Raw genomic sequence first — 57,671 nt, 5'->3', positions numbered from 1 at the left:
ACGAATAAATCGGGGAGACTCTCCTGCTGGGCGAACAGGTACAATTGACAGAGTTTCATCATTGACAAGTTTTGCAAATAGTTTAGTGATCTCCCCACTAGAACGGTAACTCGTTCGTAAATCATAACGTTTTACTGTTCGGTTGTTTGTCTCGAAGATTTTTTGGATCTCACTAAACGGGATCGCCGAATTGAAAATTGCTTGATTTTCATCCCCAACCATAGTGAAGGCTGCTCGGGGAAATAGCGTCAATAACAGTGCACATTGAGCCGGAGTATAGTCTTGGATCTCATCAATCAACAGAAAAGACAGCGATGGTACGGCAAGTTTCTCGACAAACAAATGTCGGTTGAATAAGCGAATTACTGCTTCATCCAAAGTTATTGTAGACTGCTTTAAATAAGGTCGTTGAGTGAACGCTGTATAATAGTGATCTAAAAATCGATCTTCATCGATCCAACTATTATCTTTCAATTGGTCATCAACGACGTGATACCTCATTCTTAATAACTGCATGGTATATTTTTGGATACTCGTTGGAGAATCATCCTCGATCAAATGACCAAAGTATCTTTGTTGTTGTTGTTCAGAAAGTGTTAATACTTGATCCTGTAATTCTTGTTTTTTGCTATTTCTGATCAATCGTGACTCCCACTCACTTATTAATCTTTTTTTAGTTGCCTGTAATCGCTCGATCATTGGGAGTTGAGGCGTAGATTGATAGATTGACTGAATCTTTTCTTTAGATATAACGACTTTGCCTTTTCGAAGGATCGAGTGAAAAGAAGGTTCGATCAGCGCTGTTTTACTGGCCGCTTCTTTCAGAAAGGCTACAAACTCATTGCTGCGGATCGTTTCTGTCTGAAAAGTTACAGGTTCTTGCAATCGGGAAAAATAGGCTTCTTCATTTTCTAAAGGAACTGTTTTTGCTTCTTGCAACAAGAACGAACAAAACTGCCGAATCGTTTGATTCAAAGGATTCTTTTCACCTAATGAAGGTAAGACTTCCGAGATATAGTGGATAAATTTTTGGTTTGGTGAAAGGATCAGCACATTGTCAGAAGTGATCTGACTACGGTATTGATACAACAGATAAGCAACACGTTGCATGATAACTGAGGTCTTTCCGCTACCTGCGACTCCATTGACCAATAAGGTTTGGCTCGATTGATCCCGAATGACTGAGTTTTGCTCTTTTTGGATCGATGCCGTGATGTCCCGCATCTTTTTTCCGTCGTTCTTTTCTAATGCATCCAATAATACATCATCTTGGATTGCAATCGACGTATCGAAAAAGCGGATTAATTTATCATACGCAACAATTAGTTGCCGTCTGTTTTCTATAGATACAGCAATCATGTGACCATTGACTTGATAGGAAGAATCACCCAACGTATTATTATAAAAAAGTTCTGCAATTGGAGAACGCCAATCATAGATCAAGTTATGACTTTCTTCATCTGCAAAACCGTTGATGCCAATGTAAAAAGATTCGGCGGATTCGCCATCAAGAAAATCAACGACTATTTTCCCGAAGTAGGGTGATTTAAGCAAACGTTCAATGGTAGCCAGTTCTTTTTCTGCTGTCTGTAAGCTCAGGTTCATTTGGTCAATTTCGCGATTTTTGCTCTCAATAGCAGCATAAGTTTCTAGGCTATCTGACAAGTTATCAAAGTTGAGCCGAATATCCGTCCCCATTGTTTGGAGGTCCTTCAAATGGCTCCCATAGCTTTTATCTAGAAAAGAGCGTAGGGTGTTTTTGCGAGTAACCAATTTTTGATGAACAAATGATAAATGATGTTCCTCTAACATGCGTTACTTTTCCATCCGTTTTCACATCCATTTCTCAGAGTATGTCCCATTATACGAGCTGTCGGCAAAAATACTAGTCTGTTTTTCACTCACTTTTTCCTGTATAATAAATGTAAGGGAAAGAGGCTGGGACAGAAGTGTTTAACTCCGAGAAATAAGAAGAAATTCACGAAAATTGCTTTTTCAAATTTTTGTGAATTTCGGCTTATTTAAGAAGGAGTTGCTTCTGCTCCCGCCGTTTATTCGAGAGTCTGTAGCAAAACTGATTTTTAGTTTTGTCCCACACTCTTTTTTTTGCCTCCAAATATCCCTTCCAGAAAAGACACTCCAAAGAACAAGATAACCAGCCAATCAGAAAATGCTGAGCTTTGATCTAACTGTTCTAAAGTATCTTAGTTTTCAGACGATCAACAAAAATCATTTCAAAATCTGCGAAAAAACGAAAATCATTTCTTTGAAGTACAACACCAAATGAGCGAGACCCTTCTTGTAACTAAATCTGCTATGACAAACATGCACGTGACAATTATGTATTTTGGGTCCTTTCCTCGATTCCAATAGAGATTTTGTTTTGAAAAAGAGGTCGAGACAAAAGTCGTTTAGGTTTGAAAAATTGGAGAAAAAAGGGGCTAGGGCAGAAGTGTTCAACTCCGAGAAATAAGAAGAAATTCACGAAAATTGCTTTTCAAATTTTTGTGAATTTCGGCTTATTTAAGAAGGAGTTGCTTCTGCTCCCGCCGTTTATTCGAGGGTCTGTAGCAAATCTGTTTTTTAGATTTGTCCCACATTTACTTCATTATTCTTGTTTGTTGGTTTCCTCTATTTTACTTCACGGTACTCATACTGTCGGTATATCTCCTGATCTTGCTGTAAAAAACGTTGAGCCCATGCTTGCGCATCAAAAAATTCAAGAAGCGCTGTATCAACTGGGTGATAAGGTGTAGCTAAAAAATCAGGCAATTCGTCTAATGCTCTTTCTTGAAGAAGAAAAATATTTTGAGGATCATAAAATTGATAATGCTTCACCGCTTCGTTATCCGTCACTAATTTTTTTTCAAAATAAAGTGATTCAAAGGTTCGCAAGGTCACTCCCCGTTGTCCTTCCCGTACAAGTTCTAAAATACCCCGGGAATGAGCCGTTCGTTCTAGGTATTCTGTATAAGAAAGATAACCGGCTTGTTCGTTTCCTTTCAGCGGAAGAATAAAATAATTTGGTTTTATTCCACGTTTTTCAAACTCTTGTTTATACGCTTCTGCACGTTTTTTACGTCCATGGTTCGTCGCACCAAAAAATAGATCAGACGTGATCTCGACTTTTGGCATAACCATATGTTTAGAATAAAAAGAACTGTTATGCTTCAATCCAATCTCTCGTGCTTCTAGAAAATCAAAATGATAGATCTCATTGATTGCCGGTTCTTGCTCTGCTGCTTTTAATAAATTGAAATGCTCTTCTTTGAAATGATTCCAGAAAAAAAGCACGATCTTCGCATTTGTATAGGGACGAATCATCTGCGCCATCTCAAGTTCAAAGCCATAATCTAAAAAAATGATCAGTTCATAGGTCGCCAACTTTTTTTGAAAGGAAGAAAAAAATGTTGGGACAAATAACTCTTTTGCTGTTATTACGTCGAGTGAATCAATAGATGGAAAAAAGTACAACGATCGATTTTTTGGAATCAATAAAATAGGTGATGCAGTCATCTCAATCCCCTCGCTTTCAAATCTCAATATAGAAGAATACTACTTTTTGCTATCATATCGCCTTAACGATCAAAAAAGCGAATAAAACGCTTGCTTTCGCAAAATAAAAGCGAACAATCACACTTACTAGGACAAGTCATTATGGCAAATTTATGATGTTTTCATTAAAGTAACCGAAAACATTTACAGAATAGTTGAAATTATCAGATAATTTGCTATGATAAAACAAGTTATTTTCAAAGTAGCTGATTATTTAATTATTAAAAAACAAACATTTCGGTTTGATATTACTAGAAAAGGAGTTCTTTATGGAAAAAACTAAAAACACCAAACTAAAAAAACAACTTAGCTCCAGACACATCACAATGCTTGCATTAGGTGGTGCTATCGGTGCTGGTTTATTTAAAGGAAGTGGCGAAGCAATCGGTATTGCCGGCCCTTCTGTCTTGATTGCCTTTTTGATTGGCGGATGTGTCTTATTCATCGTTATGAATGGTTTAGGGAAACTGGTGCTAGATGGTGGCGATACTCAGCATGGTCTTTCAGGTCTTGTCCGTCCTTTCTTAGGTTCGCATTCTGCTGATTTTGTGGATTGGGTCTATTATTCCATGTGGACGATCAATATCATTGCAGAAGCAGTTGCTGCAGCTTCTTTCTTGCAATTATGGTTTCCTCATATCCCTACTTGGGCGTTTGTTTTGATCTTAGCTGTTTTAACTACGTTGATCAACTTGTATTCTGTCCGATTATTCGCTGAAACAGAATATTGGTTAGCCTTTGCTAAAATCAGCGTGATCATCTTGCTGATCATTTTCGGTATCTATCTAGTGGGTCAGCAAATGTTGGGACATGGCGTTTTCCCTACTTTGCAAAATATCACGAACCATGGCGGATTTGCTCCCCATGGCATGAAAGGAGTCATTAACTCTTTACTCGTAGTGATCTATTCATATGGCGGATCAGAACTGATCGCTATCACGGTTAGTGAAGCTGATGACCCTAAAAAAGCTATTCCCAAAGCAATTCGTGGGGTAATGGGAAGAATCATTTCATTCTATATTATTCCATTGTTTTTACTATTGATTATTTTCCCTTGGAATAATTTGGCAGGAACAACAGTTAGCCCATTTGTGATGGTATTTGAAAAAATGAATATTCCTTTTGCACCAGATATCGTCAATTTCGTGATCGTACTCGCACTCTTTTCGTCAATCAACTCCGGTGTCTATGCTTCTTCCCGTCTGTTGTATTTTCGATTGAAGGATAAAAAAGGTCCAGCCAATAAACTTGCTGTTTTGAATCGACACCATGTCCCTCAACGTTCTGTGCTTTTTTGTGCAAGTATCTTATATCTTGGCGTTGTACTTTCTTATTTTGTAGGGGATGAATTGTTTGGTTATCTTGCCGGTTCCCTCTCCTATACAGTACTAGTGATATGGATCATGATCAGTGCCGCAGCTTTTATCCTCTCTTTAAAACGAGGTACCTTGTTTGCAAAATGTGTGAATTTACTCGCTTTGGTCATCTTAGGATTGATCTTGATAGGTATCTTGTTAACAAATTCTATCGGGGTTACTGTATTGACTGCATTGCTTTACTTGATCATTTTCTTTAGTTATCGTAAAAAAAATGACTCCTTCGCCATGCAAAAAGGCTAAAAAACAATTGAATGAATCACAAAAAACAAGGAACTAGATTGTCGCAAATCAGTTGCTTGTTTTTTATTGTGATTAGAAGATAAAATTGAATGATCGAGCGCTTCAACTTTTATGGATATCCGCTTGTTTTGAAACGATGACACTAAAAAAGCCGTATCATCTTGAAAAAAGGTTTCCCGATTTTCAAAGTGATACGACTTTTTACTAACTAGAACAGGAGCGTTCGACTCTACTTTTCTTTACTCAAATTGGGCGTTTTCTTGTTGTGCTTCAACAGGTTCTTTACTAATTTTTTCTACACCTAATCCAGTAAAAGCACTGACCATTGAGAACACTGGCGACAATAGACTAAAGAAGACAAATGGCAAGTATGTCAACGTCGGAACCCCAAAAGTACTAGCAACAAAGCTGCCGGCGATTCCCCAAGGAACAAGGTAATTGATAACTGTACCGCCATCTTCCAATGTCCGTCCTAGTACGGTCGGATCAAATCCAGCTTTTTGGTATGTTTCTTTAAAGGCATTACCAGGCAAAATCACTGATAAAAATTGCTCTCCAATAAACAGATTCACACCGATACTTGTCATTAAAGTAGTAAAAATCAATTTTGGCGTATTCGTCATTTTTTTAGAAACGACATCCATAACGGTTGAGATCAACCCAAACTCAATAAGCAAACCACCTAGCGACAAAGTTAAAATAATCAGGGAAACCGTTGGCATCATGCTTTCGATCCCGCCTCGACTAAGTAACGCATCAATTTGTTGATTTCCTGTTTTTGCTACAAATCCTGACTCGATGACAGTTGCCAATCCATTCAGTGATGTCTGTGGGTCTTGGATGAAAATCATACCTACTGCAACAGCGATGTTCAATAAGATGGTCAAGATGGCGGGAACTTTTTTCCATGCACATAACAACATAAGAAATAACGGTATCAATGACCAGATGGAGATGGTAAAGTTGGCTTCTAGTGTCGTTGTGACTTCTTGGATTGCTGATAAACTTGCCCCTTTACTTGTATGACCTAAAATCGCAAACAAGATAAAGGAAACAATGAATGCAGGAACTGTTGACCACATCATATGCTTGATATGTTTGAATAGATCCGCATCAACGATTGCCGCTGCTAAATTAGTTGATTCAGATAGAGGTGACATTTTATCGCCAAAGACAGCCCCTGACACGATAGCACCTACTACTAAAGCTGGGTTCAGTCCTAATGTTGTACCGATGCCGAAAAAGGCGATGCCGATCGTAGACATAACGGTAAAGGCACTACCGACCGCACTACCAACGATTGCACAAACAACAAATACAGATGGAACGAACCATTGAACACTAATCAGTTTGAAGCCAATGACCATCAATGTTGGGATGATCCCTGCTTGTATCCATACCGCAATCAGTGAACCAACTAATATGAAGATAAAGATCGGAATGATCCCTGGTTTTATCCCGTTGATGATTCCTTCATGAAGCCATTCCGTTGGGTATCTCTTCACAACAGCGTAAAGCATGACCATGCCGATCGCTGCCAAAATTGTGATATTGGGTGATAATTTTAGCCCAACTACCCCAATCGCAATACTTAATACAATCACTGTTAACACTAAAACTGCTTCTTTAAAACTTGGTTTTGCTTTTCTCTCCATGATAATTCTCCTTTTTTAAGTTAATCTAAGACCTAAAAAAGAGTAAATATCGAATGACCCCGCCACAATTCATCTGCGTTTCCTCCTTCATTTAAAACAAAAAGACCTGTTTTCAACTAAGGACGAATGACTCCGCGGTACCACCTTAATTAAAAACAGATCTGTTTTTCACTTTGATTAGCTATTCAATTATTGAATCCTTTTCATGTACTTCGTCATCAAGGCTTGATCGGTTCACAGCAACCACCGACTTTCTGGACTAAACACCCAAATGCTACTATGTGAAAAGTTGACTTTCATGAAGTTTACCTTCTTCTTCTTTGTTTGTCAACCTAAATGGAATAATTTTCTTATTTTTCTGAAAATAACGTTGCAATGAATTGCTTAGAACGTAGAGCCCTCGTCCTTTTTCTTTGCTACGATTTGTTGATGCTCTTCTTTGATCTGTGCTAACAATTCTGGGTTTTCAAAAAGATCCAACGCTGTCGCTGCTAAACATTCAGCCGCGATCGCAATCGAAGCCAATCCTTTTTCACTCTTAGCCGCTGCTTTGAATTCTTCCGAATGGCCAGCGATATAATCATCTGAAATCGACACAGTTGGTTGGATGGTAGGAATCACTTGGCTGACATTACCTACATCTGAAGAGCCCAAGCTTGTACGTAGTTTCCGTTCAATTTCTTCCTCCGGAACTCCAGCTTCTGCAGTATGTTGGAAGAACAATTCATCAAATGAAGGTGTAACGATCACATCATCAACTGCATTTTGGAATAGGCCAAATTCATAAGTTGCTCCTGTACTCAATGCTGCCCCTTTAACGATATTTTCCACTTTTTTGTATACTTCATCCAATGTTGGTCGATTGCTTGCTCTCAAATAAAATCTTCCTGCAGCATATTCTGGGATAACATTTGCCGCTACGCCACCATCTGTGATGATACCGTGGATATTGACATCTTTTGGCAATTGAAGACGTAATGCATTGATGCCGTTAAATACTTGGATCAGTGCTTCTAGTGCATTGATTCCTTTTTCTGGAGCTGCTGCAGCGTGGGAGGCTACACCATAAAATTTGATGTCCACTGGATCATTCGCTAATGACTCTGTTGTTTTTCCATAGCGATATGCAGGATGCACACATAATGCTGCGTCTACATCTTCGAAAAATCCCTCACGAACAAAACTGCCTTTTGCTGAGCCATTTTCTCCTCCTTCTTCGCCAGGAGTACCATATACACGGATTTCTCCACCGATTTCTGCAATTCTTTCACGGATGATACTTGCTGCTAACACTGAATATGTGCCAAACAAATTATGCCCACACGCATGACCAATACCTGGTAGAGCATCAAACTCAGCTAGGAAAGCAATCACTGGCCCTGGTTTGCCAGAAACAAAACGAGCGTCGAAGCCAGTGCGATGTCCTGCTACGTCAGTCTTTACGTCAAATCCTTCTTTTTCCAATTGATGGACCAATGCGCTTGAAGAATAGAATTCATAGTTGCTCACTTCCGGATGATTATGGATATCTAGTGCTAGTTCTTGGTAAGCTGATAATCTCTTTTGGATAGCTTCCTGCAATTGGTTTGTTGTGATCGTTGATGTTGTCATAAGTAATTCCTCCTCTAATTTGTTTTGTTATTTGCGTCCAAATGTGTCCCATGCTGGTACACTTGACCCTTTTGATGTTTTTTCAATCACTTTCGCTGTATCTTTCGTTTGGTATGCATCTACTACTTTTTGATAAGTCTTGTTCTTTTCGTCTTTCTTTCTAGCAACGATGATATTCACGTATGGACGTGCACTGTCATCTACTGGTTCTATGAAAATCGCATCCTTTGTAGGGGTAAATCCTGCATCTACTGCCACACCGCTGTTGATAACAGAAATATCTACATCATTCAATGATCGCGCCGTTTGTGAAGCATCTAATTCTGAGATATCCAACTGTTTTTTATTTTCAGTAATGTCTGAGACTGTCGGCGTTTGACCTTTTGATTTATCTACTTTGATCAGTCCTGCTGTTTGTAAAAGTAATAATGCCCGACCTCCGTTAGTGACGTCATTCGGGATAGCTACTTTTGCACCATCTTTGACTTTTTTCACGTCTTTTATCTTGTTTGAATAGATACCTAATGGGGCATTTACCGTGTTCCCAATCGAAACCAAATCTGTTCCATGCTCTTTGTTATAGTTATCCAAAAAGAACTGATGCTGAAATGAATTCAAATCGATCGATCCATCTGCTAGTGCAGCATTTGGTTGATTGTAGTCGGTAAATTTTACATATTCCAAATTGATATTTTCTTTCTTGAGACGTGCTTTTACATCATCCCATACATCCGTATCCTCGCCGACGATCCCTAGTTTTACGGTAGTTTCTTTTGCTGTATCTTTGGTAGCTGCTTTTCCTTGGGAACATCCTGCTAACCAAATCAGGGCAACAATGGCAATTGTGGCAAATCGAATAATTTTTTTCATTTTTTTCCTCCAACTTAATGTGCTATTTTTTTTATAATTAGATTACTGATGAATTGACTTAAAAAAACAAGTGCTAATATCAATAATGTTGCTACGATCGTTACATCTGTCTGGAATCGATTATATCCTCTAGAAATAGCTAAATTCCCTAGTCCTCCTGCTCCGACAGCACCTGCCATTGCAGTTAATCCAATCACATTGATGATCGTCAAAGCAGATACTCGCACGATTCCAGGTAGGCCTTCTAATAAATAAACACGAAGAATAATTCCAATAGGGCTCGTTCCCATTGCTTCTGCTGCTTCAATGACTCCTGAGTCAACTTCTAGTAAGGCATTTTCGATCTGGCGGGCAAAGAAAGGAACGACTCCAAAAATCAAAGGAACGAGTGCTGCTTTTGCACCGATTGTTGTACCAACTAAAAATCTGGTCGTCACTGCCAATAAAGACAACAAAATAATAAACGGGATTGAACGGATAACATTGATCACTTTATCCAAAATCTCAAAGAATAAACGATTTTCTAACAATCCTTTGGGTCTAGTCACCACTAACGTGATTCCTAAAATAATTCCTAAAATACCACCGATCAACGCTGTCCAAAAAGACATATACAGGGTCTGTTTTGTCGCTTCAATGAATTCATCTGGAATCAAGTAAACATTCGGTAGATATTTTTCAACTAAACTGCTCATGTCAAATTCCCCCTTCTGCAATTTTGATTTGTTCATTTTCTTCATTCTTCTGTAGCACATTGACTCGAACACCCAAACGTATCAAATAGTCCAGTGCCTTTTGCCGTTGATTCGTTTCACCTGCGAGTGTCACGATCAAACTTCCAAGCGGTGTTTCTTGCAACAATTCAACATTTCCATAAAGGATATTAGCAGTCACTTGGTATTTGCTGTAGAGCTGTGCAATCAACGGTTCATTCGTCTGATTCCCCACATAACTCAATTCAACCAACCATTTATTCGTGATCTGTTCTGCAAAAGCTCGATGTCCAATAATTGTTTCAAGTGCTTGATCTAAATGCGTAGCTGTACGAATAAAATCTTTTGTCAACGCTTCTTGTGGATGGCTGAATATCTGGACACTGCTACCTTTTTCTACGATTTTCCCATCTTCCATCACCGCCACCTTGTTGCATACTTCCTTGACTACTTGCATTTCATGCGTGATCAAGACGATCGTCAATCCCAGCTTACGGTTAAGTTCCTTTAGCAAGGCTAAGATTTGATGTGTCGTTTTTGGATCAAGTGCGCTCGTGGCTTCATCACATAATAAAACTTTCGGTTCATTTGCTAATGCGCGAGCAATCGCTACACGCTGTTTTTGCCCTCCCGATAGTTGATTCGGGTAGGCAGATGTTTTTTCTTCTAATCCAACTAACTCTAGAAGTTCGCTCACTTTTTGACGACGTTCCTGTTTTGACTTTCCCGTATACTTCAGTGAAAAATCAACGTTGTCAAAAATCGTGCGGTTCTCCATTAAATTGAAATGTTGAAAAATCATCCCAATCGATTTTCGTTCTTTTCTTAGCTCTTTTGCCGAAAGCTTGCCTAAATCAGTTTGATTGATAATGACTTTTCCCTCTGTAGGTTTTTGTAACAGATTCATCACTCGGACCAACGTACTCTTTCCTGCACCGGAATAACCAACGATCCCATATACGTCCCCTTTTTCAATAAACAAGTCGACATCTTCTACAGCTTGGATCACTTTATCTTTTTGGTGAAAACGGACACTTATATTTTGTAATTCAATCATCTTGTTTCCTCCTTTTCTTATACTAAAAAAGGCATCCTCAAGAAAATGATCTTTATCACTTTCTTGAGGACGCCTTTTGCGTGTTACCACCTCATCTTCGAGTTGAACTCACATTCAACTCCTTTTCAAGTACATACATACTCTAGCAAGATATCGGTCGCAACCGTCACCGCCTCACAATTTTTGCTCGGGGTGAAATGCTCAATAGCCATTTTCTAACTGTTCCTCTTTGCTTCTTCTCAGCTGTCGAAGCTCTCTGTTAAAAGATTTCCAGTTGTACTTACTATCTCATCGCAAAAAATATTAAAAAAAAATCCTTTTACCAACACACTTTGTGTTAGTAAAAGGACGATCAATCGTGGTACCACCTTTATTCGGAAGTTTCCTTCCCTCTGCCCAACATCTTCATTTGAAGAGATTGGTGTTCATTTTAACGGATGAACGTGAACCGAACCTGCCTACCTATCGACAGATTATTCTCCGAGGCCATTTTTCAACTTTGCGAACTTGACTCTTTGCACCGGACAGAGTCTCTCTGAGAAGTCTTTCAAGTTTACTTTCCTCATCAACGAAAAGTTATTTTGTTGTTGGACATAATTTACCTTAACAAAATTTAAAAGTCAAGCATAAAAATAAAAAAAATTATATCTCGCTTAATTTATTGTTTTTTTATCGAGCATTTCAACAACGATACGCAAATCTTTTCCTTCAACCAATAATGTTAATCCAGCTTTTTCTTTGGCGGAGTAGTTTCGATCAAAACTAGCATCTGGAATCAAAACAACTCCTAGACCAGCACGTGAAGCTGAAGTAGCTCCCACTAGTGAATCTTCTATCGCAAAGGCTTCATGTGCAAGCAATCCTGTCTTTTCGAGAGCTGTCAAATAAGGGATCGGTGAAGGCTTATTTTCCGCTACTTCATCACCAAAGGTCAACGTATCGAAATAGTGCGACAGATCAAATTGTTCTAAGATATCTGTGGCTCTTTTTGTAACAGTCGTAGTCGCTAAACCTAATTTGAGTTGGCGTTTTTTTAACTCAGTCAAAATTTCTTTTGCGTAAGGTTTGAGTGCGATTTCTCCACCACGTAGTTTTTGGTAAAAGTATTCCTCCCGTATTGCTCGAACTTCTTGCACTTTCTCTAGACTGCCGGCAGCTCCAACTAAAATATCAAAACTCTGCTTCCAGTTTTTACCGCTCCAGGCATCTACGATTTCTTTTGGTATTTCTATTCCATATTGCTCAAAGCCCCATAGCCACCCATCACGATATGTTTTTTCGGTGTCGACTAATAGACCATCTAAATCAAATATTGCGCCTTTCATACTTTCACTAATCCTTTCAAAAAACAATACCTTTAGTTTAGCATGAGTACCAGTTGAAAGTATAGAAATGAGTGCAAATTTCATGAAAATTATCCTAATCCATGTGCTGACAAAATCACTATACAGCAGTTACATCGCATAACCAGTGTCAAAACTGTCCTTTCGATTCAACACAGAAAGAGGTTGGGATAGAAGTGTTTAACTCCGAGAAATAAGCCGAAATTCACGAAAATTGCTTTTCAAATTTTTGTGAATTTCGGCTTATTTAAGAAGGAGTTGCTTCTGCTCCCACCGTTTGTTTGTTTTTAAAGTATGAGACAAAAGTGTTTCTTACTTTTGTCCCACATTCTCCTGCTTGATACAAAACCATCTTACGCTTCTTTTTGGCTCAGGTGGATTTTTTTTCTTTTCTACATCGATTTTTTTTGTCAGTAAGATCAATTCATTTTATAACAATTCACCAAATTTTTTGATATAGATTTTTTTGACCATCGTGACTAAAGCTAAGTAAGCTAGTACCGTCACAATCAACCAGATCCAATACGTTCCTGGTAAAGGCAACAAACCTAATTCTGCACCAAAGCCTGTGAATGGTAAAATGGACCCTACGACTATTCCCAAAGTGGTAATGATGAACATCGCAAATGTTGCGTTACTTTGTAGAAATGGAATCTTCGGTGTACGTAGTGCGTGCAGTACCAACGTTTGTGTCCACAAGGATTCGACAAACCATCCGGCATGGAACAATGCAATAAATATGACTTGTTGTTTCGCATCCAATGAGTGGAAGTTTCCCCCAACAACAGCTGGACAAATCACAAAATACATCAATAAGTATGTGGTGATATCAAAGATTGAGCTGGTTGGACCAAAATAGGCCATGAATTTTCCAATACTAGATGCTTTCCATTTCTTAGGTTCAGTTAAATATTCCTTATCCATTTGATCCCAAGGAAGAGAGATACAAGATACATCATAAATCAAATTCAAGAACAAGATTTGTAACGGTAACATTGGTAGGAATGGTAAAAATGTACTAGCGATCAATACAGAAAACATGTTACCAAAATTCGAACTTGCTGTTGCTTTGATATATTTCATGATATTCCCAAAAGTTTCTCGACCTGACAAAAGACCTTTTTCTAAAATCGTCAAGTCTTTTTCCAAAAGAATCACGTCTGCTGATTCTTTGGCAATATCCACCGCTGTATCCACTGAAATACCGATATCAGCTACTTTCATCGCAGGTGCATCATTGATTCCATCACCCAAAAATCCTACCGTGTGCCCATTTTGGCGCAAAGCTGTAGTCAATCGTGCTTTTTGTTGTGGATTTAATTTGACGAAGACTTCATGATCTTCAGCTACTTGTGCCAATTCACGATCGTCCATCTCTGAGATTTTTTCTCCTGTAATCAGTTCATTGATCTCTAATCCAACTTGTCGACAAACAGAACGAGTAACCAACTCATTGTCACCAGTCAAAACTTTTACGGCCACCCCATGATCTTTCAATGCTTTTAGTGCTTGTTTTGTTGTTTCTTTTGGTGGATCAAGAAAAGCAAGATATCCGATCAAGACCATTTCGGATTCATCTTTGACAGAAAATTCTCCAACTACACTTGGGTTCGTCTTTTGTGCGACTCCAATGACCCGAAGACCGTCTTCGTTTAGATCTCTTACTTTTGCTAAGACAGATTCTCTTAACTCTTTCGTTAACGGACTAACAACACCCCCAAGATCGATATAGCTAGAGATGCTAAGCATTTCTTCAATTGCACCTTTTGTAATCATCTGCGTTTTTCCCGCAACATCTTCCACTACTACACTCATCCGACGACGTTCAAAATCAAATGGAATCTCATCCACTTTTCGATAATTGATGCTATCCGTTGCCAATGTTTCTTTTGCTTCTTCAATGATCGCGACATCAAGTAGATTTTTTAGTCCCGTTTGATAATAACTATTCAAATAAGCATGTCGTAACACACGGTCATCTTCTTTTCCTTCACAATCCATGTGGTATTCCAAAATGATTTTATCTTGTGTCAACGTTCCTGTTTTATCTGTACATAACACATCAATTGCACCAAAGTTTTGAATCGCATTCAGATTTTTGATGACTGTTCCTTTGTTCGCCATCACACTTGCACCTTTGACAAGGTTAGTAGTGACGATCATCGGTAACATTTCTGGCGTCAATCCTACGGCAACCGATAGACCAAATAGAAAGGCTTCTAACCAGTCACCCTTAGTAAAACCGTTGATAACGATAACCGTTGGTGCCATCAACGCCATAAACTTGATCAACAACATCGATGTCTTATGGATCCCTATCTCGAAACTTGATTTGATCGGTTTTTCAGAGAGGGTCTGCGCAACATGTCCAAACAACGTTTGATTTCCTACAGAAATGATGATGCCCTCAGCGCTTCCGCTGATGACATTACTTCCCATGAATGCAAGATTATCGTAGCTTGTTTCGCTAAGTGTCGCATCTTCATAAACATGTGCTTGTTTTTCCACTGGATAGCTTTCACCTGTCAAAGCCGCTTGAGAAATAAATAAATCTTTTGCGGATAATAACCGCATGTCTGCTGGGATCATATCTCCCGCTGATAAGCGCACTAGGTCACCACAGACGATTTCTTCCATCGGGATTTCAGTATATTTGCCATTTCGTTTGACCGCAGCGGTCACTTTTACTAATGATTTTAATTTTTCAGCTGCCTGATTCGAACGAACAGACTGGATCAATGTCATTGTTCCACTGACGATGACCATTGTAAAAATGATTGCAACACCAAAAAGATCCTTGTCGCCGGGTGCGGCTAAGACATATTCTGTGATAAATGAAATAACACCTAAAGCAATCAAAACTAATGTAAAAGGCGTGATATATGCTTTCAAAACTTCTACAATAAACGGTGTTTTCTTTCCATAAGAAATTGAGTTTTCACCATACTGTTCTCTTGCTTGTTCAACTTGTTCTTCTTCCATCCCACGATCTGTTGAATGAAAAAATTGTAGTAATTCTTCTTTTGTTTTACCTGCAAATGCAGCATAGATTTTTTGTGTATCTTTCTTTTTTTCCATCTCATTCTTCTCCTTTTTGTCAGCCAAAAAGTACGTACTGGTAGCTTTTTTACTGATCAGTTATTTTATTGAAGAGAGAAAGAAAAAGCTGTTCCTAAAGGGGCTGAAAACAGATAGATAATAGTCTCAGCCAGCAGTTTCTCTCGCTCTTGTTTTTTCGCAGGACTGTCATCCATTTGTTCTCATCTCCTTTATTTGTTTACTTTCCAACATATTTTTTTCTATTTTCAGCTTCAACTTCCCAACAAAATCACCCCTTTTACGCATAATTTGGAAGACTAATGTAAAAAAAGCAAAAAGACCTTTCGCCAAAATCCAGCGAAAGGTCGAAAAAGCACACGAAAAAAGCTTCTTTGATCTCATCGTTGAGTTTTGACACTGTACAACGTAAAAAGCAACTTCTTGCTTTTAGCTACCTTATGAAAAGCCTTGTCTCGACAATTCCTGTTCTACCCATTGGCGTCTCTCGACGTTTTTGGGCAGTAGCCTATGTTTGTATAGGAGCCTCACCTAACAAATCTTATTTAGTTTTCCTCCGTAAATATAACAACATATAGAAGGAATGTCAAACTTATTTTTTTGATTTTTTTGAAAATCTTTAAATAACGACTGTTAGCTTTTTTTATTGTCAGTCACCTATTCTAGACTTCACTAATATTTGTACCTTTTTATAGACACAAGTATAATAAGACTATAACAATTGAACAGGAGTGATTGAGATGGAACGAACGCTTGTCATTATTAAACCGGATGGTGTAAGACGTCATTTAATCGGCCGAATCATCCAACGATTTGAGGAAAAGGGTTTAGCAATCACCGAAATGAAATTTGCTACTATGACAGAAGAATTAGCAAAAGAGCATTACCAACATTTATCTGGGCGTAGTTTTTTTTCTGAATTGATCGACTACATGACTTCGGGGCCAGTTGTCTATTTAGTCTTAGCTGGTGACGATGTAATCGACATCGTCCGCAAGATGGTTGGCGCAACAAAAGCTGTCGATGCCGTTCCAGGAACGATCCGTGGTGATTATGCTTTACCTGGAACAGAAAATATCATTCATGCTTCTGATTCCCGTGATTCTGCAACCAATGAAATCAATCGGTTCTTTCCCTTATTTGATACGCAAAAGAATAAGGCAGCAATCATCCACCCCGATTTAAACAATTAAAGATGATACCAGAACCTTCACTGAATCACTCAGCCAGAGATTTCTAATTGTGCTTAGCATTTGGAAATCTCTGGCTGGTCATTGTTGTGCTTTTTTGTACTAATCCACTTTATCTGCCGTCGCTTCTCTGGTGTCCAACGGCTGCTAATTTTTCTTCAAGTGCCACGCGTTCTTTCTTTCCCAACGTGTATTCAATCACAGAAAATAGTGTATTCGTTCCTTCTATGATCGGTTCGCCTAAAGCTGCAGCAATCATCCGCCGGTAATACTCAAGCATCAGCATCTCATAAATGATCGTTGACTTTTCTTTGTGAGCTAAACTGCGGTACATGTCTTCATTGATACTACGGGCTTTTTTGAAACGTTTTTTATCAATATAGTAAATGGTTAAGTTTTTTAAAAAAGTAAATAAATATTGATCCGATAGTTTTGAATCTGGCAACAGCCGCATTCTTTTCTTGATTTTTAAATAATGATTATCAATGAATGAATCACTGAATATGTAAGGAAACTCAGCTAATATCCCCAATTCGAAGAGTCCATATTCTCTCATTTGCATAAAATACTCTTCAATTGTCCGACATTCATATTTTAAAAACTCTAATTGCAACTCCCCTTCTGTTTCCCAAAACATCTGTAAATTCAATACCAGATAATAGAGATCCGTCGTTTTTTTGAATTGTTTGCGATTATTTGCAATTTCCTTATAAGGATCGAAGTTATCTTCTTGGACTTTGTTTAAAAGATGACGACTTTTCTTGATTTTCTTTGGTTCATCCATTTGATTACGTAACCATTCGTACTCAGCCAAAGAAATATTTAATCGTTCTAAAAATGCTTTCAGTGTCAAAAAGGATATTTTTTTTACTGAATTACTTTCAATCCCTACTAAAGACGTTTTAGAACAGATTCCTTGCGCTAATTGTGATTGTGTCAGTTTTCTGTTCACCCTAAGTTGTTTGATCAATTTCCCATCGTACATAAAATTCCTCCTCCATCGTTTGAATACATCCAGATTTTTGTATTGGCTCTTCCCTCATCCAAGAACAGAATGAAGCAAGAACGTTCAATACTAAAAATTTGTTTCATTCATTAATCAAATACGCAAAAAATAAAAAATTCATGAATTATAAAAAAAACTTCTAAAGAAATGGAACATCCAGTCTCTTTAGAAGTTTTTTAGTATGATCATTTGCTTGTTGCTGGTTCTATTGGATAAAGGTTCGTCGTTGTTTTATTGCCATTTTTTGAATAGACACTCGTTGAACTATTTCCTTTTTGTTTTTCGATTGATTCATTTTTTTGTGCTTCATTTTTATAATCATATTTTTTAGGATCGATCGTTTCAAATCCTTCTGGGACATAGAATCTTAGAAGATTTTCCTGATTCAATTTATCGGAGAGACTTAACGCTTTTTTCACTTTATCTTGATCTTGTTTGATCTCTTCCTCGATTCCTGCTGTTTTTTCATCGATAACTTCACCTGTTTGATTATTATAGGTTTTTCCACCTAAGACGGTATAATCCGGCGTAACAAAGTTTCCATTTCTAAATGCAACTACTTGATCGTGTTTGGCAGACAATAGGTCTGTTCCAAAATGGATATAATTCTTATCATCGATACCTACTAGATGCAACAAAGTCGGTAATACATCGATCTCTCCACCATACTCGTGATTCACTTTTCCTTGCGTATATCCTGGGATATGGATCATCAACGGTACCCTTTGCATTTGAGCATCGTCAAATTCATTCCAAGTCGCAGCATCTTTCCCTAGCGCTGTTGCGAGATCTGCATTGTCTGTGTTGGAGATTCCAAAATGATCCCCGTAGATCACAAACATCGAATTTTGATAGATACCAGATTTCTTCAAATACGTAAAGAACTGTTCTAATGATTGATCAAGATAATGAGCGGTTCGTACATAATTATCTACCGTACTATTCCCTGTATTCAATGACGGAAAGTCAAAATTCTTATCATCTGTATAATAAGGAGTATGGTTCGTGACAGATAAGAATTTGGCATAGAAAGGTTGTTGTAAGTGTTCCAAATATTGGGTAGATTCACTAAATAAATCTTTATCCAAAATGCCATACCCAAGAGTTTCATCTGAATCTTTGAAATAAGAACGATCAAAGAAATTCTCGTACCCAAGGTTTTTGTACACGTGATCCCGATTCCAGAAGCTAGCAACATTCCCATGGAAGACAGCACTTGTATATCCTTGGCTTTGTCCAAGGATTGCTGGCGCTGCTTGGAAGACATTATCTGAGCCAAGCTCTGTAAACAATGAACCCTGAGGCAACCCAAAAGTACCAGTTTCTAACATATTTTCTGCATCACTTGTTTTCCCTTGACCCACTTCATGGAAGAAATTGTCAAAACTGATCGTTGATTGATTTTGAAAAATACTATTTAAGAATGGCGTGACTTCTTGACCATCCACCTTCATATTGATCAAAAATTGCTGAAAACTTTCTAAATGCAATACAATGATATTCTTTCCTTTGGCAATGCCAAATGTATCGGGATTTGGTTCAGCATAATGTTGTTTCGTATAATCTAGTACTTCATCGATTCCATTACTGCTTGCATGCGCGCGTACGCTACTCGTCATTCCCGTTTTGATGCCATCGTAAATCGTATAAGCATCGATCCCTAAATATTTCACGATGTAAGAACGATCGAACGTTCGTTGTAATAACTGAGGGCGATTCGCTTCACTGAGCGCTAAATTACCAGAAAATATCAAAGCGGATAGACAAGTGAGGGCTAGCGCAACTGGTTTGGGCACAGCCGGACTCTTTAGTGGAACTTTTTTCACGACTAACCAACCAAGTAGACCGATAAAGATGAGAATATCCACCCAATATAAAATATCATGGGGTTCCATCAAAGAAAAAGAACTTCCTGAAAGACCTTGTGATACTTTTGAAAATCCTAATACAGATTTCACCGTAATGAAATCAGTGAATTCACGGTAAAAGATAATATTCAAATATAGAACTAATGTATTTAAAATATCAATGATCAAAAGGACAAACAACGCTGGTTTGGGCTTCTTTATATATAAAGATAAGCCAAAAAAAAGCAGTGTTGTTGCAATCGGATTGATCCATAAAATAAAGTATTGGATACTTCCTTCTACTCCCAATGAAAAATCAATACAATAGGCAAAAATTGTTTTTAACCAAAAGAAAAAACTGGCGATCAGAACAATCATCAGACGATTTTGGCACAATTTTTTCAAACGTGTCACACATATCACTTCTCTCTATTCATTTTTGTATATTCTGCTCTTCAAAAATGAAAATTCTCTAAAAAAAAAATTATTTTAAGATTTTTTTAGAAATTAGCTAAAAACACGCCCATCTGATTGGCCGGTTTATCTCAAAAAAAAAAAAAGAATAGAAACAACTAATTCGTTTTTCTACTCTTTTTAGATAGTTCTATTGATTATTTTGATTTAATTCACTTTGATTATTGACCGTATTTACACCTGTTTCCCCACTAGTCGAAGGAGGTGCTGTCGGAGAATCTGACGTAGTGGTAGACTCTGAATTTTTTTCACTTGCTCGTTTGTTTTGATCCATTCTTTTAGTCGTTTATCGACTACATCTACATTGATTTTATCCGAATAACTGGTTTTGACTTTGCCATTTTTTAATCGGGCCAAGGGTTCCCCTTTGTTGGTTAGTAATAAAACCGTCAAGTGTTTGTCCTTGAATTGATATTGTCTAAATGAAATCGCACTCAGCACATCATCTATATTGATGAACTGATTATTTTCCTTATCTTTTGGCAAATAGATCTCTAATTCTCCCTTATCGTAGTTGGCTACTAATTTATAATCTTCCCACCAATACGTCGAAAATTCTTTTTTAAATTTATCTACTGATTCTTTACTTGCAACTATTTTTTCTGTATTTTTTTGAGAAATATCAGCTGTCATTTTTCCTGAAGCCGCAGCAGACAAAATAAGCAGTAGGAAAAAACCAAGTAACCAAAAGAGAAGAAAAGGTCTCTTTTTTCTCATGCCTTCCTTCACTCCTATTCAATTTTACCTATACTATTATATACAAAAAAAGGGGCTTATAGAGGAAAAAATAAAAAAAAGCTTTAAAAAACTAGAATTATTTTTTATCGTCTAAAAAAAGGATGCACATACCCATTTCTCCTAATTCGAACCACTTTTTTCTCTTCCATTTGCTCGATGCTTTTATTGAGGAAAATATCCATGACAGATTTTCTTGTTGCAAAATAAACTTATACATGATTACAACAGACACCTTTTTACCGTCTGTACTAAAAAAAGAATGTGGAGCAAAGGTAAAAATCAGTTTTGCTACAGACTCTCCAATAAACGGTGACCAAAAGTCAGTTTTTTCGGAAATTTCAAAAAAAACGAGCAATACAAAAAACGTATTGCTCGTTTTTTTCTCCAATTTCTCAAACCTACACGACTTTTGTCTCAACCTCCTCTTTATTGCTATAAAATCATTTCATTTTTATCAGATAACTCTTTAAACCAATAGCCGGATTTCTTGATCGTCCGTTTTCCATCGTTTGATAAATCGACAGAAATGAACCCATATCGGTTTTTATAGGCATTCGTCCAAGACCAATTATCCATACACGTCCACATATGATAGCCTAAACAATTACTACCTTCTTGAATCGCCTGATGCACATATTTCAAGTGTTCTTGAACAAATTCGATTCGATAGTCGTCATGGATCATCCCGTCTTCTTTGATGAAACGAGCTTCATTTTCGACACCCATCCCATTTTCAGAAATAAAGCATTCGATATTGCCATAGTTCTCACGAACATTGACCAAAATATCATAGATTCCTTTTTCATAGATTTCCCATCCTCGATAAGGATTCATTTTACGACCAGGCATCTGATAATTATCAAAATAGTCTTCTGGCATCGGACCGTTTTCTTGATCGATCGGTGTTTCTTTTGCCTTTACTCTTCGAGGCTGGTAGTAATTGATCCCTAACAAGTCGATCGTATTTTCTTTGATGATCGTCAAGTCGCCCTCATTGATTGCAGGCATGATCCCTAGTTCTTTGACGATTGCTACTAATTCCTGTGGAAATTCTCCTTTGACCGCTGGATCTAGAAAAGAACGATTGAAAAAGGCATCAGCGATTGCAGCTGCTTTCACGTCTTCTGGATTTTTTTCATCTCTAGGGTAACTTGGTGTCAAATTCAAAATGATACCGATTTGACCTTCTAGTTCCATTTCATGATACGCTTTAACTGCTAAAGCAGATGCTAATGCTTCGTGATAGCCTATTTGAACAGCTTGTTTCATGTCTGACTCTTCCGGATAATGCCAGCGGTAAAGATATCCAGCTTCTACAGGTACGATTGGTTCATTATGTGTGAACCATTTCTTGACTTTTGTTCCAAATAATTCAAAACAGATTTTTGCGTAACGTTCATATGCTTCCACTGTTTCCCGATTGAGCCAACCACCCTTTTCTTGGAGTGCCATCGGCATATCGAAATGATATAAATTGACAAAAGGTTCGATGCCATTTTCAATCAATTCATCGAAATAGCTATGGTAAAATTCAACTGCTTTTGGATTGACTTCGCCGATCCCTTCAGGAATCAAACGACTCCACTGAATAGATGTCCGAAATGAATTGTGGCCTGTCTGTTTCATTAATTGGACATCTTCTTTGTATTTTGTATAAACTTGTGATGCTTTTCCCGGTCCTACTTGATTGAAAAATTTTTCTGGTTCTTTACTGTACCAATAATCAAAGATATTTTCTCCTTTGCCATCACCAGATACACGGCCTTCCGTTTGAGGACCACTTGCTGCTGACCCCCACCAAAAGTGAGCAGGAAATTGATAATTTGTCATAGTCGCACCTTCTTTTATAGAGTTACAATAACTTTTGTGAATCTCATCACTCGTTACTTCCCCATCAATATAGCAAACGTTTTCTCAACTTACAAGCCTATTTATGAAACGTTTTCTAAAAAGGATTAGACCAATTGACATTTTTTAAAATAACCCTATACTTAGCAAAGTACAGGACGTTTTTCTTGAAGAACCAATTCGAAAAAATAATTTTTCCCTTCTTGTTTAAAAAGTAGACTCACTAAAATCACGGATTTTCACGCTCATCCGTTTCATGTTTTCCTGTCTAATGGTATAATTTTGATAACTATAAAATGGGGGCAGTATTTTGAAGAAATTAATCGTAATGGTTGTTTTGCTTTTTGCAAGTTCTACTCTATCAGGCTGTAGTTTGTTTGGTGGGGCAGATCAATCATCCGAACAAACCACTGACTCATCTATTCTGATGGCAGATAAGTCAGATATTACAAATAGCCAGTATTCCTTGAAGGTGCGCAAAGATATGAATCTAATCAGTGGTCAACTCACCTTCACAGATAATAAGATGACTTGGGTACGCACGTATGCTGAAGATGAAACGGATACTTCCAATACTACAAAAAAAGCAATCACTTTAACCGATATCAAGATAAAAACTAAATCAGATAATTATACGATCACAGGAAAAGAAAAAGGAAAAGACGTGTCGATTCAATTCACTAAAATCGGAAATTATCGCATAGAAGACGAGGATGGAAATATCTATAGCCTCTAATCGTTTTGCATAGGCTACACGCGTTGTCCATACAAAAATGAGCAACTCCGAAATAAATTTATCTGTTTCGCAAATGTTGGCAAATCAAAAAATCAGTTTTGCTACAAACGCTCGAGTAAACGGCAGGAGCAGAAGCAACTCCTTCGGAAATAAGACGAAATTCACAAAAATTTGAAAAGCAATTTTCGTTAATTTCTTCTTATTTCTCGGAGTTAAACACTTCTGTCCCAGCCTCTCTCGCATAAACGGCGTCTAAAAGTCAGTTTTTTCGAAAATTTCAAAAAAAGGTTGGGACAAAAGTAAGAAATACTTTTGTCTCGACCTCTTTTTTGTATTCTTCTGTTGATTCGTGGAACATTTTTTTAATTTTGCTTAATTCTTATGGATATTTCATATTTTTCTGTTATATTGAGTAAGCAGTTTGAAATAAAGGAGAAAACAATGAGTATATTTGATAGTCACGACTACTGTACATGTACAAGTAGCAAGAATATTCATACTGAATTTAGCGATCAAGGAAGCCTAAGTATTTGTGACCATTGTCATAAATTAATCAAAGATTCATTTAAATCATTTGAAACTTATACAAAAGAAAGCTTCGTCGGAGATTTCTATAATTAAGTAAAAATGAGGGTAGGATAAAAGTTTTTTTGCTTTTATCCTACCCTCATTTTTAATTTCTGTCCTTTGACTTTTTCACTATTGTTTTAAAGGATACTCTCTTTACAATCCAAGCCCTTGCCCTTTCGCATGATTGTTTTCTGTAAAGTAACTGCCAGAAGACTCTCCTTCTAATTCACCTAATTTTTGTTGGATCTGTTTGATCACTTCTTGGGCATGTTCCGGTTTTTCTACAAAATCAAACCGATCTCCATCGATCTGGATCTTAGGACATACATCAAAATCTTCGTACCATTGATCATATCGCTGATTCAATGATTCATAATATCCATATAGCGTTTCATCACTTTCAAGTTGTTCGTACGTACGACCACGTTTTTTGATCCGTTCCAACATCGTATCTAATGATACTTTGATATGGACCATCAAATCTGGTCTTTTTTTCGGTGCCACATCATCTAGTTCATTCAACATAGTATCTAGTAAATGGTCGTATTGTTGGACTTCGATATCTGTTACACGTCCTAAATCAGCATTCAAATGGAAGAGTAAACTATCTTCATAAATTGAACGATCCAATACATTGTCATCATTCACTAATGCCTTCTTCATGGCTAGAAATCGCTTATTCAAAAAAAAGATTTGTAATAAAAACGCGTATTGTTCCGGATTAGAATAAAAAAGCGGTAAAACTTCGTTATCCTCTACACTTTCATAAAATGGTTTTGAATCAATTTCTTTTGCAAGCATATCTGTTAAACTGCTTTTTCCTGCGCCAATTGTTCCTGATATCAATATCACTGACATACAATCCTTCCTTTTCTATAAGTATTCGCCAACATATGCTGTTACAGGTAATTTTTCAAAATCATAGTTGCGAATTTCATCTACTGATTTCAAATAAGTGTGCAAGCTCTGCGTGATCATCAAATTCGTTGGAACTGTTTCTTCCTGAAAGACGATCATTGGTTTGTTCATCATCGTTGCAGCTCCTATTTCGTAAGCTGTACCTGGATCAGTTGATTGGTGTTCATAGTCTAAAATAGCAACGACAAAATCAGCCGCAGTTAATTCTTCCATATCTTTTTCGTAGACTTCTTGAGCCCAGCCTGCTGTAAACAATTCATAATTGCTTTCTTGATGGTGTCGTGGCGAATAAAAGCTGCTCACCGTTTTATTTTCTTCCAATGCCTTTTCGATTTTACTTACACGTTCGATTTGTTCCTCTGAAAAAAATGGGCCTGCTAAATAGATTCGACTCATTATTTTGCCTCCTTCAATAATGTTGATAATCCAGTTGTTTCTTCTCGTAATAGATCCACTAGCTTTAAGGGATTATTTGAAAAAAAGATCCGATTTAACCATTTTGCATCCATAAAGCCTTCTTTGGCAAATGTCTCTAGCAATGTTTGCAATCCGCTATAGTAGCCGCCGATATCCAAAATCCCGATTGGTTTATCTGGCGTGAGACCGATAGCTATCCAAGAAAGGAGTTGTGAGAACTCTTCCAAAGTGCCTAATCCCCCAGGAAAAATCAGTACAGCATCGCCTTTTTCAAAGAGCAATACTTTCCGTTCATCGATTGAATCTGTCGGAATGAACGTTGTAACTTCTTCCTTAGGAGTTTCTAATTCGAAAAGTCCGGTAGGATAGATCCCTGTGACTTTTCCATTATTTTCTAGAACGGTTTGGCTAAATATACCCATAATGCCGGAGTCCGAGCCACCATAAACCAATTCAATATTTTCTTGTGCCATATATTTTCCTAACATTTGAGCAATAAATTTGTAACTTTCTTTATTGCCAAAACGGGAGCCGCAAAAAACTGTCAGTTTCAAAAAAAAACACTTCCTAACTCAAAAGTATATCTTTATTCTACTCTTGTTTTTTTAAAATAAAAGACTAGATTTTGTGCTTTTTTAATGGTATAGAGAATACAAAACACTAGATATAGTATTTTAGGATGACATAATTTCCGGATTGCTTTTATGAGCAAATATAAATAAATAACTATGTAAAAAAATATGAAACGACTTTCTTCTAGAGAAAACTATGCTTTCACTTCATGCGTCAATAACATTTCTCATTCTAATGTTTTCTTTCATTTTTGCGAAATAGTTGATTCCTGATTTTTTTCAAATGTTATGTTTCACTAATAGAAAATGTTTCGCTGCTTTTTTACAAAATCTCCTTTTGATACACACTGGTACTTTTTCCAAAACAATGAGTCACCTGTAGAGTTAGTATCGCTCAATTTTTCAAGAAAAAAGCCGAATCACTCAAAAATCCAGCGATTTTCAAGTGATTCGGCTTTTTTCTTGAAACCTATTTTTTGTTATTGTTCTAACGATCAACTATGCTTGAATGCCCCCGTGTATAATTGATAGTATTCTCCTTGTTGGGCAATCAACTCATCATGTGTTCCTCGCTCAATGATTCTTCCTTGATCCAATACCATGATCGCATCCGAATTTCGTACCGTAGATAGACGATGCGCAATGACAAAAACAGTCCGGTCTTTCATCAAGGAATCCATTCCTTTTTGGACGATCGTTTCCGTGCGAGTGTCGATACTAGATGTGGCTTCATCAAGGATAAGTACTGGCGGATCAGCTATAGCTGCTCGAGCAATAGAAAGTAACTGTCGTTGTCCCTGAGAAAGAGAACTGCCGTCATCGCTCAACTCTGTATCGTAGCCATTAGGTAATTGACGAATAAAATGATCTGCATTGACTAACTGAGCGGCCTCGTAGATTTATTCATCCGTTGCATCAAGTTTTCCGAAACGGATATTTTCTTTGATCGTTCCAGTAAATAAGTGTGTGTCCTGTAACACGATTCCTAATGAGCGACGAAGAGATGACTTTTTGATCTGTTCGACATTGATACCATCATAGGTAATCGTTCCTTTTTGGATATCATAAAACCGATTGATCAAGTTCGTGATCGTCGTTTTACCCGCACCAGTCGCCCCAACAAAAGCAATCTTCTGTCCAGGCTTTGCAAACAATTGGATATCATGGAGAATCACTTTATTCGCATTGTAACCAAAAGTCACCTGATTGAAACGAACATCCCCTTTTAGTTCAGTATAATGTACCGTACCTTGCTGTACGTCTTTCCAAGCCCAAACCCCAGTCCGAGTTGCGGATTCGCGGATTCGTCCATCAGAATCTTTCTCAATGTTGACCAACTCGATCGTTCCATCATCTTCTTCTGGCTGTTCATCCAATAAATCGAAAATCCGTTGTGCGCCTGCTAAAGATAAAATAATCGCGTTGAATTGTTGCGAGATCTGTGAAATAGGCATCGTGATACTTTTCGTAAATTGAACAAATGAAGCAATACTTCCTAGTGTTAATGCTGTAACGCCAGTGATTGAAAAAATAGCTCCAATCACAGCTGTTAGAAGGTACGTGAAGTTTCCAATATTTCCCATGATGGGCATCAAAATATTGGCATACGTATTGGCCTTAGTCGAATTCAACTTTAACTCATTGTTCAATGTAACAAAACCTTGGATTGCTTGCGGTTCATGATTAAAAACTTTGACTACTTTTTGCCCTTCGATCATTTCTTCCACGTAACCATTTACAGCGCCTAAAGATCCTTGTTGTAAGGAAAAATACTTGCCACTCTTACTTCCTAAAGTCCGAATGATAAAGACCATCAAAGAAACCATGATCAATACAAAAATCGTCATTGGAATATTGATGATCAGCATAGCAATGATAATAGCAGTCACTGTCACCAGTGCAGAGATTGTTTGCGGAATCGATTGACTGATCATCTGTCTCAATGTATCGATATCATTTGTGTAACGACTCATGATATCACCAGTTGGATGCGAATCATAATAGCGAACAGGTAATTTTTCCATATGGGTAAACATCTCATCACGAATATCTTTTAAGATTCCTTGTGACACGGTAACCATCGTTCGATTATACACGTAGGTAAACATTGCCCCTGTAAAATACATGATGCCCATTAAAGTAATGATTTTTAATAGTGGACCAAAATCTGGATTTTCTTGTTTTGACAATGGTTCAATAAATCGATCGATCAATTGTTTCATAAAACTGATTCCAATAGCATTCGTTGCCGCACTGATCACGATACTAAAAAACACAACGATCAAACGAAGACGATATTTCAGTGCATAGGAAAAAATTCGTTTCAACAATTTGACTGGACTTGTTTGTAATTGATTATTCCTCACTGATTCGCCCTCTCTTCACTTGTGATTCATACACTTCTTGGTAGATTTGGTTCATCGCTAATAATTCTTCATGCGTGCCGATCCCATTGATCTTTCCTTCATCTAAAACGACGATTCGATCTGCATCTTGGATCGAAGAGATTCTTTGTGCCACGATGATTTTCGTAATGTCGGGGATTTCTTTCATCAAAGACTGGCGGATCATACGATCTGTTTTCGTATCTACAGCACTTGTTGAATCATCCAGAATCAATACTTTAGGATTTTTCAACAGTGCTCTCGCAATCGTCAACCGTTGTTTTTGACCACCTGAAACATTGGTCCCACCTTGATCCAAGACCGTTTCATAGCCATCTGGAAACTCATTGATAAACCCATCTGCTTGTGCTAATTTAGCGGCATGCCTTACTTCTTCTAAGCTCGCATGCTCATTGCCCCAGCGAAGATTTTCAATGATCGTGCCTGAAAACAGTGTATTCTTTTGAAGAACCATTGAGATCTGATCTCTTAGGGTCACTAGATCATATTCCTTTACATTTTTACCACCTACTAATACTTCTCCAGTAGAAGTATCATATAAGCGTGGGATCAGTTGGATCAAGGAAGTTTTCCCACTTCCTGTCCCCCCCAATATACCAATCGTCTCACCTGAAGCAATTTGTAAGTTGATCTGGCTTAAGTTGGGTTCTGCTGCTTGTGGATTATAACTAAATCGGACGTCTTTAAATTCGATTGCTCCATTTTCAAGTTCTTTCAGTGCATTTTCTGGGCTAGTTAATGTGCTTTTTTCTGTCAACACTTCTGAAACACGTTCAACGGAAGCTTCGGAAATAACGATCATGACAAAAATCATTGAAATCATCATCAAACTATTCAAGATCTGCATCATATACATGATAAAACTCGTTAACTCACCAGCAGACATCATATCTCCAACAACATACTTTGCTCCGAACCAATAGACAACAAGCAATGTACTGTAAATGGCAATCTGCATGATTGGGCTATTCAGTGCAATGATCTTCTCTGCTTTCATAAAAATCTTTTTGATCTCATCCGAAGCATGTTTGAACTTGTCGATCTCTTTTTCTTCACGGACATATGATTTAACGACACGGACACCATTGATATCTTCTTGAACGGTCTGATTCAAACGATCATATTTTTTAAACACCTGAAGAAAATAAGGGTGGACTTTGTAAACAATCCCAATCAAAATAACTGCGACTACTGGGATGATGATCAAAATGTCTAATGCTAATTTGGTATTGGTATAGGAAGCCATCCCATAGGCAAAAACAATTGTGAATGGGGCACGAATAATTGTTTTCAGAACCATTTGGAAAGCATTTTGGATATTCATGATGTCAGTCGTCAAACGAGTAATCAAGCTTGAGGTTGAAAACCGATCAATATTCTGAAAAGAAAAGCTTTGGATATTTTTATAAATATCTTCCCGCAAATTCCCTGCAAATCCAGCAGAAGCGTCTGAGGAGAATTTCCCTCCCAATACGCCAAATAACATTGATAGACTAGCAACCAAGCACATAAGCAGACCTATCTTGACAATGTAACTGATATCTTTTGTTTCAAAACCGCGATCAAGTATCTTTGCCATCAAAAAAGGGAGCATGACTTCCATAGATACCTCCAAAGCCATGAAGATCATCGTAAATACAGCCGGTTTTTTATATTGTCTTAATGATCTTCCTAATGTTCGATACATTCCATCTCTCCTTTCTGATAACTCATACTATCGTTCATCAACTCATAGATTCGTTTGATTGTTCGAATCGTCGTATCCATATCTTCAATAGAAATTTCTTGTAAAATTTCTGCATTTTGCTCATGGAATCCAGAAACATCCTTACGATAAAGAGCCAAGCCTTTATCGGTTAAATCAACATTGATGATGCGCCGATCTTTTTTATTTGTTTGTTTTTTCATATACCCTAGTTCTTCTAAGGTTGCGACATTTTTTGTCACACTCGGTAGAGTTCCTTTGATTGCTTTAGCGATATCACTGATTTTCACAGTGCCATTTGTTTCTTTCAAATGATAACAAGTTTTCAAAATATAAATATGCCTTCGCTGCAGTCCATTTGGTGGTGTAGGCAAAAATTCAGTCGTTCGTTTCGCAATCATACAAGCACCCAAATAAGCCTCTGATCGTTCTTGATCCATTCTATCACTCCTTTATCGCTCAAAAATAATTACTTTAGGTAACTTTTTTCTTATTATAGTAGACCTTACGTAAATAAAAAAGCTTTTTATGTATAAACATGCAATAAAAAAGCAAGGCTTTCCACCATACAAAAGATGGTAACCCTTGCTTTTTTTTATTTTATTTACTTGGTAAGCAATTATGAACGTTTGGTCGTTTTCCCCTTAACGCCTAGCATACATGATCATTTTTCCTTTTGATCAACGATAGAAAACAACCAAATAATGATTGGCTGAATGCCACTTACACGAGGTCATTCATTATCCTGAAAAGATCCATACACACAACCAGATGAACTGCATCAACGTATCTACCTTCTGGCCGCCATTTGATCCTTGCTAGATACTCTTATCCTCAGGTGTATTTATTGGATAAAAAAAGGATTGGACACGCGTTGCCCAATCCTTTTTTGACACAGCAAATAAAACGCATTCATTTTGTTTATTTTTTCTCTCCAAAAGGCTAGATTTCTCCTCTAAGATTCGATACAATAAACGAAGTCGATGGTTTCCATTGACTATGGCAAACTTGACTGGTCACTGTGTATGACTTTTCAAGGCCTCTGTTTCTAGCTGCCACTAGAAATGGAGGCGCCTTTTTTATTTAGCTGTTTCTATCTGTCATTTATGATACTGATCACTTGAACAGTAGTCAAGCGAATCCAAAAAATCACAAAAAACTGTTCTGTTTTTCCACCAACTTTTTGTAGAAAACTTTTTTTATTTAGTATATATCCTGAAAAATAGTAATTTGACAACTTTTCTGAACAATAAAATATCTATATAATTAAAAATAATTAATTACCATTATTCAAAAAACACCCATCAGAACAAGGCAGAATAGCCCATCTTGATGGATGTCTGTGTCCGTCGACTGTTTCTTTTATCTGATCAGATCCACATCTGGTGCATCTAACAATTGTTGGACTTTCTTTCTGGTAGTTAAAGGAACATCACCTTGGATAGCATGTGCAAGTCGTGCATTTGCCAAGGCAAACTCTACAGTTCGTGAAAGTGCCCATTTTTCTGCATACCCCAATAAAATCCCTGCTGCGAATGCATCGCCTGCACCAATTCGATCTAGCACAAAAAGATCGTACAACTCTGTCTCTACAGCTTCTTGTGAAGTAATCAAATAACCACTTAATCGTTTGTTTCCCCCACTCACCGTCCGTTTCGTTCCTGCAAACCATTCAATCCCATAGTAATCTAGGAAAGAACGAATATATTCGTTTGGCGTTTCGGCCTCAGAAAATTCAGACTGCCATTCCATCAACTCCGTCAAATCACGAATCGAGCCTAGTAAAAGTGTACAGTAGGGAAGAATCTCTTCATAGCGTTGTTTCAGCACCGCTTTTTTATCTTTTTCCTGATTTAAACTAGGACGGAAATTAAAATCAAAACAAACTTTTTTCCCTTGTTCATCTGCTTTTTTTGCCAAAGCAATTGCTGTTTGTGCTGAGAGATCAGTCAAACTTAAACTGATACCGCAGATATGCACAAGATCAACTGCTTCAATAAATCCATCTAGTTGATAATCCCTTTTTTCGGCTAGTCCAAAAGAGCTATGCTTCCGATTTTGATACGTTACCTCAGTTGGACGAATGCCATACCCCATTTCCGCAAAATAGGTCCCGATATGCTGTTCTTTTTGAATAATATAAGTGGTATGGACGCCTAACCCTTTTAAACTGGCTAACGCCGCATCACCTAGCCGATTAGCAGGTAATGCAGACAGCAAATAACTTTCAATGCCAAAATGCGCCAAATTTCCTACAAGATTCACGCCGGTCCCTGTATAAGACATTCGAAGTGTATGTGTTTGTTCTAGCATCAAATATTCAGGTGGTGTCAATCGCAGCATCACTTCACCAAATGCACCAATTTTCATTTTTTCACCTTACTCTACGATTTTTTTTGTGATCTCCAATAGTCTGCGAACATCCTCAGGTCTTGTGTTTCCAGTAGTCGGATCAATGATGGAGCTATAGATATGAGGAATGATTTTTTTTACCCCTGCATCAACTGCGATTTGAACGATTTCTTCAAAATTCTCTAAATCGATGCCACCAGTTGGTTCTAAAGCAAAATCATAAAGCGCACAGGCTTGGGCTACTGCTTCATATTCTTTCTGATGTTCTAATCCCTTCATAGGGAAATATTTGATCGATGTTCCTCCCATGTCTTGCAAGAGGCGAATCGCCGTTTCGATCGTTACCACCCCCGCTGTTCCTTGTGAACTTAATGGTCCTGTGGCAATATTGACATATCCTTCTTTTCCTGTCGGAGAAACTAGCCCGTTAACGACTGTCTCCGACTGTCCTAAGACAGCTCGTGTTGCCCCCACACCTGTAAATACTTGATTGACATGTTGCGGTTGCAAGACTTTGGCTAATCGAGTGACCATCTGACTTTGATTCGGGTCTCCTGCCCCCAAACCAATTGATAAAGCATTATTGGTAGCTTCTTGATACTGCTTCATTTCTTTGATTGCCGCTTCATCATTCGGATAATTTTTTGAAAGCACCCCTAACAGAATGTGTCCTTCTGCTGCTTCGTAGCATTCTTTTGCATTTTGGAGCGAATTTGCCAAGACATTCAAGCAAATCTGATCTTTTAAATAATTGGGTGTTCGTATCATTTATACTCTCTCCTTCACTATTTCCTTCAGCCGTTGAATGATTTTTTTCATCTCTGTTTGATCGACCGAACGGATATCAAATTCAATGATGCCATTATTTGCTTGATATTCTCGGGTATAGATTGCTGGATTTTGTTCTTTTAACTCACTGATAACTGTTTTTGCAGATTTCCCTGTGACCTTCACACTTGCACGATAGATTTCTCTTCCAGCTGGGTCTTGCACGATTTTTGCGTCAAGATGTTCGATCTTGTTCAATTCTTCTATAAATGGTTGCAATCGTTTTTTCATTGATTCCCCTGATTCACTCCCATTTTGCAAATAATCCTCGACTGCTTGAGTAAAACCAAGGATGTTTTCTTTCCCGATTTTCATCGAACGACCAATCCCTTTTGATTGCATACGTACCCACGGCACATAAGGATTTTTTCCAATGACCATACCAGCGCTAGGTCCTTCGATTGCTTTTGCGCCTGAATAAATAACTAGATCTGCGCCTAATTGTGTATATTTCAATAAATCTTCTTCCGCTGCGGCATCAACGATCAAAGGCAAATCGTTCTTCTTTGCCACCTCGACTGCTTCCGAAATAGTCAGCATACTCTTTTGTACGGTGTGATGGCTCTTGATATACAAGATTGCCGCTGTTTGTTCTGTGATCATCATTTCGATGTGTTCAGGTGTACACATATTTGCATAGCCTGCTTCAACGACTTTCCCACCACCTTGTTGCACCATCAACTCCACAGAAGTACCATAATCAACATTGTGTCCTTTTGGCAAAATGATTTCTTTTTTCTTGATGGTAGCTGAATAAGGGTGATATACATGAGCCAAACTACCTTGCCCAATGACTGCGGCAATGGATTGCGCAATGCCGGCTGAAGCAGAAGAGACGATTTGGACATCGTCTACGTCTAAGAGTTGAGCTAAGTAACCTCCCGTTTTTTCACTAAGGTCAGCCATTTCAAAAAAATGTGTACCACCAAAACGTTGGGCCTCAAGAACAGCTTCTGAAACTTTCGACACACCCAACACTGTCATTCTTCCTGAAGCGTTAATGACTTCTTTTAGATTGAATTTTTCATTACTCACACTCATATTTCTTTCCTCCAATAATCGTGTACACTGGTCTGATTTGTTCCGTTATCATTCGTTGGTTGCCGTTTGAATCAGTCACTGTTTTCTTTTGGTCTCGCCATTCAAATATTGTGAAATCAGCATCGAAACCTTCTTCGATCTTCCCTTTTTTTCTTAACTGAAAATTTTCAGCAGGGGCAACCGTCACTTTTTCGATTATTTCAGGCCATGTATACCCAATCAAGTGCAACTTTTCCATTATCGTTGCTAAATCATAAACAGGACCATTTTTACGATTTTTGATATAGATGTCAGTACTGATCGAATCTGCCTTGACTCCTTGTTCATACGCTTTTTCAGCTACCTCAAAATTAAAACTATCTGTCCCATGTCCAATATCAAAAATGATTCCCTTTTCTATTGCTTTTTTAACAAAAGGCTTGATTTTTTTCGTCTGTTGATCCATGATCCCATTTGCTTTTCCGTTAAAGCAATGCGTCAAGACATCTCCGCGGTCCAGTCCATCTAAAATTTCAGATAAATGTGGTGGAGCAGAACCAATATGGACCATCAAGGGTAAATTTTGATTTTCTTGTTGGATTTTTTTTGCCATATGAAGTGGGATGATCCCATTTTCTCCCACAACTGTTTTACTCATTCGTGCTTTGATACCTACAATAAAATCAGGAAGTTCTGTTAATTTTTCTTTCACTAAGTCACTTTGGATCTTTGTCAGATCCGCTAGTTCGTCTTGTTTGATGATTCCCCATTTTGAAATATTCAATAGTGCGTAGACATTGGTTTTTGCTTGTTGGGCATGTTCATAAAATTGACTGATATTTTCAGCACCAGTAGTTCCTGCATCAATGACTGTTGTCACACCTTTCATTATCCCAATTTGGTCAGGATAATCATAGTAAAGTGTCATTTCTTCATAACAATGCACATGATCATCGATCCAACCAGCAGATAAATACTGATCAGGAGCTAAGACTTCTTCTCTTCTTCCTTTTTCACGAATGGTCGGAGCAATTTTTTTGATTTTCCCATCTTCAATTCCAATATCCATTATTTTTCCTGTTACTGTATGAGCTTTTCTGATTACCAAATCAAACATTATCGCGCCTGCTTTTCTATAAATTTAAATTTTGACCACGGATGAATAAAATCAAGTAAGATTTTTTCTTCCGGAATGATCGAACCGACTTTGTTTTTTCTTGAATCACTATGCGGTTCTAAAACAATTTGCAATTCATTCTTATATTTGCCAAAGCTGTCGTTTCCGATAACAACGTCTCCTCGTTGAAATTCAAAGGTTGTATCATGGGCAGGATTGCTTTGTCCACTATACTTTTTACGCACTTCTGTCGAACGAATCACTTGTTCCGTAATATCTCCTCGTCTAACATGCTGTTCATTCAACATGATTGCTCGCTCAACTTCATTTAATCCAGATACAAATTCGGCCGTAAACGTTGTTTGGTAACAATCCAGATTTCCTAAAGCTTGTAGTTCTTCTTCTGAAGCATAGGCATTCCCAATGATCACATCATCGATCAAATTGGTAGCAAACAGATGCTTCGCCGCCGTTTCTACCGCTAAATGTCGGTGCATTTCCAATGTCGGCAACCCATCATTGATATCCCATGGCCCGATCGTTCCCACCTGTGACGAAATAAAGGCCGCTGTTCGAATTCCATGCTTCTTAAATCGTTCACTACAAGATTGAAAAAAGGCATAGGGTAATCCCGTTCCTTCTTGGGGATAGAAGTTATGACATCCATATAAAAATGGCTGGTTTGCTTGATGACTTAAAATATTTTCCAGATAGGCCACATCATTACTCATATTCAACTCAATTGCTAATTGATAGGGGTTATACGTAAGCAATGCTTCTTTTTTGCCATCGAAACCTAAATCTAAACGGATTCCGTCTGCACCTGTTTCATGGAAAAATCCAAGATCGTCGTAAGAAATATCCAGCTGTTCAAAAATATTCGGTGCGACATCTAAAATCGTTTCAAATCCCAAACTTTTAGCAAAAGTAATCAGCTGACGAAATTTTTCTTTTACGATTTCAGGGTCCTCTGTTACCTCTAACATGCTCATAAAAATACGCGTAAACCCATATTTTTGTGCTAATTTTATATATTCTTTGTCCTCATCCAAATCACTATGATCTGGATAAAGGGACACGCCTAATGAACGCTTCATTTTTCTCCCCCTCTTCTTTACTTACTATGCTTGCTCCTGCGTGATGCCATCCATCATTTTAGCCGCTTCTTCCTTAGCTAGTTCTTCTGCTTCACGAGCCAGCTGTTGTTTTTCAAACACTTTGAAAAATGGATAATAAATTGCCAGAGTGATCAAGAAATTCACGACAACAAGAACTCCTGCTGCCACACTCCAATTGGTACTCATCCACGCGGCAATCGGTGCAGGCATCGCAAAAGGTAATCGTGCCACCATCATCGGTACGACTCCACTTACCGTCAATATATAAGACAAGGTGGTTGTCACTAATGGAGCAACAATAAAAGGAATACCTAAGACAGGATTCATGACGATCGGTGCACCAAAAATCATTGGCTCATTGATATTGAAAAGGCCAGGTAAAATAGATAATCGTCCTAAACTTTTCAGGTATTTTGATTTAGAAAACATAAATAGTACAACTAAAGCTAGCGTTGTCCCAGCTCCTCCGATCTAGACGAACCATTGCAAGAACTGCTCTGTAAAAATATTTGGCATATTCTGAGCATTTGTTCCAGCATTGAATGCATCGATATTTTCGGCAATCGAGATATCCCAAAATGGTCGAATAACTGGTCCCATGATTGCAGGACCGTGAATCCCAAGAACCCAAAAGAAACAAATCAGAAAGACAGTCAACAAGCCGCCAAACAAGCTATTACCAGCTAGTACACCTTTTAGAGGCATCAATAATTGGCTTAGGAACCCATTTAAATCAAATCCCAGCATATGACGCACTACCCAGAAAAAAATCAAGATAACTGCACCTGGAATCAATGCTACAAAAGAATTCGTCACTTCTGGTGGTACACCATCAGGCATTTTGATCGTAATCTTTTTCTCAATAAAAAAACGATAGATTTCAACAGAAACAATTGCTGTAACGATAGCGCCAAATAATGAACCAGAACCTAAATTCGCAATATTGATATAACGGCCAGCCGTAACCCCTTCCAAATCTTCGACTACTCGAAGCGTTGGCGCTGCTACAATCAGAAAGGACATCAAAGCTAAAATACCTGCAGTCAAAGAATCCAGTTTATAACTTTTGGCTAATGATGATGCAATGCCAAATGTAGCATACAATGCAAGGATTCCTACTGTATAACAAAAAGGAATATCCAATATTTCACGATACGGTTCAATGACTGCTGCTACTGATTCGATGGGGATATTCAGTAAAATGGTGAAAAACGAACCGACGATCGTTAGCGGCATGGTGGCAATGATCCCTTTTCTAATTGCTGTCATGTGTCGCTGAGTACCGATACGATTGGCAACCGGCATGATTCTTCGCTCGATGATCCCTACAAATTTATCCATTTACGCTCACTACTTATATAACATTATAATGTTTACGCATTGATAGTAGCATAACTACCTTCAAATGTAAACGTTTTTCATAATGTTTAAAAAAAGAAGTTGACACTAGACTATAGCATACCTGCCCCATCACCTACAAAATGGGCCACCCAGCTAGTCCTTCACTTGGGTGTTTATCCAGATTATTTTCTTATAGTGAAATAAATATCCCTGCCTAACAAGTGAACTTTCCTGAGAGATAAGAAATACTACTCAGATCTATCCACTTATTAAGCAAAGTATTTATTGCTAGACATTATGTTTCATAGTCAATATGATAAGGATGTAAATCTGTATGATAGATTGCTTCTGAATATTCAAGGATTTCTCCTTGTTGATTGGATGATCGACGAATTCTCTTTATGCCAATTTGTGCAGATGTCTTTAAGATTTCTTGCTCTTCCTCGCTGAGAAAAATAGCAGAAAAATCATCTGAAAATACATCTATGTATTCTCCTTTTTGCGTCAGCAATCGATAAAGGGATTCTTCGTCAAATTCCTTGCGTTTCACTCTGATCATCTCACTCGGCAAATAATGGATAAAGTAAATATAGGGCTCATCATTCAAATAATATAAGCGCTTAAATCGAGTAGCATGCGAACCAAAATAACCATACAACGGATCATCTTTTTTTAAAGCAATTTTTTTTAACTCTAGTGTTTCTTTTCGAACTTCATATTGTGAATTTTTGAGAATTTGCGTAAAACTTGCTGCTTTTGACAATCGATTATACGGGCGATTACTTAGGACCGTAGTTCCTCTACCACTCTTCTTTTCAACATACTCATCTGCCGCTAGTAATTCAATTGCCTTACGAACAGTTATTTTGCTCACTTGAAACAATTCCTCTAGCTCATTTTCAGTAGGCAACATCGTGCCAACTGGATATTTCCCTGAAAAAATATCCTCTTTGATCTTATCTGCAACTTCTAAATATAATACACGGGTTCTTTTCATGGCGTCACCTTTCGTTTTGCTGTTACTAAAAGAATAGCATAGATAAAATAAAAAAAGAATATAAAAGATAAGAGAGGTTATGAAAAGCATGGTTTGACCTGAGCAATAATAAAGGGTGAAAAATAAAAAAAGAGTGTGGAACAAAACTAAAAATCAGTTTTGCCACAGATTCTCGAACAAACGGCGGCCAAAAGTCAGGTTTTTCGGAAATTTCGAGAACCTAAACGACTTTTGTCTCGACCTCTTTTGACTCACATCATTTGCTTATCTACTTTTTGGAATAAAGCGAACTTGCTTTAAACAAAGAGAGTAGTTTTTGAAACTTCCATTTTACGTATCAGAATGAATCGAGGTTGGGACAGAAGTGTTTAACTCCGAGAAATAAGAAGAAATTCACGAAAATTGCTTTTCAAATTTTTGTGAATTTCGGCTTATTTAAGAAGGAGTTACTTCTGCTCCCACCATATATTCGTTTTTAAAGAATGAGACAAAAGTGTTTCTTACTTTTATCCCACGCTTCCTTCTACAACTTTTCCCCATTTGAGGCGATAACTTCTTTGTACCAATCAAATGACTTTTTCTTTGAACGGTCCAAAGTTCCCTTGCCTTCATCGTCTAAATCCACATAGATAAAGCCATAGCGTTTACTCATTTCACCCGTTGAAGCACTGACCAGATCAATACAGCCCCAAGGCGTATATCCCATAAGTTCAACACCATCCGCTACTGCTTCACCCATTGCTTCGATATGGCGACGTAGATAATCGATTCGATAATCATCATGGATACTTCCATCTTCTTCGACTTTGTCGATCGCACCTAGGCCATTTTCCACGATGAACAATGGCTTCTCATAACGATTGTACAATTCGTTTAAAGCAATTCGCAACCCTTCCGGATCAATCTGCCAGCCCCACTCACTAGCTTCTAAAAATGGATTTTTCACACCACCGAGTAGGTTACCCGCTGATGTTGCCGCTGTTGGATCGGTTTCATTGATTGCTGTCGACATATAGTAGCTAAACCCGATATAGTCCACTGGATAAGCTTTTAATAAGTCAAAATCTTCTTTTGTCTGTTCTAATTTTTGACTATCTACACCATATTTTTCATAGGTACGCTTCGTGTAGGCTGGATACTCTCCTCTGACTTGTACATCTGTACAAAAGAAATTGAATTCTTGATTTTGGATCAATGTTGCGACCTGATTGATTGGATTGGCGTCAATGCTATACGTAGTTGCGTAAATGATCATGCAACCTACTTGGATATCTTTACGTAATTCATGGGCGATTTTTACTGCTTTACTACTTGCTACAAATTGATTGTGCCATGCTTGGAAGATATTTTGATACTCACCCGCACCATTGCTTTTTACCAATCCTTGGCTCAATGCCGGAAAATGGAACGCTGAATTGATTTCATTGAAGGTCATCCAATATTTCACCTTACTACTGAAACGTTCAAGAACTGTTCTGGCAAATCGTTCATAAAAGTCGATCAATTGGCGGTTCTTCCACCCCCCATATGCTTTAGCTAGATTTAGAGGCATTTCATAATGGGAAATCGTGATTACTGGTTCGATCCCATAGCTTAAACATTCATCAATTACTTGCTCATAAAAAGTAAGACCAGCTTCATTCGGTACTGATTCATCCCCTTGAGGAAAGATTCGTGTCCAAGCAATCGAGAAACGGTAACATTTAAAACCCATTTCAGCGAATAACGCGATATCTTCTTTAAAACGATCATAATGATCGATACCTTGATGATTCGGATAGTTATAGTTTTCTGGATCGATCGTCCAGTCAAATGTTTCGCTACCGATAATCTCAAAGCGTTTTTTCCCACCAGGCATTGCATCTGCCACAGATAATCCCTTGCCATCACGATCATAGGCGCCTTCTAGTTGATTGGCTGCTGTTGCGCCGCCCCATAAAAAATCTTTTGAAAAACGTGTTGTCATCCTTACTTCCTCCTTATTTTACAATCGCTAGAAAATCTTCACTAGCAATGATTTCTTCTTGATCAAACTCTAAAACATCGGCAAAATGATCTGTATTCGTTACAACGATTGGCGTAATCACACTATAGCCCGCCTTTTTGATCGTGTCGATGTCGAAACGGACAAGTAAATCGCCTGTATGAACAGTATCTCCTTGTTTCACAAATACTTCAAAGCCTCTGCCTTCAAGTTCGACTGTGTCCATTCCGATATGCATCAATAACTCGATACCATCTGTGGTAGTGATCCCTACTGCATGACCCGTTGGAAAAATCGTCGTGATCACTCCATCTGCCGGAGCAAGCAAGTCACCATTTTCTGGTTCGATTGCAATCCCTTTACCCATCGCGCCAGAAGAAAAGACTTTATCGGGTACTTCACTTAGAGGTAAGACTTTGCCGCTCAATGGGCTTTTTAGATTATGACGAGCTGTTCCAATGGAGTCCCCAGCTGTCGTTTGCTTGTTTCCTTCTAGATTTTCGTCTTGTGCAGATTCATCAAAACCAATAATCAATGTACCTACAAATGCTAAGATAAATGATACTGCTGTTGCAATCACTGCCATCATCACACTAGACTCGACTGCTTCATTTGTACTAATAAATGTTGGGATCGTCAATAAACTAACTAATCCGCTAGAAAAAGCTTTGACGCCCGCAAATCCGATCATTGCTCCTCCGATCCCTCCTGAAAGACACGCAACGATGAATGGTTTTTTCAGTGGTAGTGTTACTCCGTAGACCGTTGGTTCAGTAATTCCGAACAGCGAAGTGATCATAGAAGAGATCCCTAATGAACGAAGTTTTGCATCCTTTGTGCGTACAGCTACAGCTAAAGCTGCTCCTCCTTGTGCTAAAATAGCTGGTAAAAGCATTGGCATCAATACATCAAAGCCATATTGTTCGATATTCAAGAACATGATCGGCACAAATCCCCAGTGCATACCAAACATCACGAATACTTGCCATAACGCTCCCATGATAAAGCCTGCGACTAATGGACTAAAGCCATAGATGGAATTGAAAAGACTACCTAGGCCATTACCGATAACCGTCCCGATTGGTCCTAAAACAAGGAATGTGAGTGGAACCATTACTAACAACACGATCATCGGAACAAAGATCATTTGTAAAAATTGTGGAATCACCTTTTTCACTAGTGGTTCAAATTTACTTTGGACCCATACAGCCAAAATGATCGGGATCACAGAAGATGTATAGCCAGATGGTGAGAGAATGACTGGTAAGCTAAAGAAGTCAACAGCGCCACCGGCTCCTGCAAGTTCAGTGATGGCTGGATAAACCAGAGCCATCGCGATCGCCACAGATAGAAATTGATTGGCCTTGAATTTTTTTGCTGCGGTAAATGCTAACATTACTGGTAAAAAGGTAAAAACACCGTCTGCTGCTGCATATAGGATTTGATAAGCACCTGTATCAACGGTCAGCCAACCTAATACGATTGCTAAAGATAGGAATCCTTTCAAAATACCAGCTGCAGCCATTGCTCCTAAAAAGGGAGTAAAGATACTCGAAATGATATCAATGAAACGATTTAATGGATTCTTTGATTTTTCTTCTGTATCCGCATGATCCGCTAGGCCTTGCTCATCTACAATGGACTGGTACACATCCGCTACATTGCTGCCGATCACCACTTGATACTGACCACCACTTTGAACAACTTGGATCACATCAGGATCATTTTTTAGTTCTTGTGTCTTCGCAAGAGATTCGTCTTTCAATTTAAAACGCAATCGAGTCGCACAGTGCACTAAACTGTTCACATTGTTTTTACCGCCGACTGCCTCCCAAACTCTTTTACCAACTGCTTGATTATCCATTTCATTTCCTTCTTTCCATTTATTTTTTATAAAATAAAAAACCTAGATTGAAAAAACGGTCACGCAAAATCTCGTGTCCTTATTTTTTCAATCTAGGTTTTGCCTGCTTTACCAGTAACAATCCTTAAGATTGGGTACTTTGTTTTTCAGTTACTACACGTTGGATATGGATCGTAAGATAAATTTGTTCTGCTACACCCATTGGTTCTTTTTGCGTCTGGACAAGGTACTCATTGATCCGTTCAGAACAGCGAAATGCTTTTGGATACTTGCCTTGGACCAAGGCATAAAGAAATTCATCTTGTTCGTCTGAGCTTTCTCCTTTTAGATATCGTTGCGCAAAAAATTGAAGGTGTGTGATGAGTCGTTGGTAATTCAACGAATCTTCATCGAATACGATCCCAAAAAATTTACTGATGATACTTACTACATCTCGAACCATCGTTGTAGCTGTCATCGTCACTTGCATATCTCCATTACTTTGCTGACTATTGACAAAATGAAACGCAATGAAACCAGCTTCATCCATCGGTAGTGAAATGCCCATTTTTTGCTCAATCAGTTGAAGAACAGCTATTGCTGTTTGGTATTCTTTAGGATAGAATTTTTTAGTTTCAAATAATAATGGATTAGGTAACTCGATCTTTTCTTTTGCACGATTGATTGCATAATGGATATGATCCGTCAACGTCAGATAAATATTAGGAGAAAACGAAACTTGCAATTTTTCTTCGGCAAAATCAACAATGGATTTCACTAGTTCGACTTCCTCCAGCGGCACATCCGCCATCAATTGTTGGAACTGGTGGGTAGCAAAAGAATCCTTTAAAATGAATTCTTTTTGAACGTCATTCTTTGAGATATGGTCACCTGGCTTTTTTTGAAAAGCGATGCCTTTTCCCATACAAATGATCTCTTTACCCAATTCATTTTTAGAAACGACGACATTATTATTCAATACTTTTTCAATGACCATTCTGCTTCGCCCTCTCGAAAAAAATAAAAAAACCTAGAATCCGCCTAACAATGAGCTGAATTCTGGTTTTGCCTGCCGCACAGTAACAATCCATTTCTTATCTGAAATAAGCATAACATCCTTTTTTCAACTTTGCAACCCCTTTCATCACGTTTTTTATTTTTTCTTTCAATAGAAAAAAACACTCTTACTATATTCAAGCAAGAGTGTCTGTCATTTTCATAAAGAACTACTTGGATCAAAAGGTTCGCGTTGGCATATCGAAGGCTTTTTTCATTTCCTGTGTGGCTTCTTTCATCGGAGTGATTTTTTCCAATTCACCTTGAACAACTAAGCGCGTCACTGCGTTCATGTCTCCACAAGTAATCAAGGTAACAAGTTCTTTTCCTTCTTGAACGTTCAGCAATTGTGTGTCTGTTGGGGCAACTTTTTGCTTGAACGTTGCTTTGTACGTATACACGTTGTCCAAATCGACTAAATAGATTTTATCGCCTAATGTTAAATTCTCTAAGGGAGTAAAAAGTAATTCTGGATTGTTTGCACGATGGCTAGCTAAAGCATAATTGCCCTTACCCATCTGCTGATCAGGTGACAAGGTACCAGCACCATAAAGCAGATTGGCATTATCCAATCCTTTGAAGATAGGGATATTGATTGAGACAGATGGTACGGCGATACTTCCAATAACTGGTAGCTCTGTATGGTTCAACTGAGCCTTCAACACACTTTCTGTACTCATGGATTCGACAGCATCAAAATCAAAACTTGCGTCTTTTTCCTTATTTTTATTGATATCTTCTTTCGTCAAGTTTGCAATCGCATATTGATCTCCTGTGTTTTTAACAAAAAAATCTTTGATTTGTTCATTAAAAATCAGCGCCAATCCAATCAGTAACAATAAGAATAGAAGAATATTGATCAGCCATTTCTTTACTTTTCCTTCTTTTTTCACTACCACGCCTCCTTTTCTGCCCTACAGTTCCGTATATTTTGTTCGTTGACCTTTACTTTTTTCTAACGGATATTTCAAACAATTTTTCTTCAACTTTTCTTCGATGATCTCATCAAGATCAAGATTTAAATTATCTGCCAGCATATAAGAATAGATCAAGACATCTGCTAGTTCTTCTTTGATCCGTTCCAGATTGTTCGCTGTTACTTCTTCTGGCTGTTTCCATTGAAACAGTTCAAGCAATTCAGAGGCCTCCAAAGAAATAGAAATAGCCAAGTCTTTTTCATTATGGAATTGTCGCCAATCCCGCTCATCTCTGAATTGATTTACTTTATCCATACTGTTCATCTATCATTCACCTTTTTCTAATACGATCACTGTTTATCATATCATGTTTATGAAGAAAAAAAGAGCAAATTTATTTTTAACATTTTCATTAAATTGAAATTTTTAGTTTCATTGACTAAAAGAATCGTTAATAATTCAAATAACCACCATGTGTATGTAACAAGGTCACTTCATTCCCCGCTTCTTGTTGCCGTTCAATACGTTCTTCTCCCCAAACAGACATTGCAACTAAGATTTCCCGTAATGATTTTCCTTCTTCTGTTAATGAATATTCTACTTTAGGAGGTACTTGATTGTAGACTTTTCGATCAACGATACGATCTTCCTCCAACTCTCGTAATTGTTGTGTCAACATTTTCTGAGTGATCGTTGGTATTTGTCTTTTCAATTCACCTGTTCGTATTGGACCATTCCCTAAATGGCATAGAATAATAGGTTTCCATTTCCCACCGATTACTTCTAAAGTTGCTTCAACGCCGATATGATAGATTTTTTCCATGTTTTTTCTCCTTTTAAAAGATACGCATCAAATAGTAGCACCCTATTGCTTATTTGAAAAGTAAAAATGTTTAAAAATATAAAATACGTGCATTTTATAAACAAAAATTAGAAAACACTCATTAAATTATCCATTAGAAATGCCTCTATCAACAATTATTACTAAAAAGTAACTATCTCACAAAAAAGTAGGTACTTCTTTTTGAGGGAAATACAGACTATATTATGTATTCGTCAGGAAAAAACAAGGAGGATATCAAATGAACAAAAGAATTTCACCCATACTTACATTACTAGCATTAGTTATCAATGCTTTTGCTATCGGCTCAACAGAATTTATCAGCGTAGGCTTGATGCCACTGATCGTTAACAGTTTCCACGTCACTTTGGCACAAGCTGGCTTGACAGTTTCCCTTTATGCAATAGGTGTGACCATCGGAGCGCCATTATTGACCGTTTTAACAGGAAAATGGAATCGAAAATATCTGATGATCGTCATCATGCTTCTATTTATTATAGGAAACCTAGTAGCAGCTTTTGCACTATCGTTTTCTATGCTCTTAGGCGGAAGAATCATCTCCGCTTTAGCCCACGGTCTGTTTATGTCTGTTTCTAGTGTCATCGCGGCAGATGTCGTTGAACCAAATAAACGAGCAAGCGCCATCGCTATCATGTTTACTGGTCTTACTGTTGCCACTGTAACTGGTGTACCTCTAGGAACATTTATTGGTCAACAAACAAATTGGCACTTCACGTTTATCTTTATTGCGATCATAGGGGTCCTAGGCTTGGCTGCAAACCTCTTTTTGATTCCAAAGCACCTACCGATACCTGGGGTTGTAGATCTAAGAGGAATCATCCGTATTTTTAAAAATAAGTTTCTGTTAGGCTCATTCATCGTCACTGCTCTTGGTTATGGTGGCACATTTGCTGCTTACACGTATTTAACACCGATCTTAGAAGATAAAATTGGGTACTCTGCCCATGCTGTAGTTCTTTTACTAGTAGTTTACGGCATCATGGTTGCTATAGGAAATACAATAGGTGGGCATTTTTCAAATAAACAGCCACTGAAATCACTTAGCTTGATGTTCGGACTCCTTTCTCTGTCTCTTGTCTTTTTATTTGTAGCGATCTTGAGTAATCAACTGATTTTGGCAACTCTTGCTACCTTGGTCTTGGGATTGTTTTCATTTATGAATGTTCCTGGATTACAACTCTATGTCGTTCAACTAGCTGAAGAATACACCCCTAAAGATATTACTTTAGCCTCAGCATTCAATATCTCAGCATTTAATATTGGCATTGCGTTTGGTTCATTCGTTGGTGCACAAGTAACAAAATCGATTGGCGTCACTTATACACCAATTTTTGGTGCCATCATTGTCCTGTTAGCAGTATTCCTAGTTCTTCAATTGTTACACATTACAAGAAAAACCTCTTCATTAAAAGAAAAAACAGCAGAATAGCTAGTTATCAAAGAGGTTGGGACAGAAGTGTTCAACTCCGAGAAATAAGAAGAAATGAACGAAAATTGCTTTTAAAATTTTTGTGAATTTCGGCTTATTTCTCGGAGTTGCTTCTGCTCCCGCCGTTTACTCGAGAGTTTGTAGTAGACCTGATTTTTAGATTTGTCCCACATTCTTCAGTTTTGAAACAATATTTTCTCTATACAAAAAAGACTAAAAGAGATATTTTTCGCTATTTTAGTCATATCATTGTGTGAACTAAAAGGCATTTGAAAGATTGCTTTGGCGGAATCAAGCCGAATAATTCAAAAATATGGAAAGCTATTTTCAAATTATTCGGCTTAATTCTTGAAGCAGAGCATCTTTCAAATGCCTCTATTCTTGCAAACTGATTTTCAATTCTTTTACTCCCGTGATCGTCATCAAAACGAGTAAGCTGACTAAATAAATACTGCTTAAGAAGATGATAACGGCTGTTAAATTATAGTGATCCATCAAAAATCCGATCACAATGGAAGAAAATCCACCGACTGCACGTCCTAAGTTCATAATGAAATTATTGGCGGTGGCTCGGATCTCAGTTGGGTATAGGCTGCTGATGATTGCTCCATAGCCGCCGTACATTCCATTGATAAAGTAACCAACAACGACAGCAGCGGCTACTAAACTCCACTGGCTATGTGCCATCACTAGTAAGAATACTGATAGAGAGGAACAGAGCAAAAATATAGTGAATGCGGTTCTTGGCCCTAATTTATCCATGATGATCCCAAACGTCAGCATACCTAAGGACATTCCGACGATCGTACTGACCGTCCATAGTGAAGAGCCAGATACTGATAGTCCTAATTGTGCTTGCATGATCGATGGCAACCAGTTCATCAAGCCAAAATAACCCGCGATTTGGACTGTTACCATGATGCTTAGACCGATTGTTTGCCATGCAAGATGCTTTGTTTCAAAGAGATGACTCAGTTTCGTCGTTTTACCAGTAGCTCTTGTTTTTTGAAAATCCTCTGGTTCTTTTAAGCCTCGGCGAATGACCAAGACCATCAATACAGGTAGCACCCCGATAACGTATAACATTTTCCAACCCAACCAAGGAATAACAACAGCAGCTAAAATCGCAGCCAAGGCAGCTCCTACTTGTGCACCGATCCCAGCGATCGAAGAAGCTCTTCCGATTTGTTTCTTTGAGAAACTTTCAGAGATCAAAGACATACACGCCCCATATTCTCCTCCTGCCCCGATTCCTGCAATAAACCGAAAAAGATAGACAAGATAAATGTTTGAAGCAAAGAACATCAATAACGAGGCGATTGAAAAAAGTAGCACCGTTTGAGAAAACACCTTTACTCGTCCATATTTATCTGCCATAAGACCAAAAAAAATACCTCCAACGAGCATCCCCAAATTAGTGATCGTAGCAATCATTCCTGCTTGCGTTCCACTAATATGAAAAGTTGCAATCATTGAAGATAAAGAAAAAGCTAAAAACATGATATCCATATTCTCTAATGCGATTCCTGCTGATGTTGACAATAAGACTTTTCGTTGATACTTCGACATTCCTTTTTACCCCTTTTCCTTGACCCTAAATTGATAAAATCATATATAAAATCCAAGGAAAATGCAAGAACTTTTAGCTTTTTATTACAAAATAACAAAAAACGTTATTTATAAGAGATGCAATTGTTTTTTTATCACTTTTTATTCGAAGTATTAGTCGATCAATCAATGCTTTTATCTAAGATGGATCGTAGCACTCTTTCCCGTAACTCGACTGCATTGATGTTATTCTTTTGCTCATATCCCTGTACAAGTAAATCACAAATATACAGTTGTGAGATTTTTCCTGCTAAAGATCCACCATTCAAAAATTCTTCAATGGCTGTTTGTAGGACAAGGTCTGCTGTTTGCCCAATGGGGGAATGAATATAATTGGTGATCGCTAAGATTTTTGCGCCATTTTTTTTAGCGATTTCTACTGAATCGAACGTATCCTTCGTTTTTCCAGATAACGAGAATGCCACGATTACATCCCCTTCTTTTAGCAAAGAAGCAACTTGTGCTTGAAAATGCGGATCTAAAACAGCCTTTGCTTGGACACCCACACGTAAAAACATACTTTCTAGGTCAAGACTCGTATTTCCACTAGACCCTACCCCAAATATATAGAGATGATTTGCTTCGCTAATTAGTTGAATCGCCTCATCTAATTTTTCTTCATTTAGTAAACGAGCCGTAGAATGAAGAGCTTCAGTTAAATTATTCGCAATTTCATCGTAATATTTTCCACTAGATGGCTGTTCTTTTTTTTGACTAAAATCTTCTTTCGCAATTTCGATTTTCAAATCTGAAAAACCAGAAAATCCTAATTTTTGGCAAAACCGGATGATCGTTGCATCTCCAACTTTGGTTTTTTCTTTGATATCGCTCATCGTACTGTAGATGATTGTTTTTCCAGAAGTAAGAATTAAATCAGCAACTTTTTTTTCGGATTTAGTCAATAATGGATAATGCTCTTTGATCAGATAAATATAATTCATACAAACTCCTTTATAGCAAGTTATTTTCTCCATTATACTCCAAAATAATAAAAAAAACTCCAAAATTATCCAATTTCTACTTTACAGTTATGAAAGCGGGTGCTATATTTAATTCGGAGTTATTATCCAAAAATAATTCAAAATCGGAGTGTTTAGGAGAATGGATAAACAATCATTTTTAGAAGCAATTTCAGGTGGTCTGATCGTGTCTTGTCAGGCATTACCTGGTGAACCATTTTATACAGAGGAAGGAGGTCTTATGCCCTATTTTGCTCTAGCTGCACAAAGAGCTGGTGCGGTGGGCATCCGTGCAAATTCTGTTCGTGACATTTTGGAAATCAAAGAAAAAGTTTCCTTGCCTATGATCGGCATCATCAAAAGGGACTATCCCCCAGAAGCGCCATTCATTACAGAAACTATGCGTGAAGTAGATGAACTCGTTGCTACTGGTGTAGAAGTGATTGCGTTGGATTGTACGCTTCGCAAGCGCCATGACGGGTTATCCATCAATGCGTTTATTGCTCAGATCAAAGAAAAGTATCCTCATCAGCTGTTCATGGCAGATATCTCTACTTTTGAGGAAGGAAAAAATGCTTGGGAAGCTGGAGTTGATTTTGTCGGGACAACGTTAAGCGGCTACACGGAAGAAAGTAAAAAACAAGATGGTCCAGATATCGAATTGATCGAACAACTAGTCGAAGCAGGAATTTGTGTCATCGCAGAAGGGAAAATCCACACGCCAGAACAAGCCAGACAGATCAAAGAACTAGGTGTGGCTGGAATCGTCGTTGGTGGTGCGATTACCCGACCACAAGAAATTGCTGAACGTTTTATTCATGCATTAAATTAGGAGGAGAAAAATGTTTAAGAAATTTTCACAATTAGGCCGTGCATTCATGTTGCCGATTGCTATCTTACCTGTTGCCGGATTACTTTTGGGTCTCGGAGGCGCACTAACAAATGAAAGCGCCATAAATGCCTACCCGATTTTAGCCCAACCATGGCTCCACACGATTTTAAGTATCATGAGCTACGCCGGAAATGCTGTTTTTGCCAATTTAGCATTGATTTTTGCTATTGGTGTTGCTGTCGGCCTTTCAAATGGTGATAAAGGAACTGCTGGTTTAGCTGGCGGTGTCGCTTATTTAGTCTATACTGCGACGATCAGTGGGTTTCTTGAATTATTTTCTGCCAAAGGAGCAACTCTTGATACTGGAGTTGTTGGTTCTATTGCTATTGGTGGAACCGTTGCATTCTTACACAATCGTTATCGAAAAATCGAATTACCGCAATTCTTAGGGTTCTTTGGTGGATCACGTTTTATCCCAATTATTTCTAGTTTAGCTGCAATTATTATTGGTTCCTTCTTTTACTTGATTTGGCCACCCATTCAGAATGGTTTAGTAGTTGCCGGAGAACACATTGCGCAAATGGGTAGTCTAGGAACATTTTTATATGGCTTTTTACTTCGTCTTACTGGCGCTGTTGGTCTGCATCACACGATCTACCCACTCTTCTGGTATACCTCTTTGGGCGGTACAGAGAGCGTAGCCGGTGTCTCAGTATCCGGCGCACAAAATATTTTCTTTGCCCAATTAGCTGACCCAAATCATACTGGATTATTTACTTATGGTACTCGTTTCTTTGCTGGCAGATTTGCAACGATGATGTTTGGTCTCCCTGCAGCTTGCTACGCAATGTATCGTGCTATTCCTAAACAAAATCGTAAGAAAAATGGCGGACTTTATTTCAGTGGTGCATTAACCTCATTTTTAACTGGGATCACTGAGCCTGTAGAGTATATGTTTTTATTTGTTGCTCCGTGGTTATATGTTATCCATGCCTTTTTAGACGGATTATCTTTTTATTTTGCAGACATCTTAAATATTCGAGTAGGTAATTCTTTTTCAGGCGGCCTGATCGATTTCTTATTATTTGGTGTGCTTCAAGGAAATGATAAAACCAACTGGATCAAATTGATTCCTTTTGGACTTGCTTGGGCAGTCATTTACTTTGTCGTTTTCACTTTCTTCATCAAGAAATTCAAAGTTGCTATCCCTGGTATGACGGAAGAAACAGATACCCTTTCTGAACAACCATTGAACAAAAATACGTCACTACACGAAGAAGCTTTAACAATCATTAAAGCTCTTGGTAGTGAAGCAAACATCGAAACGGTCGAAGCCTGTGCCACTCGTTTGCGCGTTGCTGTCATAGATGGTCAAATCGTCGATAAACAAACGATTCAACAATTAGGCGCTACTGCTGTTTTCGAGGTAAAAGGTGGCATTCAAGCTGTCTTTGGTGGAAAAGCTGATTTACTCAGTCAAGAAATCAATCAAATTTTGGAAAAGGATAATTAGGAGGACTTGTTATGTTCAAAATGTTCAAAAAGAAAAAACAAGAAACGATTACCGCTCCCTGCTCAGGAAAAGTGATTCCAATTTCTGCTGTGAAGGACCCGGTTTTTTCACAAAAATTGCTAGGAGACGGCTTTGCTGTCATTCCAGAGGATCAGACAATCTATGCACCACTAGCTGGTCGAGTAACAACGATTTTCCCAACAAAGCATGCCATCAGTATAAAAAGTGACTCAGGAATCGATTATTTGATCCATATCGGTCTTGATACGGTAGAGATGAAAGGCGCACCTTTCACGATCCTTGTAAACGAAAACGAGCAAATCACCATTGACACCCCTTTGGTTGAAGTGGATTTTGATCAGATCATACAAGCCAAAAAAGATCCTGCCGTGATTGTTGTTTTCACAGAAGCAGAACAGATCAGCGAGTTGGTCTTACAAACTGGCGCACTTCTTCATGGAGAACCGTGTGGTACGATCGAGCGAATGAAATAAAGATGTCATCTCCAAGAAAGACCAGTATACTCTGAATCTTTCATATCTCTTTCCCTCAAAAGCCAAAATCAAAAGAAGGCTGATGTTGTTTTTAGTATTTGCCTTCAAAAATAAAACCAAATGAACAGAGGTCGAGACAAAAGTCGTTTAGGTTTGAGACATTGGAGAAAAAAAGTGTGGGACAAAAGTAAGAAACACTTTTATCCCGTTCTTTAAAAAAGAATAAAGGTATGAGCAGAAGCAACTCCTTCTTAAATAAACTGAAATTCACAAAAATTTGAAAAGTAATTTCCGTTAATTTCTTCTTATTTCTCGGAGTTAAACACTTCTATTCCAGCCTCTTTTTTCAAATTTCCGAAAAACCTGACTTTTGGACGCCGTTGATTCGAGAGTCTGTAGCAAACCTGATTTTTAGTTTTGTCCCACACTCGTCCATTTGGTCATTTTTTAACAATAAACTGTTAAATGTGCTGGTAAGATACTGATTTTAACAGGCAGTTTGGCCCCTTCGTCCCCATCGACATTTGTGGCTAATTCCGCGTTGTCTGACAAAGAAACTTCGACTTTTTCACATGCTTGATATGCTAGGTTATCCGTTGATTCGTCCACACCTTTTAATAAATCTGGTAAAGTTTTCAATGTATCAAGGAGAGAAGAATCTTTTAAATAAATCAGATGGAGCTTGCCATCATCAACTTTTGCATCGGGAATCAATGTTTCAAAACCGCCAATAGAGTTGGTCAAGCCAACTAATAACGTACTACTTTCGATTTTTTCTTCCTGACCGTCCACAGTTAAATGGAAAGAATAGGATTGTGTCCCAGCTAATTGCTTGATCCCAGAAATAAAATAAGCAAGTTTACCTAACTTTGTCTTCTTTTCAGGATTGACATCATTGATTGCTTCAGGAATTGTCCCGATTGCTACCACGTTCATAAAATAATCTTCGTTGATTTTTCCAATGTCTAAAGACTTAAAAGAATCGATTGAAAGATTCTCAATCGCCTCTTCTGGTTCTAATGGGATCTCTAAAGCGCGAGCTAAATCATTCACTGTTCCTAAAGGGATAAAACCAAAATTTGGTCGATGTTCCTGTTCAGCGATACCGCTGATTCCTTCATTGACGGTACCATCTCCTCCCATGACAAAAACACTGTGATATCCTTCAATCGTAGCTTCACGTGCAAAGTTTTTCGCATCACCTGCTTTTTTAGTGTGCAAAATAACCACTTCATCAAATATCGTTTTTAATTTTTCATGGGCAAGTTGTTCATATTCTTTTGCTTGCTCTCCTCCGGAACTTGGGTTCACCACTAACAACGCTTTTTGCATAGTATTCTTTCCTTTCTATGGCTTTTTTTCAACTATAGCATAGAAAAACTCGAAACATCTACTTATAGACATTTCGAGTTTCGAGTAATAGTTATCTTATTTTTCTAACAAAAGCATACCCAATGATTCCTACGAGGATCGTTCCACAAAAAGCAATAAAGGAAGATTTTCGTTCATTTGTTTTAGGTAATGATTCCTTCTCAGAATCATCTGAACTTTCTATGCCGATCTGGATTGTATCTTTCGTGTTCCTCTTGCTCGATCATGTGGTATTTGAGTCTGTGATACTTGAGCTTGTTGTACTTGGTTCTGTGGTACTGGAGTCTGTAGTGCTAGAGTCTGTGGTGCTTGGTTCTGTAGTACTTGGTTCTGTAGTACTTGGTTCTGTAGTGCTTGGTTCTGTGGTGCTTGGTTCTGTGGTGCTTGGTTCTGGGTCTTTTTTCGTATTGGTAATCACAAAGGAATTTTCATTACTCGTTACTGTACTGTCAAAGTCAGTTGGGACATTGGTTTCTTGTATACTGTAACTAAAATCTTCACCGTTATTATTATACTTTGGCAAAACTACTTTCTGACCATTTATAGGAACTTCTTTGATCACAGCATGATAACCTTCTTCTTTACTTAAGGTTAGCTCATCAGAAATTTGCCAACTTGATGACTGGGAAACAGTATCTCTGCCCAACAGAAACGTAATTGATCCAGGTATATCCGCAACTTCTACATTTAACCACTTCTTTGTTATATCCAATTCAACTACGGGTGCCTTGATTGAAGGAATCAGAAAATCCAGCAGTTCGCTTTCATTATCAGGCGTCAAAGTTGTTCGGCCATTGCATAAATACCATGTTTCACCTTTAAAATCAGATGATTCAGTATTTATACGCACTTGATAAGTTAAAGTTATTCGTTCATTTTCACCTAATGCTATATTTTCAACTGTTATGATTTGGTTTGTTTCAGTAACTGTCACGTTATCTAAAATATCATCCGCCTTTTCCCACTCACCTTGTCTATTTTTGCGCCAGCCGCTTAACTTATACTGACTAGAATCAAAATTACCAGCTCCTTGAAGTAAAATATTTTCTCCCATAGGATCTGTGATTGTTCCATTAGAAATTGTTTTATCGATTTGATTGGCAATCTCCGTTAGCGCAGAGCCTAAACCACTAAGATTCTCATCCGTTGTCAGATAGTTCTCTGGTTTTGAAGTAATATTCCGTCCAATATACTCCCCTCTGGCTGAAGGGGCTGTTGCTACAGAGTAGCAGTTAAAACCAGATTCCTTTACTGATACGATCGTGCCCAGTGTGGTATCTGTCACTACACTACTATTGACAGGAATGCCATTTGTATCAGTAGAGCTGTTGCTTGTCGTATAGTACTTCTCAGAATCAGTTTGATAATCTTTGATATAATTCTCCGTATGATACCCGTTATAATCAACGATTTCCCCGTTGTTTTGGTATTGCGCTGCACCTTCTACTGGGAGATAACTTCGGTTGGCGCTATTGTCGCCTATATGAATAAATAGCTTTTCAGCTTCCGGTCTACTCTCTTCTAACAGCATCCGTTGGCCTTCGATCAGACCTTTTTGCATGAAAGTTCCAGAATGTGATACGACCTTATTTTTTAAGAAATCTTCTAAATAATTGATATCCGTTGAAAATCCATTTGTTGAATAAACATCACGATTATAAGCAACGATCCCGATTCGGATCATACCATCAGCTAGTGAATCAGCTAGTTCATTTCCAAATACTTGGAGCCCTTTTAGCGCATTCGTCAATTTTTCGCCATTCATTGAAGACGAGTAATCGATAACAAGCACTAAGTCGATTGGTGTATTTACTTGATTCCCTTTCACTGCCAGAGTTACATCAAATAATCCCTGCTCATCAGCCACTTCTTGTACGCTTTTCTTCATATATGCTATATCGGAATAATTGACATACCCTTCCTCATCAAACTTACCATCTGGCGCATTTCCATAATTATAGTTATACGTATTTCCTTCAGTTTTACCATTTTTCAAGTACTCCCCAGTTGTATCCTTTTGATAATTAAATGAATATGTCTCAGCAAAAACTGGTGTACTGATCAAAATCATGAATAAGCCAATTATTCCTACTAGTACTAAATTGGTACTTCTCGTTCTATTAGAAATCATCTTTCTCTCCTTATCTCCCAACTTTTTTATAAACTGATACCTGGAGCCATCAGATATATAAATTTTTACAAAAGTTAGTATAGGCCAATCAACGAAAAGAAAGAGTCAAAAAAATGTATAGTTCAGATACAAAAAAATATTTTTTTTATGATATGATGGCAAAAGAATCAAACATGGGTGAAATTATGTATAGATAGGAGAATCATTTATGGAAATCTTCAACTCCTTCTTTGGTAGCGATATAAAAAGAGAAATTGAGTTATTGCGCTTTTTGTATAAGCAAAATCGTTTTGTAAGTATTGAAGAAATCAGCCATGTTCTCAAAATGGATCGTCGTTCCATTCAGAAATACTACGATTTTCTGGTGCATAGTCCTTTACTTACATATGAAGATAGAGAAAATATTTTAATTAGTAAATATGGCCTCGGTTATAAATTCGTTGGAACAAAGAAAGATTATAAAGCTTTGACAAAACAAGTGCTACAATCAAATCCTTTTTTTGAGTTATTTGAAACACTTTTCTTAGAAAATGAAATCAATCTAGTAAAATTTGCTTATGAGAATTATGTATCTGAATCCACTGTACGAAAGAGACTCTATGAGCTAGAAAAATTACTTGATCCTATTGGTTTTACTTTGAAGAAAAACAAAGGCTATGTCTATCTGGAAGGCAACGAAGCGCGAATCCGTTACTTCATGGTAACTTTTTTTTGGCGAATTTTCTCCGGATTACATTGGCCTTTTCCAAATATCTCAGAAGAAAAGTGCACCCAAATCTCTAGAAATATTTATCAAGCAGCCCAGATAGAAGTCAATGAAATCGAAATAAGAATAACCACTTATCTTTTAGCAACGAATGTTGTCCGATATAGGAAATGCTATCGGATAGACCCAGATACTTTAAGACTGGAACCTCCGCTAACTGGAGGAGACCAACTTCTTTTCTCACAATTGATTGACAAAGATACGCTCATTTTTAAACAGTTGCAAAACGAACTAGATCAACACTATGTATTTGACTCAACAGAAATCAATTTTATTTATTATTGGTTACAGTCAAGTCTCGGTTCTTCATTTTCTGATGAGCAGCTGAATGATTATTTCCCTCACAGTTTTAGTCAATCAAAAACAACTACTGATTTAAAAAAACTGATAATCGCAATTTCTAAAGATAGCGATTTAAAAAAACTCTCAGCTGAAAAGAAACAGTTGATTCTACGTACGATCCTTACAGGCTTTCTTTCAGTTGAACTGTTTGGTGACACTGATCATACTTTGACAGGATATGATATGTATGATTTTGTTTCACAAAATTTCCCTAATCTTTTTATCCAATCAGAAAAAATACTAACAACGCTGAATATTTATGAAGAAGAAAGAAAAAGAAAAGGTTTGGCATTACATGTTGCTACAGCTTGGACGCTCATCTTTCCACCTTCTAAATTTATGAAACCAATCAAAATAAAATTGGAAACAGACCTACCACCTGTTCTCGAGCAAAACATCAAAGAACGGATCGAAGCACCATTCAAAAATTTTTACAACATTGACATTCGATCTAATTTTAACGATGACGAGTACGATCTTTATTTAAGTACTGCTTCTTTGACCGAAACACTTATCGAGCACCCCGTCTTATTGATCAATGCCCAAGTTACTCTCAATGACCTACTCATGATCCAAAAAGAAATCGAAGCAATTTCTCAAAACAACATGTCCCGTATTTGATTAGACAAAGGACATGTTGTTTTTTGAACTTCACACACCATTTGTCCATATTTTCCTTCAATAAGCCTCTTTGACTATCTACCCTTTTTTCTAAAAAATAGAAAAAGTAATTCTCTTCCCACCCTTTCAGTTTGTGTTTTATGCTAAAAGTTATTTGTCACAAACAAACGTTGCGCCCCAACAAATTAACTTTACGGCTCGTTCCCTTCACCTCGTTGGATGTCCGATTTTCATTACGCGAATTGTAAAATTAAGTTAGAAAAG

Annotated in this window: 41 protein-coding genes, 6 pseudogenes, 1 riboswitch and 2 other annotated features (1 of these 50 running past the window's edge); of the genes and pseudogenes, 10 read left to right on the top strand and 37 right to left on the bottom strand. The window is 37.8% G+C overall.

Annotation, left to right across the window (positions count from 1 at the left end; translation table 11 throughout):
• Positions 1-1,812 (bottom strand): annotated as a pseudogene (locus tag ED2_RS04515) (HelD family protein); it reaches 324 nt to the left of the window's first position.
• 99 nt (positions 1,813-1,911) lie between these two features.
• On the opposite strand from ED2_RS04515, the pseudogene ED2_RS16515 reads away from it, so the two are divergent.
• Together ED2_RS16515 and ED2_RS16300 are read left to right on the top strand one after the other, a co-directional pair.
• Positions 1,912-2,059: pseudogene (locus tag ED2_RS16515) on the top strand (DUF3788 family protein); the annotation flags it as partial.
• A gap of 358 nt (positions 2,060-2,417) precedes the next feature.
• A pseudogene (locus tag ED2_RS16300) lies at positions 2,418-2,561 on the top strand (DUF3788 family protein); the annotation flags it as partial.
• 70 nt (positions 2,562-2,631) lie between these two features.
• Here the strand turns inward: ED2_RS16300 and ED2_RS04510 are convergent.
• Positions 2,632-3,516 carry a WaaS/CpsH family glycosyltransferase gene (locus ED2_RS04510; RefSeq protein ID WP_005877254.1) on the bottom strand — a complete coding sequence of 295 codons (885 nt, stop codon included), beginning with the start codon at positions 3,514-3,516 and terminating at the stop codon, positions 2,632-2,634.
• A 308-nt stretch (positions 3,517-3,824) separates the two neighbouring features.
• Here ED2_RS04510 and ED2_RS04505 point away from each other — a divergent pair, with 308 nt between their 5' ends.
• Positions 3,825-5,174, top strand: a complete 1,350-nt coding sequence (locus ED2_RS04505; RefSeq protein WP_005877252.1) for an amino acid permease — start codon at positions 3,825-3,827, stop codon at positions 5,172-5,174.
• A gap of 239 nt (positions 5,175-5,413) precedes the next feature.
• Here the strand turns inward: ED2_RS04505 and nhaC are convergent, their stop codons facing one another.
• From nhaC to mgtA, 7 genes are all read right to left on the bottom strand, one after another.
• Complete coding sequence (nhaC, locus tag ED2_RS04500; RefSeq protein ID WP_005877250.1) at positions 5,414-6,829, bottom strand: Na+/H+ antiporter NhaC; 1,416 nt, start codon at positions 6,827-6,829, stop codon at positions 5,414-5,416.
• 384 nt (positions 6,830-7,213) lie between these two features.
• On the bottom strand, positions 7,214-8,440 hold the full coding sequence (locus tag ED2_RS04495) for a M20 family metallopeptidase (protein WP_005877248.1): 1,227 nt from the start codon (positions 8,438-8,440) through the stop codon (positions 7,214-7,216).
• Positions 8,441-8,467: 27 nt separating this feature from the next.
• The gene (locus ED2_RS04490) at positions 8,468-9,310 is read right to left on the bottom strand and encodes a MetQ/NlpA family ABC transporter substrate-binding protein (RefSeq protein WP_016177017.1); all 843 of its coding nucleotides are present in this window, start codon (positions 9,308-9,310) and stop codon (positions 8,468-8,470) included.
• Between the two features lie 14 nt (positions 9,311-9,324).
• Positions 9,325-10,005, bottom strand: coding sequence for a methionine ABC transporter permease (locus ED2_RS04485; protein WP_016177016.1), 681 nt, complete (start codon positions 10,003-10,005; stop codon positions 9,325-9,327).
• Position 10,006: 1 nt separating this feature from the next.
• A complete protein-coding gene (locus ED2_RS04480; RefSeq protein WP_005877242.1) occupies positions 10,007-11,080 on the bottom strand; it encodes a methionine ABC transporter ATP-binding protein in 1,074 nt (357 codons plus the stop codon).
• Between the two features lie 62 nt (positions 11,081-11,142).
• Positions 11,143-11,381: a binding site (T-box leader), on the bottom strand.
• A gap of 40 nt (positions 11,382-11,421) precedes the next feature.
• Positions 11,422-11,658, bottom strand: a binding site (T-box leader).
• A gap of 75 nt (positions 11,659-11,733) precedes the next feature.
• Positions 11,734-12,405: an HAD family hydrolase gene (locus tag ED2_RS04475; protein ID WP_025479895.1), complete on the bottom strand. Its 672-nt coding sequence runs from the start codon at positions 12,403-12,405 to the stop codon at positions 11,734-11,736.
• A gap of 447 nt (positions 12,406-12,852) precedes the next feature.
• Complete coding sequence (gene mgtA / locus ED2_RS04470; protein ID WP_255209466.1) at positions 12,853-15,528, bottom strand: magnesium-translocating P-type ATPase; 2,676 nt, start codon at positions 15,526-15,528, stop codon at positions 12,853-12,855.
• A gap of 323 nt (positions 15,529-15,851) precedes the next feature.
• A riboswitch (M-box (ykoK) riboswitch) is annotated at positions 15,852-16,026 on the bottom strand.
• 194 nt (positions 16,027-16,220) lie between these two features.
• Between mgtA and ndk the strand changes: the two genes are divergently transcribed.
• The gene (gene ndk, locus ED2_RS04460; RefSeq protein ID WP_005877232.1) at positions 16,221-16,673 is read left to right on the top strand and encodes a nucleoside-diphosphate kinase; all 453 of its coding nucleotides are present in this window, start codon (positions 16,221-16,223) and stop codon (positions 16,671-16,673) included.
• Between the two features lie 109 nt (positions 16,674-16,782).
• On the opposite strand, the gene ED2_RS04455 is transcribed toward ndk, so the two are convergent.
• From ED2_RS04455 to ED2_RS04435, 4 genes and pseudogenes are all read right to left on the bottom strand, one after another.
• Positions 16,783-17,655 carry a helix-turn-helix domain-containing protein gene (locus tag ED2_RS04455; RefSeq protein ID WP_005877229.1) on the bottom strand — a complete coding sequence of 291 codons (873 nt, stop codon included), beginning with the start codon at positions 17,653-17,655 and terminating at the stop codon, positions 16,783-16,785.
• A 206-nt stretch (positions 17,656-17,861) separates the two neighbouring features.
• The gene (locus tag ED2_RS04450; protein WP_005877228.1) at positions 17,862-19,937 is read right to left on the bottom strand and encodes an LTA synthase family protein; all 2,076 of its coding nucleotides are present in this window, start codon (positions 19,935-19,937) and stop codon (positions 17,862-17,864) included.
• 190 nt (positions 19,938-20,127) lie between these two features.
• Positions 20,128-20,714, bottom strand: a pseudogene (locus ED2_RS04445) (hypothetical protein).
• A 453-nt stretch (positions 20,715-21,167) separates the two neighbouring features.
• A complete protein-coding gene (locus ED2_RS04435) occupies positions 21,168-22,565 on the bottom strand; it encodes a glycoside hydrolase family 1 protein (protein ID WP_016177014.1) in 1,398 nt (465 codons plus the stop codon).
• Positions 22,566-22,893: 328 nt separating this feature from the next.
• Between ED2_RS04435 and ED2_RS04430 the strand changes: the two genes are divergently transcribed.
• A complete protein-coding gene (locus ED2_RS04430) occupies positions 22,894-23,319 on the top strand; it encodes an LptM family lipoprotein (protein ID WP_005877218.1) in 426 nt (141 codons plus the stop codon).
• Between the two features lie 723 nt (positions 23,320-24,042).
• Here the strand turns inward: ED2_RS04430 and ED2_RS04425 are convergent.
• The 19 genes and pseudogenes from ED2_RS04425 to ED2_RS04325 form a co-directional block, all read right to left on the bottom strand.
• On the bottom strand, positions 24,043-24,747 hold the full coding sequence (locus tag ED2_RS04425; protein WP_005877216.1) for a deoxynucleoside kinase: 705 nt from the start codon (positions 24,745-24,747) through the stop codon (positions 24,043-24,045).
• 15 nt (positions 24,748-24,762) lie between these two features.
• Positions 24,763-25,203, bottom strand: a complete 441-nt coding sequence (locus ED2_RS04420) for a nucleoside 2-deoxyribosyltransferase (protein ID WP_005877213.1) — start codon at positions 25,201-25,203, stop codon at positions 24,763-24,765.
• On the bottom strand, positions 25,203-25,778 hold the full coding sequence (locus tag ED2_RS04415) for an LOG family protein (protein ID WP_005877211.1): 576 nt from the start codon (positions 25,776-25,778) through the stop codon (positions 25,203-25,205). Before ED2_RS04415 ends, ED2_RS04420 begins: the two co-directional genes overlap by 1 nt.
• A 512-nt stretch (positions 25,779-26,290) precedes the next feature.
• Positions 26,291-28,162 (bottom strand): annotated as a pseudogene (locus ED2_RS04405) (ABC transporter ATP-binding protein).
• A complete protein-coding gene (locus ED2_RS04400; RefSeq protein ID WP_016177010.1) occupies positions 28,152-29,888 on the bottom strand; it encodes an ABC transporter ATP-binding protein in 1,737 nt (578 codons plus the stop codon). The pseudogene ED2_RS04405 and the gene ED2_RS04400 overlap by 11 nt, the downstream one beginning before the upstream one ends.
• Positions 29,873-30,346 carry a MarR family winged helix-turn-helix transcriptional regulator gene (locus tag ED2_RS04395; protein ID WP_005877207.1) on the bottom strand — a complete coding sequence of 158 codons (474 nt, stop codon included), beginning with the start codon at positions 30,344-30,346 and terminating at the stop codon, positions 29,873-29,875. The genes ED2_RS04400 and ED2_RS04395 overlap by 16 nt, the downstream gene beginning before the upstream one ends.
• A 922-nt stretch (positions 30,347-31,268) precedes the next feature.
• A complete protein-coding gene (locus ED2_RS04390; RefSeq protein WP_016177009.1) occupies positions 31,269-32,276 on the bottom strand; it encodes a sugar kinase in 1,008 nt (335 codons plus the stop codon).
• A 9-nt stretch (positions 32,277-32,285) separates the two neighbouring features.
• Positions 32,286-33,026, bottom strand: a complete 741-nt coding sequence (gene dagF, locus ED2_RS04385; RefSeq protein ID WP_005877203.1) for a 2-dehydro-3-deoxy-phosphogluconate aldolase — start codon at positions 33,024-33,026, stop codon at positions 32,286-32,288.
• The gene (locus tag ED2_RS04380; protein WP_005877201.1) at positions 33,027-34,127 is read right to left on the bottom strand and encodes a DgaE family pyridoxal phosphate-dependent ammonia lyase; all 1,101 of its coding nucleotides are present in this window, start codon (positions 34,125-34,127) and stop codon (positions 33,027-33,029) included. It lies immediately after the preceding gene.
• Positions 34,114-35,223, bottom strand: a complete 1,110-nt coding sequence (locus ED2_RS04375; RefSeq protein WP_016177008.1) for an amidohydrolase/deacetylase family metallohydrolase — start codon at positions 35,221-35,223, stop codon at positions 34,114-34,116. Before ED2_RS04375 ends, ED2_RS04380 begins: the two co-directional genes overlap by 14 nt.
• A complete protein-coding gene (locus tag ED2_RS04370) occupies positions 35,223-36,320 on the bottom strand; it encodes a DUF871 domain-containing protein (RefSeq protein WP_053108770.1) in 1,098 nt (365 codons plus the stop codon). The genes ED2_RS04375 and ED2_RS04370 overlap by 1 nt, the downstream gene beginning before the upstream one ends.
• Positions 36,321-36,344: 24 nt before the next feature.
• Positions 36,345-37,682, bottom strand: a pseudogene (locus ED2_RS04360) (PTS sugar transporter subunit IIC).
• A 295-nt stretch (positions 37,683-37,977) separates the two neighbouring features.
• Positions 37,978-38,679: a GntR family transcriptional regulator gene (locus tag ED2_RS04355; RefSeq protein ID WP_005877190.1), complete on the bottom strand. Its 702-nt coding sequence runs from the start codon at positions 38,677-38,679 to the stop codon at positions 37,978-37,980.
• 523 nt (positions 38,680-39,202) lie between these two features.
• Complete coding sequence (locus ED2_RS04350) at positions 39,203-40,645, bottom strand: glycoside hydrolase family 1 protein (protein WP_005877189.1); 1,443 nt, start codon at positions 40,643-40,645, stop codon at positions 39,203-39,205.
• 13 nt (positions 40,646-40,658) lie between these two features.
• The gene (locus ED2_RS04345) at positions 40,659-42,527 is read right to left on the bottom strand and encodes a beta-glucoside-specific PTS transporter subunit IIABC (RefSeq protein ID WP_016177006.1); all 1,869 of its coding nucleotides are present in this window, start codon (positions 42,525-42,527) and stop codon (positions 40,659-40,661) included.
• Positions 42,528-42,651: 124 nt separating this feature from the next.
• Positions 42,652-43,503, bottom strand: a complete 852-nt coding sequence (gene licT, locus ED2_RS04340) for a BglG family transcription antiterminator LicT (RefSeq protein WP_016177005.1) — start codon at positions 43,501-43,503, stop codon at positions 42,652-42,654.
• Positions 43,504-43,741: 238 nt separating this feature from the next.
• Entirely contained in the window at positions 43,742-44,455 is a 714-nt protein-coding gene (locus ED2_RS04335) for a class A sortase (protein WP_005877182.1), read from the bottom strand.
• 21 nt (positions 44,456-44,476) lie between these two features.
• Positions 44,477-44,803, bottom strand: coding sequence for a nucleotide pyrophosphohydrolase (locus ED2_RS04330; protein WP_005877180.1), 327 nt, complete (start codon positions 44,801-44,803; stop codon positions 44,477-44,479).
• 127 nt (positions 44,804-44,930) lie between these two features.
• Positions 44,931-45,302, bottom strand: coding sequence for a winged helix-turn-helix transcriptional regulator (locus ED2_RS04325; RefSeq protein WP_016177004.1), 372 nt, complete (start codon positions 45,300-45,302; stop codon positions 44,931-44,933).
• Between the two features lie 259 nt (positions 45,303-45,561).
• On the opposite strand from ED2_RS04325, the gene ED2_RS04320 reads away from it, so the two are divergent.
• On the top strand, positions 45,562-46,770 hold the full coding sequence (locus tag ED2_RS04320) for an MFS transporter (protein ID WP_016177003.1): 1,209 nt from the start codon (positions 45,562-45,564) through the stop codon (positions 46,768-46,770).
• 375 nt (positions 46,771-47,145) lie between these two features.
• Here ED2_RS04320 and ED2_RS04315 read toward each other — a convergent pair whose 3' ends face one another.
• Together ED2_RS04315 and ED2_RS04310 are read right to left on the bottom strand one after the other, a co-directional pair.
• On the bottom strand, positions 47,146-48,339 hold the full coding sequence (locus tag ED2_RS04315; protein ID WP_005877172.1) for an MFS transporter: 1,194 nt from the start codon (positions 48,337-48,339) through the stop codon (positions 47,146-47,148).
• Positions 48,340-48,500: 161 nt separating this feature from the next.
• Positions 48,501-49,319: a MurR/RpiR family transcriptional regulator gene (locus tag ED2_RS04310; protein ID WP_016177002.1), complete on the bottom strand. Its 819-nt coding sequence runs from the start codon at positions 49,317-49,319 to the stop codon at positions 48,501-48,503.
• A 160-nt stretch (positions 49,320-49,479) separates the two neighbouring features.
• On the opposite strand from ED2_RS04310, the gene ED2_RS04305 reads away from it, so the two are divergent.
• The 3 genes from ED2_RS04305 to ED2_RS04295 are packed head-to-tail and all read left to right on the top strand — an operon-like array spanning position 49,480 to position 52,176.
• Complete coding sequence (locus tag ED2_RS04305; protein ID WP_016177001.1) at positions 49,480-50,169, top strand: N-acetylmannosamine-6-phosphate 2-epimerase; 690 nt, start codon at positions 49,480-49,482, stop codon at positions 50,167-50,169.
• Positions 50,170-50,179: 10 nt separating this feature from the next.
• Positions 50,180-51,682, top strand: a complete 1,503-nt coding sequence (locus ED2_RS04300) for a PTS transporter subunit EIIC (protein WP_058138033.1) — start codon at positions 50,180-50,182, stop codon at positions 51,680-51,682.
• An 11-nt stretch (positions 51,683-51,693) separates the two neighbouring features.
• Positions 51,694-52,176 (top strand): PTS sugar transporter subunit IIA, encoded by a 483-nt coding sequence (locus tag ED2_RS04295; RefSeq protein WP_005877164.1) that lies wholly within the window; start codon positions 51,694-51,696, stop codon positions 52,174-52,176.
• Positions 52,177-52,623: 447 nt separating this feature from the next.
• Here the strand turns inward: ED2_RS04295 and ED2_RS04290 are convergent, their stop codons facing one another.
• From ED2_RS04290 to ED2_RS04285, 3 genes are all read right to left on the bottom strand, one after another.
• A complete protein-coding gene (locus ED2_RS04290; RefSeq protein ID WP_005877162.1) occupies positions 52,624-53,508 on the bottom strand; it encodes a diacylglycerol/lipid kinase family protein in 885 nt (294 codons plus the stop codon).
• Between the two features lie 91 nt (positions 53,509-53,599).
• Positions 53,600-53,731: an LPXTG cell wall anchor domain-containing protein gene (locus tag ED2_RS14755; RefSeq protein ID WP_227645014.1), complete on the bottom strand. Its 132-nt coding sequence runs from the start codon at positions 53,729-53,731 to the stop codon at positions 53,600-53,602.
• A gap of 39 nt (positions 53,732-53,770) precedes the next feature.
• On the bottom strand, positions 53,771-55,678 hold the full coding sequence (locus tag ED2_RS04285) for a VWA domain-containing protein (RefSeq protein ID WP_016176998.1): 1,908 nt from the start codon (positions 55,676-55,678) through the stop codon (positions 53,771-53,773).
• Between the two features lie 208 nt (positions 55,679-55,886).
• Between ED2_RS04285 and ED2_RS04280 the strand changes: the two genes are divergently transcribed.
• Complete coding sequence (locus ED2_RS04280) at positions 55,887-57,407, top strand: AcpB/EbpR/MafR family transcriptional regulator (RefSeq protein WP_005877158.1); 1,521 nt, start codon at positions 55,887-55,889, stop codon at positions 57,405-57,407.
• Positions 57,408-57,671: the final 264 nt, after the last annotated feature.

Origin of the sequence: Enterococcus durans NBRC 100479 = LMG 10746, assembly GCF_001544215.1 — a bacterium.
Classification (GTDB): domain Bacteria; phylum Bacillota; class Bacilli; order Lactobacillales; family Enterococcaceae; genus Enterococcus_B; species Enterococcus_B durans.
This window is presented reverse-complemented; position numbering and strand designations above follow the sequence as displayed.

Excerpts from the sequence above, each read along its gene's own strand:
- ED2_RS04510 (WP_005877254.1), bottom strand. The coding sequence starts at position 3,516 with ATGACTGCATCACCTATTTTATTGATTCCAAAAAATCGATCGTTGTAC.
- ED2_RS04505 (WP_005877252.1), top strand. The coding sequence starts at position 3,825 with ATGGAAAAAACTAAAAACACCAAACTAAAAAAACAACTTAGCTCCAGA.
- nhaC (WP_005877250.1), bottom strand. The coding sequence starts at position 6,829 with ATGGAGAGAAAAGCAAAACCAAGTTTTAAAGAAGCAGTTTTAGTGTTA.
- ED2_RS04495 (WP_005877248.1), bottom strand. The coding sequence starts at position 8,440 with ATGACAACATCAACGATCACAACAAACCAATTGCAGGAAGCTATCCAA.
- ED2_RS04490 (WP_016177017.1), bottom strand. The coding sequence starts at position 9,310 with ATGAAAAAAATTATTCGATTTGCCACAATTGCCATTGTTGCCCTGATT.
- ED2_RS04485 (WP_016177016.1), bottom strand. The coding sequence starts at position 10,005 with ATGAGCAGTTTAGTTGAAAAATATCTACCGAATGTTTACTTGATTCCA.
- ED2_RS04480 (WP_005877242.1), bottom strand. The coding sequence starts at position 11,080 with ATGATTGAATTACAAAATATAAGTGTCCGTTTTCACCAAAAAGATAAA.
- ED2_RS04475 (WP_025479895.1), bottom strand. The coding sequence starts at position 12,405 with ATGAAAGGCGCAATATTTGATTTAGATGGTCTATTAGTCGACACCGAA.
- ndk (WP_005877232.1), top strand. The coding sequence starts at position 16,221 with ATGGAACGAACGCTTGTCATTATTAAACCGGATGGTGTAAGACGTCAT.
- ED2_RS04455 (WP_005877229.1), bottom strand. The coding sequence starts at position 17,655 with ATGTACGATGGGAAATTGATCAAACAACTTAGGGTGAACAGAAAACTG.
- ED2_RS04435 (WP_016177014.1), bottom strand. The coding sequence starts at position 22,565 with ATGACAAATTATCAATTTCCTGCTCACTTTTGGTGGGGGTCAGCAGCA.
- ED2_RS04425 (WP_005877216.1), bottom strand. The coding sequence starts at position 24,747 with ATGTCAGTGATATTGATATCAGGAACAATTGGCGCAGGAAAAAGCAGT.
- ED2_RS04420 (WP_005877213.1), bottom strand. The coding sequence starts at position 25,203 with ATGAGTCGAATCTATTTAGCAGGCCCATTTTTTTCAGAGGAACAAATC.
- ED2_RS04400 (WP_016177010.1), bottom strand. The coding sequence starts at position 29,888 with ATGTATCGAACATTAGGAAGATCATTAAGACAATATAAAAAACCGGCT.
- ED2_RS04395 (WP_005877207.1), bottom strand. The coding sequence starts at position 30,346 with ATGGATCAAGAACGATCAGAGGCTTATTTGGGTGCTTGTATGATTGCG.
- ED2_RS04390 (WP_016177009.1), bottom strand. The coding sequence starts at position 32,276 with ATGAAAATTGGTGCATTTGGTGAAGTGATGCTGCGATTGACACCACCT.
- dagF (WP_005877203.1), bottom strand. The coding sequence starts at position 33,026 with ATGATACGAACACCCAATTATTTAAAAGATCAGATTTGCTTGAATGTC.
- ED2_RS04380 (WP_005877201.1), bottom strand. The coding sequence starts at position 34,127 with ATGAGTGTGAGTAATGAAAAATTCAATCTAAAAGAAGTCATTAACGCT.
- ED2_RS04375 (WP_016177008.1), bottom strand. The coding sequence starts at position 35,223 with ATGTTTGATTTGGTAATCAGAAAAGCTCATACAGTAACAGGAAAAATA.
- ED2_RS04370 (WP_053108770.1), bottom strand. The coding sequence starts at position 36,320 with ATGAAGCGTTCATTAGGCGTGTCCCTTTATCCAGATCATAGTGATTTG.
- ED2_RS04355 (WP_005877190.1), bottom strand. The coding sequence starts at position 38,679 with ATGAAAAGAACCCGTGTATTATATTTAGAAGTTGCAGATAAGATCAAA.
- ED2_RS04350 (WP_005877189.1), bottom strand. The coding sequence starts at position 40,645 with ATGACAACACGTTTTTCAAAAGATTTTTTATGGGGCGGCGCAACAGCA.
- ED2_RS04345 (WP_016177006.1), bottom strand. The coding sequence starts at position 42,527 with ATGGATAATCAAGCAGTTGGTAAAAGAGTTTGGGAGGCAGTCGGCGGT.
- licT (WP_016177005.1), bottom strand. The coding sequence starts at position 43,503 with ATGGTCATTGAAAAAGTATTGAATAATAATGTCGTCGTTTCTAAAAAT.
- ED2_RS04330 (WP_005877180.1), bottom strand. The coding sequence starts at position 44,803 with ATGAACAGTATGGATAAAGTAAATCAATTCAGAGATGAGCGGGATTGG.
- ED2_RS04325 (WP_016177004.1), bottom strand. The coding sequence starts at position 45,302 with ATGGAAAAAATCTATCATATCGGCGTTGAAGCAACTTTAGAAGTAATC.
- ED2_RS04320 (WP_016177003.1), top strand. The coding sequence starts at position 45,562 with ATGAACAAAAGAATTTCACCCATACTTACATTACTAGCATTAGTTATC.
- ED2_RS04315 (WP_005877172.1), bottom strand. The coding sequence starts at position 48,339 with ATGTCGAAGTATCAACGAAAAGTCTTATTGTCAACATCAGCAGGAATC.
- ED2_RS04310 (WP_016177002.1), bottom strand. The coding sequence starts at position 49,319 with ATGAATTATATTTATCTGATCAAAGAGCATTATCCATTATTGACTAAA.
- ED2_RS04305 (WP_016177001.1), top strand. The coding sequence starts at position 49,480 with ATGGATAAACAATCATTTTTAGAAGCAATTTCAGGTGGTCTGATCGTG.
- ED2_RS04300 (WP_058138033.1), top strand. The coding sequence starts at position 50,180 with ATGTTTAAGAAATTTTCACAATTAGGCCGTGCATTCATGTTGCCGATT.
- ED2_RS04295 (WP_005877164.1), top strand. The coding sequence starts at position 51,694 with ATGTTCAAAATGTTCAAAAAGAAAAAACAAGAAACGATTACCGCTCCC.
- ED2_RS04290 (WP_005877162.1), bottom strand. The coding sequence starts at position 53,508 with ATGCAAAAAGCGTTGTTAGTGGTGAACCCAAGTTCCGGAGGAGAGCAA.
- ED2_RS04285 (WP_016176998.1), bottom strand. The coding sequence starts at position 55,678 with ATGATTTCTAATAGAACGAGAAGTACCAATTTAGTACTAGTAGGAATA.
- ED2_RS04280 (WP_005877158.1), top strand. The coding sequence starts at position 55,887 with ATGGAAATCTTCAACTCCTTCTTTGGTAGCGATATAAAAAGAGAAATT.